The sequence below is a fragment of the Frateuria sp. YIM B11624 genome (assembly GCF_049727805.1).
In the GTDB taxonomy this organism is placed as follows: Bacteria; Pseudomonadota; Gammaproteobacteria; order Xanthomonadales; family Rhodanobacteraceae; genus Frateuria_A.
The window spans coordinates 57107-113356 of record NZ_JBCNYA010000004.1 but is presented as its reverse complement, the minus strand read 5'-3'; the positions used below and the strand labels follow the sequence as shown (position 1 = coordinate 113356).

51 protein-coding genes and 1 riboswitch (1 of these 52 running past the window's edge) are annotated in these 56250 nt (G+C 69.3%); of the genes, 29 read left to right on the top strand and 22 right to left on the bottom strand.

Annotated features, from left to right (window positions below; all coding sequences use genetic code 11):
- From AAIL17_RS03280 to AAIL17_RS03260, 5 genes are all read right to left on the bottom strand, one after another.
- A protein-coding gene (locus AAIL17_RS03280) for a M1 family metallopeptidase (protein WP_424681384.1) crosses the window boundary here: on the bottom strand, positions 1-135 show its beginning. It extends 1827 nt beyond the left edge of the window; the window shows 135 of its 1962 coding nt (coding positions 1-135); the start codon lies at positions 133-135; its stop codon lies off the left edge, out of view.
- Positions 136-148: 13 nt separating this feature from the next.
- Complete coding sequence (locus AAIL17_RS03275; RefSeq protein ID WP_424681383.1) at positions 149-1360, bottom strand: AGE family epimerase/isomerase; 1212 nt, start codon at positions 1358-1360, stop codon at positions 149-151.
- The gene (locus tag AAIL17_RS03270) at positions 1357-2322 is read right to left on the bottom strand and encodes a carbohydrate kinase family protein (RefSeq protein WP_424681382.1); all 966 of its coding nucleotides are present in this window, start codon (positions 2320-2322) and stop codon (positions 1357-1359) included. The genes AAIL17_RS03275 and AAIL17_RS03270 overlap by 4 nt, the downstream gene beginning before the upstream one ends.
- Positions 2319-3644 carry an L-fucose:H+ symporter permease gene (gene fucP, locus AAIL17_RS03265; RefSeq protein WP_424681381.1) on the bottom strand — a complete coding sequence of 442 codons (1326 nt, stop codon included), beginning with the start codon at positions 3642-3644 and terminating at the stop codon, positions 2319-2321. Before fucP ends, AAIL17_RS03270 begins: the two co-directional genes overlap by 4 nt.
- 244 nt (positions 3645-3888) lie before the next feature.
- Complete coding sequence (locus AAIL17_RS03260) at positions 3889-4938, bottom strand: LacI family DNA-binding transcriptional regulator (protein ID WP_424681380.1); 1050 nt, start codon at positions 4936-4938, stop codon at positions 3889-3891.
- Between the two features lie 206 nt (positions 4939-5144).
- Here AAIL17_RS03260 and AAIL17_RS03255 point away from each other — a divergent pair, with 206 nt between their 5' ends.
- From AAIL17_RS03255 to AAIL17_RS03240, 4 genes are all read left to right on the top strand, one after another.
- A complete protein-coding gene (locus AAIL17_RS03255; RefSeq protein WP_424681379.1) occupies positions 5145-7403 on the top strand; it encodes a GH92 family glycosyl hydrolase in 2259 nt (752 codons plus the stop codon).
- Positions 7404-7871: 468 nt separating this feature from the next.
- A complete protein-coding gene (locus AAIL17_RS03250; RefSeq protein ID WP_424681420.1) occupies positions 7872-9644 on the top strand; it encodes a sensor histidine kinase in 1773 nt (590 codons plus the stop codon).
- Positions 9641-10087, top strand: a complete 447-nt coding sequence (locus AAIL17_RS03245) for a response regulator (protein ID WP_424681378.1) — start codon at positions 9641-9643, stop codon at positions 10085-10087. The genes AAIL17_RS03250 and AAIL17_RS03245 overlap by 4 nt, the downstream gene beginning before the upstream one ends.
- A 58-nt stretch (positions 10088-10145) precedes the next feature.
- Entirely contained in the window at positions 10146-11714 is a 1569-nt protein-coding gene (locus AAIL17_RS03240) for a response regulator (RefSeq protein ID WP_424681377.1), read from the top strand.
- A gap of 152 nt (positions 11715-11866) precedes the next feature.
- Here AAIL17_RS03240 and AAIL17_RS03235 read toward each other — a convergent pair whose 3' ends face one another.
- Positions 11867-13294 carry a sigma-54-dependent transcriptional regulator gene (locus tag AAIL17_RS03235; protein WP_424681376.1) on the bottom strand — a complete coding sequence of 476 codons (1428 nt, stop codon included), beginning with the start codon at positions 13292-13294 and terminating at the stop codon, positions 11867-11869.
- A gap of 262 nt (positions 13295-13556) precedes the next feature.
- Positions 13557-15185 carry a sensor histidine kinase gene (locus AAIL17_RS03230; protein WP_424681419.1) on the bottom strand — a complete coding sequence of 543 codons (1629 nt, stop codon included), beginning with the start codon at positions 15183-15185 and terminating at the stop codon, positions 13557-13559.
- A gap of 292 nt (positions 15186-15477) precedes the next feature.
- On the opposite strand from AAIL17_RS03230, the gene sucC reads away from it, so the two are divergent.
- The 3 genes from sucC (at position 15478) to AAIL17_RS03215 (ending at position 19553) form a co-directional block, all read left to right on the top strand.
- Entirely contained in the window at positions 15478-16638 is a 1161-nt protein-coding gene (sucC, locus tag AAIL17_RS03225) for an ADP-forming succinate--CoA ligase subunit beta (protein ID WP_424681375.1), read from the top strand.
- 13 nt (positions 16639-16651) lie between these two features.
- Positions 16652-17524 carry a succinate--CoA ligase subunit alpha gene (gene sucD / locus AAIL17_RS03220; protein ID WP_424681374.1) on the top strand — a complete coding sequence of 291 codons (873 nt, stop codon included), beginning with the start codon at positions 16652-16654 and terminating at the stop codon, positions 17522-17524.
- 412 nt (positions 17525-17936) lie between these two features.
- Positions 17937-19553 carry an NAD+ synthase gene (locus tag AAIL17_RS03215; protein WP_424681373.1) on the top strand — a complete coding sequence of 539 codons (1617 nt, stop codon included), beginning with the start codon at positions 17937-17939 and terminating at the stop codon, positions 19551-19553.
- Between the two features lie 162 nt (positions 19554-19715).
- On the opposite strand, the gene AAIL17_RS03210 is transcribed toward AAIL17_RS03215, so the two are convergent.
- On the bottom strand, positions 19716-20543 hold the full coding sequence (locus AAIL17_RS03210) for an outer membrane protein assembly factor BamD (RefSeq protein WP_424681372.1): 828 nt from the start codon (positions 20541-20543) through the stop codon (positions 19716-19718).
- 68 nt (positions 20544-20611) lie between these two features.
- Here AAIL17_RS03210 and rluD point away from each other — a divergent pair, with 68 nt between their 5' ends.
- Positions 20612-21580, top strand: coding sequence for a 23S rRNA pseudouridine(1911/1915/1917) synthase RluD (gene rluD / locus AAIL17_RS03205; RefSeq protein WP_424681371.1), 969 nt, complete (start codon positions 20612-20614; stop codon positions 21578-21580).
- A gap of 99 nt (positions 21581-21679) precedes the next feature.
- The gene (gene pgeF / locus AAIL17_RS03200) at positions 21680-22423 is read left to right on the top strand and encodes a peptidoglycan editing factor PgeF (protein WP_424681370.1); all 744 of its coding nucleotides are present in this window, start codon (positions 21680-21682) and stop codon (positions 22421-22423) included.
- Between the two features lie 75 nt (positions 22424-22498).
- Here the strand turns inward: pgeF and AAIL17_RS03195 are convergent, their stop codons facing one another.
- Positions 22499-24271 carry an acyl-CoA dehydrogenase C-terminal domain-containing protein gene (locus tag AAIL17_RS03195; protein WP_424681369.1) on the bottom strand — a complete coding sequence of 591 codons (1773 nt, stop codon included), beginning with the start codon at positions 24269-24271 and terminating at the stop codon, positions 22499-22501.
- Positions 24272-24336: 65 nt separating this feature from the next.
- Positions 24337-24816: a hypothetical protein gene (locus AAIL17_RS03190; RefSeq protein ID WP_424681368.1), complete on the bottom strand. Its 480-nt coding sequence runs from the start codon at positions 24814-24816 to the stop codon at positions 24337-24339.
- Between the two features lie 172 nt (positions 24817-24988).
- On the opposite strand from AAIL17_RS03190, the gene AAIL17_RS03185 reads away from it, so the two are divergent.
- Both AAIL17_RS03185 and AAIL17_RS03180 read left to right on the top strand, forming a co-directional pair.
- Positions 24989-25456 carry an SET domain-containing protein gene (locus tag AAIL17_RS03185; protein ID WP_424681367.1) on the top strand — a complete coding sequence of 156 codons (468 nt, stop codon included), beginning with the start codon at positions 24989-24991 and terminating at the stop codon, positions 25454-25456.
- Positions 25457-25699: 243 nt separating this feature from the next.
- Positions 25700-26248, top strand: coding sequence for a type 1 glutamine amidotransferase domain-containing protein (locus AAIL17_RS03180; protein ID WP_424681366.1), 549 nt, complete (start codon positions 25700-25702; stop codon positions 26246-26248).
- A gap of 214 nt (positions 26249-26462) precedes the next feature.
- On the opposite strand, the gene fusA is transcribed toward AAIL17_RS03180, so the two are convergent.
- Positions 26463-28502 (bottom strand): elongation factor G, encoded by a 2040-nt coding sequence (fusA, locus tag AAIL17_RS03175; protein WP_424681365.1) that lies wholly within the window; start codon positions 28500-28502, stop codon positions 26463-26465.
- Between the two features lie 440 nt (positions 28503-28942).
- On the opposite strand from fusA, the gene AAIL17_RS03170 reads away from it, so the two are divergent.
- Positions 28943-29773, top strand: a complete 831-nt coding sequence (locus tag AAIL17_RS03170; RefSeq protein WP_424681364.1) for a hypothetical protein — start codon at positions 28943-28945, stop codon at positions 29771-29773.
- Positions 29774-30047: 274 nt separating this feature from the next.
- The gene (locus tag AAIL17_RS03165; RefSeq protein ID WP_424681363.1) at positions 30048-31976 is read left to right on the top strand and encodes a hypothetical protein; all 1929 of its coding nucleotides are present in this window, start codon (positions 30048-30050) and stop codon (positions 31974-31976) included.
- A gap of 70 nt (positions 31977-32046) precedes the next feature.
- Here the strand turns inward: AAIL17_RS03165 and AAIL17_RS03160 are convergent, their stop codons facing one another.
- The 5 genes from AAIL17_RS03160 to ettA all read right to left on the bottom strand — a co-directional run bounded on the left by AAIL17_RS03160 (position 32047) and on the right by ettA (position 37056).
- Positions 32047-33225: a hypothetical protein gene (locus AAIL17_RS03160; RefSeq protein WP_424681362.1), complete on the bottom strand. Its 1179-nt coding sequence runs from the start codon at positions 33223-33225 to the stop codon at positions 32047-32049.
- A 195-nt stretch (positions 33226-33420) separates the two neighbouring features.
- Positions 33421-33753: a TfoX/Sxy family protein gene (locus AAIL17_RS03155; protein ID WP_424681361.1), complete on the bottom strand. Its 333-nt coding sequence runs from the start codon at positions 33751-33753 to the stop codon at positions 33421-33423.
- 107 nt (positions 33754-33860) lie between these two features.
- The gene (locus AAIL17_RS03150; RefSeq protein WP_424681360.1) at positions 33861-34271 is read right to left on the bottom strand and encodes an MAPEG family protein; all 411 of its coding nucleotides are present in this window, start codon (positions 34269-34271) and stop codon (positions 33861-33863) included.
- A gap of 114 nt (positions 34272-34385) precedes the next feature.
- A complete protein-coding gene (pyrF, locus tag AAIL17_RS03145) occupies positions 34386-35213 on the bottom strand; it encodes an orotidine-5'-phosphate decarboxylase (protein WP_424681359.1) in 828 nt (275 codons plus the stop codon).
- Positions 35214-35397: 184 nt separating this feature from the next.
- Entirely contained in the window at positions 35398-37056 is a 1659-nt protein-coding gene (ettA, locus tag AAIL17_RS03140; protein WP_424681358.1) for an energy-dependent translational throttle protein EttA, read from the bottom strand.
- A 154-nt stretch (positions 37057-37210) separates the two neighbouring features.
- Here ettA and AAIL17_RS03135 point away from each other — a divergent pair, with 154 nt between their 5' ends.
- On the top strand, positions 37211-38083 hold the full coding sequence (locus tag AAIL17_RS03135) for a DUF817 domain-containing protein (protein WP_424681357.1): 873 nt from the start codon (positions 37211-37213) through the stop codon (positions 38081-38083).
- Here the strand turns inward: AAIL17_RS03135 and AAIL17_RS03130 are convergent.
- Entirely contained in the window at positions 38074-38682 is a 609-nt protein-coding gene (locus AAIL17_RS03130) for a TetR/AcrR family transcriptional regulator (RefSeq protein WP_424681356.1), read from the bottom strand. The genes AAIL17_RS03135 and AAIL17_RS03130 overlap by 10 nt on opposite strands.
- A 1-nt stretch (position 38683) precedes the next feature.
- Positions 38684-39760 (bottom strand): alpha/beta hydrolase family protein, encoded by a 1077-nt coding sequence (locus AAIL17_RS03125; RefSeq protein WP_424681355.1) that lies wholly within the window; start codon positions 39758-39760, stop codon positions 38684-38686.
- A gap of 137 nt (positions 39761-39897) precedes the next feature.
- Between AAIL17_RS03125 and glyA the strand changes: the two genes are divergently transcribed.
- The 3 genes from glyA to ribD all read left to right on the top strand — a co-directional run bounded on the left by glyA (position 39898) and on the right by ribD (position 43006).
- Positions 39898-41166 carry a serine hydroxymethyltransferase gene (gene glyA / locus AAIL17_RS03120; RefSeq protein ID WP_424681354.1) on the top strand — a complete coding sequence of 423 codons (1269 nt, stop codon included), beginning with the start codon at positions 39898-39900 and terminating at the stop codon, positions 41164-41166.
- 10 nt (positions 41167-41176) lie between these two features.
- Positions 41177-41704 (top strand): transcriptional regulator NrdR, encoded by a 528-nt coding sequence (gene nrdR / locus AAIL17_RS03115; protein WP_424681353.1) that lies wholly within the window; start codon positions 41177-41179, stop codon positions 41702-41704.
- 165 nt (positions 41705-41869) lie between these two features.
- Positions 41870-43006: a bifunctional diaminohydroxyphosphoribosylaminopyrimidine deaminase/5-amino-6-(5-phosphoribosylamino)uracil reductase RibD gene (gene ribD / locus AAIL17_RS03110; protein ID WP_424681352.1), complete on the top strand. Its 1137-nt coding sequence runs from the start codon at positions 41870-41872 to the stop codon at positions 43004-43006.
- Here ribD and AAIL17_RS03105 read toward each other — a convergent pair.
- The 3 genes from AAIL17_RS03105 to AAIL17_RS03095 are packed head-to-tail and all read right to left on the bottom strand — an operon-like array spanning position 42991 to position 45305.
- The gene (locus tag AAIL17_RS03105) at positions 42991-43410 is read right to left on the bottom strand and encodes a cupin domain-containing protein (RefSeq protein WP_424681351.1); all 420 of its coding nucleotides are present in this window, start codon (positions 43408-43410) and stop codon (positions 42991-42993) included. The genes ribD and AAIL17_RS03105 overlap by 16 nt on opposite strands.
- 13 nt (positions 43411-43423) lie before the next feature.
- Positions 43424-44284 carry an N-acyl homoserine lactonase family protein gene (locus AAIL17_RS03100; RefSeq protein ID WP_424681350.1) on the bottom strand — a complete coding sequence of 287 codons (861 nt, stop codon included), beginning with the start codon at positions 44282-44284 and terminating at the stop codon, positions 43424-43426.
- A gap of 10 nt (positions 44285-44294) precedes the next feature.
- A complete protein-coding gene (locus AAIL17_RS03095; protein ID WP_424681349.1) occupies positions 44295-45305 on the bottom strand; it encodes a zinc-dependent alcohol dehydrogenase family protein in 1011 nt (336 codons plus the stop codon).
- Positions 45306-45395: 90 nt separating this feature from the next.
- Between AAIL17_RS03095 and AAIL17_RS03090 the strand changes: the two genes are divergently transcribed.
- From AAIL17_RS03090 to nusB, 6 genes are all read left to right on the top strand, one after another.
- On the top strand, positions 45396-46307 hold the full coding sequence (locus AAIL17_RS03090; RefSeq protein WP_424681348.1) for a LysR substrate-binding domain-containing protein: 912 nt from the start codon (positions 45396-45398) through the stop codon (positions 46305-46307).
- Positions 46308-46349: 42 nt separating this feature from the next.
- Positions 46350-46534: riboswitch (FMN riboswitch) on the top strand.
- Positions 46535-46674: 140 nt separating this feature from the next.
- The gene (locus tag AAIL17_RS03085) at positions 46675-47316 is read left to right on the top strand and encodes a riboflavin synthase (protein WP_424681347.1); all 642 of its coding nucleotides are present in this window, start codon (positions 46675-46677) and stop codon (positions 47314-47316) included.
- Positions 47317-47366: 50 nt separating this feature from the next.
- A complete protein-coding gene (ribBA, locus tag AAIL17_RS03080; protein WP_424681346.1) occupies positions 47367-48458 on the top strand; it encodes a bifunctional 3,4-dihydroxy-2-butanone-4-phosphate synthase/GTP cyclohydrolase II in 1092 nt (363 codons plus the stop codon).
- 72 nt (positions 48459-48530) lie between these two features.
- Positions 48531-49454, top strand: a complete 924-nt coding sequence (gene ldcA / locus AAIL17_RS03075; RefSeq protein WP_424681345.1) for a muramoyltetrapeptide carboxypeptidase — start codon at positions 48531-48533, stop codon at positions 49452-49454.
- A gap of 179 nt (positions 49455-49633) precedes the next feature.
- Positions 49634-50095 (top strand): 6,7-dimethyl-8-ribityllumazine synthase, encoded by a 462-nt coding sequence (gene ribE, locus AAIL17_RS03070; protein WP_424681344.1) that lies wholly within the window; start codon positions 49634-49636, stop codon positions 50093-50095.
- Complete coding sequence (nusB, locus tag AAIL17_RS03065) at positions 50095-50541, top strand: transcription antitermination factor NusB (protein ID WP_424681343.1); 447 nt, start codon at positions 50095-50097, stop codon at positions 50539-50541. The genes ribE and nusB overlap by 1 nt, the downstream gene beginning before the upstream one ends.
- Before the next feature lie 70 nt (positions 50542-50611).
- Here the strand turns inward: nusB and AAIL17_RS03060 are convergent, their stop codons facing one another.
- Positions 50612-51109, bottom strand: a complete 498-nt coding sequence (locus AAIL17_RS03060) for a nuclear transport factor 2 family protein (protein ID WP_424681342.1) — start codon at positions 51107-51109, stop codon at positions 50612-50614.
- Positions 51110-51260: 151 nt separating this feature from the next.
- Between AAIL17_RS03060 and thiL the strand changes: the two genes are divergently transcribed.
- From thiL to AAIL17_RS03030, 6 genes are all read left to right on the top strand, one after another.
- The gene (gene thiL, locus AAIL17_RS03055) at positions 51261-52223 is read left to right on the top strand and encodes a thiamine-phosphate kinase (RefSeq protein WP_424681341.1); all 963 of its coding nucleotides are present in this window, start codon (positions 51261-51263) and stop codon (positions 52221-52223) included.
- A gap of 13 nt (positions 52224-52236) precedes the next feature.
- A complete protein-coding gene (locus AAIL17_RS03050; RefSeq protein WP_424681340.1) occupies positions 52237-52743 on the top strand; it encodes a phosphatidylglycerophosphatase A family protein in 507 nt (168 codons plus the stop codon).
- A gap of 78 nt (positions 52744-52821) precedes the next feature.
- Entirely contained in the window at positions 52822-53790 is a 969-nt protein-coding gene (locus AAIL17_RS03045) for a potassium channel beta subunit family protein (protein ID WP_424681339.1), read from the top strand.
- Positions 53791-53938: 148 nt separating this feature from the next.
- On the top strand, positions 53939-54061 hold the full coding sequence (gene hemP, locus AAIL17_RS03040) for a hemin uptake protein HemP (protein ID WP_424681338.1): 123 nt from the start codon (positions 53939-53941) through the stop codon (positions 54059-54061).
- A gap of 149 nt (positions 54062-54210) precedes the next feature.
- Positions 54211-54765, top strand: coding sequence for a hypothetical protein (locus AAIL17_RS03035; protein ID WP_424681337.1), 555 nt, complete (start codon positions 54211-54213; stop codon positions 54763-54765).
- A 174-nt stretch (positions 54766-54939) separates the two neighbouring features.
- Positions 54940-56211: an efflux RND transporter periplasmic adaptor subunit gene (locus AAIL17_RS03030; RefSeq protein WP_424681336.1), complete on the top strand. Its 1272-nt coding sequence runs from the start codon at positions 54940-54942 to the stop codon at positions 56209-56211.
- Positions 56212-56250: the final 39 nt, after the last annotated feature.

Below are 56250 nucleotides of genomic sequence, written 5' to 3'. Positions count from 1 at the left end.
GTAGGCGTTGACCGGGTCGGGATAAGTGAACGGCGCGAAGGTCTGGAGCGGATCGTAGCGCGGCGCGTCCGCCGCGGCGGCGAGGGTGGACGCCAGCGCCAGCGCGCCGGTCATGCAGACTGCGAGTGCCTTCATCGAAAGTCCCCTGTTACGGTTGGCCGCCGGCACGGATCAGTGCGAGCACTTCGTGGCAGGCGCCCATGGTGTGGTAGTCGACCTTGCCGGCCGGGCTCTTCTCGTCGTCGTACTTGCGGTTGTCGTGGGTGAGGATGCGGTACCACGCGCCATGCTCGTGGTCGACGAAATGCTGCCACGCATACGCCCACAGCCGCTCGTACCACTGGTCATACACCGGCTCGCCGGTCCGCGCGTGCAGCAGCGCCGCGGCGGCCAGCGATTCGGCCTGCACCCAGAAGTACTTGTCCGCGTCGCAGATGCTGCCGTCGGGCGCGAAGCCGTAGCAGATGCCGCCGTGCTTCGGGTCCCAGGCGCGCATCAGCGCGGTGTCGAACAGGTGGCGGGCGGTCGGCAGCAGCCAGCGCTCCTCGCGGCCGCGCTCGGCCAGGTGCGATTCGAGGATCACCAGCAGCTTGGCCCACTCGGTCTGGTGCCCCGGCTGGAAGCCCCACGGGCGGAACAGGTGGCGCGGGTTGTCGCGGTTGTAGTCCCAGTCGACGTTCCAGTTGGTGTCGTAGTGCTCCCACACCAGGCCGCCGGCCTTGGCCGCCTGGCGGCGCGTCATGTGGTCGGCCAGGAGCAGGGCGCGGTCGAGGTAGCGCACGTCGTTGCTGGCCTGGTAGGCGGCCAGCATCGCCTCGCACATGTGCATGTTGGCGTTCTGGCCGCGGTAGGGCGAGAAGTTCCAGTTCGCATCGGCCTCGTCGCGGTACAGGCCCGCCTCGGCGTCCCAGTAGCGTTTTTCCAGCAGCGCCCAGGTCTCGTCCATCCACAGTTCCGCCTCGACCAGGCCCGCGCGCAGCGCGCTGGCGCAGGCCAGCAGCACGAAGGCGACGCCGTAGGCATGGTTGGTGCGATCGTCGGGGCGACCATCGGCAATCGTCCAGGCGTAGCCGCCGGTGGCCGGGTCGCGATGCACGTCGCGCAGGTAGCGCAGGCCGTGGCGGGCCGCGTCCAGGTAGTCGCTGTCCTCGAACTCCATCGCCGCCAGCGCGTAGTTGAAGACGAAGCGCGTGCTGCTGACCAGGTGGCGATGGCTGCGGTCGTAGATCGTGCCGTCGTCCTTGAAGTACTGGAAGAAGCCGCCGGCCGGATCGATCGCGCGCGGGTGGTAGAACGCCATGGTCTGGGCGATGTGCTCGCGCAGGAAGCTCTCGCTGCGGAAATCGGGCAGGGTGGTCATCGATTCGATTCCAGGAAGGCATGGACTTCCGCCGCGCTCGGCATCGCGGTGAACGAGCCCTGGCGGGTGACGGTGAGTGCGCCGCAGGCGGCGGCGAAGGCGAGCATGTCGTGCAGCGCCGAGCCGTCGCGCAGCAGCGCGTCGAACGTGCCCGCTTCGAGCGAGGCGAGCCGGCACAGCAGGCCGCCGACGAAGGCGTCGCCGGCGGCGGTGGTGTCGACCGCCTCCACCTGCGGGCAGGGCAGCTCGCCGCTGACGTCGCGGCGGTACCAGCGCAGCGGCCGCGGGCCGTCGGTGACCACCAGCAGGCGCGTGCGGCCCTGCCATAGGCGATCGAGCAGGGCACCGTCCTCGGCCAGCCAGGCGAATTCCTCGGCGCACAGCTTGACCACGTCGGCCAGGTGCAGCGCCGGCCATACCGACGGACGCGGGTTCGACTCCCGCGGCCACAGCGCCGGGCGCAGGTTGAGATCGAAGCTCACCAGCGCACCGGCCGCCTGCGCGCGGCGCATGCCTTCGCGGGTGGTCTCGGCCAGTTCCGGATCGGTCATGCTGTTGGAACAGACGTGGAACACGGCGATGTCGTCGAACGCCTGCGCGCGGAAGTGCTGCGGGCGGAACAGCAGGTCGGCCGAAGGCGGACGGTAGAAGTTGAAGCTGCGCTCGCCGCGCGCGTCCAGGCTGACGAAAGCCAGCGCGGTGTTGGCCTCACCAGTGCGCGCCACGTCGGCGACAGCCACGCCGGCACGTTCGAGGCTGCCGAGCAGGAAGTCGCCAAAGGGATCGTTCGACAGCATGCCGGCGAAGCGCGCCTCCCCACCCAGCCGCGCCGCGGCCACCGCCACGTTGGCCGGTGCGCCGCCGGCGAAGGGCACGAATGCGCGCGGGAAGCCGGCCTCGCCGGCGCCCTCGGCGTGGAAATCGATCAGCGCCTCGCCGAAGCAGAGGATCGGACGGCTCATCGTGCCTCCAGCGGTGCGCCGACGATGCGCGAACCGCGCAGGCCGTAGAACACGATGTAGGCGTAGCACACCGCCGGCAGGATGAAGGCGGCCTGCACGCCGATCGCATCGGCCAGCGCACCCTGCGCGAAAGGCACGATGGCGCCGCCCACGATGGCCATGATCAGCAGACTCGAGGCCTTCTCGGTCAAGGGCCCGAGCCGCTCGATGCCCAGCGTGAAGATGGTCGGGAACATGATCGAGTTGAACAGGCCGATCGCCACCACGCTCCAGATGGCGGTCGTGCCGCCGGTACTCATGGTGATGGCCAGCAACGCGATGTTGATCACGGCGAACAGCGCCAGCAGCGCCCGCGGCGAGTAGCGCGTCATCAGCCAGGACCCGGCGAAGCGGCCGATCATCGCGCCCAGCCAGTAGTACGACACGTAGGTCGCCGCCGTGGTCTCGGGCATGTTGCCGATCTGCGGCAGTGACAGGTAATTCACCATGAAGCTGCCGATCGCCACCTCCGCGCCGACGTAACAGAAGATCGCGATCACGCCGTACAGCACGTGCGGGATGCGCAGCGCATCCATCAGCGTGTGGTGGCTACGGTCGGCCTGCTCGGTGGCCTCCTCCAGTGCAGGCAGGCGGAACAGGTACACCAGCAAGGCCAGCGCGAACAGCGCGATCGCCAGGCCCAGGTACGGCCCCTGCACCGTCTGCGCCTCCTGCGTGCGGTAGGCCAGTTGCCCGGCGGGCGAGAGCTGGGCCACCTCCAGCGAGCTCTTGACTGCTACCGACAGGATCAGCAGCCCGCCGAAGTGTGGCGCCAGGAACGTGCCGAAGGAATTGAGCGCCTGCGCCAGCGTAAGCCGGCTGGAGCTGGTGCGTTCGGGCCCGAGCAGCGCCACGTACGGATTGGCCGCCACCTGCAGCACGGTGATGCCGGTGGCCAGCACGAACAGCGCACCGAGGAAGGCCGGGTACGAGTGCAGCCCTGCGGCGGGCCAGAAGCCCGCGGCGCCGACGCCGGCGATCGCCAGGCCCGCGACGATGCCCAGCTTGTAGCCCAGGTGCGCCACCAGCCGCCCGGCCGGCAGCGACATCAGGAAGTACGCGCCGAAGAAGGTGAACTGCACCAGCATCGCCTGCTTGTAGTTCAGCTCGAACAGCGCCTTCAGGTGCGGGATCAGGATGTCGTTGAGGCAGGTCAGGAAGCCCCACATGAAGAAGATCGTGGTGACCACCCCGAGCGCCAGCGGATAGTCGGTGTAGCGCTCGCGCGGCCCGTCCGCAGGAGGGGCGGCGGGCGACCGGTTGGGAGCTTGCAAGATGGCCATGGGGACTCCTTAGAGCCTGGTCGATGCCTTCCAGTGACCCGCGCCGGGGGCGATTCGTGCGCTGATCAGGGAAGAACGGGGGAGCGTACGTGCGTACGCGACTGGGTGGTGACGAAGGGACGCGGGCACGCGGATCCGGCCTGCCATGCTGCCTGCCGTCGACCGCCGCGCCCCATGCCGCCGGTTGGCGGCCATCGACGAGCAGCGCGGGTTACGGGAAGGCATCGGAAGACTCTCGAGTCGATCAGGCGGTGGCCGGGCAACTGCTGGCGCGAACCACCAGCCGCACCGGGGCGACGATGCGCCGCGCCTCGGCATCCGGGTCGCGCAGGCGCTCCAGCAGCATCTGCGCGGCCTGGCGTCCGCGCGCACGCGGCGCGGCGGCGAGCGTGGTGAGCGAGGGCGTGGCCAGCGCGGCTTCGGCGATGTCGTCGAAGCCGGTGAGGGCGAAGTCGCGCCCCGGCGCCAGGCCGCGCTCGACCAGGCCATGCATCAGGCCCAGCGCGACCGCGTCGTTGTAGCAGACCGCTGCGGTGGGTGCAGGATCGGCGGCGAACAGCGCTTCGGCGCAACGGGCCGCGTCCAGCCGCGTCGGCAGGCATTCGACCTCCCAGTGCGGCGCCACCGCCAGCCCCGCCGCCTGCATCGCTTCGCGATAGCCGGCGCGGCGCTGGCGGCAGGAGCTCGAATCGCGGTGGCCGCCGAAGAACGCGATGCGGCGGTGGCCCTGCGCGACCAGGTGCGCGGTGGCTTCGCGCGCGCCCTGCTGGTTGTCCAGCGCCAGCGTGTCCCAGTGGGCGTACTCGGGCTGCTCGCCGACCAGCTCGCGGTTGAACAGCAGCAGCGGCGTGCGTGCGCCCACTGCGGCCAGCACCTGGCTGGCGTCGCTGCCCTCGGCGGGCGAAAGGATGATGCCACCGGGCCCGTGCTCGATCAGCGAGCCGAGCACCGCCTGCTCGCGCCTGGGCGACTCGCTGGAGGAACCCAGCAGCGTGACCATGCCCGCCTCGCCCACCACGTCGTCCACGCCCGCGGCAAATTCCGCGAAGAACGGGTTGGCCAGTTCGTTGATCACCAGCGCAAGGGACGAGGTCGTGCGCCGGCGCAGGTTGGCAGCGGCACGGTTGTAGACGTAGCCTTGCTTGCGCAATTCTTCCTCGACGCGCGCGCGGGTGTCCTTGTTGACCAGCGGGCTGCCGCGCAGCACGAGCGATACGGTCGCGCGCGAGACGCCGCAACCGGCGGCGATGTCGCGCACGGTGACCTTGCGGCCGAGCGGAGGGTTGCTTTCCATGGGGCACCCGGTGGGAAGAAACGTGTTTGGAACGATCCAAATCTAGCTGATCGGCCGGCGTGTGCAAGCTCCGGTTTGTCGTCGGTCGCAAAGTCCAGGCTCTGTCCGGACCTCCCCAGGCCTTCTCGCGCATCGCAACGTGCACATGTCCGCAAGCGCTGCTAGCTTAGTCATTTGGAACGATCCAAACCCCCGGAGAGCCCCTGATGACCTTGTCCCGCCTGGCCCTCGCCCTGGCCTTGCTGCCCGGCATCGCCCTTGCCGCCACCGGCCACGCCGGCGACGTCGACCCGCGCATCGGCACGGGCGGCGACGGCCATACCTTCCCCGGCGCCACCGTGCCCTTCGGCATGATCCAGCTCTCGCCCGACACGGCGATGCCGGACTTCAAGCACGCCTACAAATGGGCCGCCGGCTACCAGTACGGCGACACCAGCATCATGGGTTTCTCGCACACGCACTTCTCCGGCTCCGGCCACTCCGACCTGGGCGACGTGCTGGTGATGCCGGTCGCCGGCGAGGTGAAGCTCGAGCCCGGTGACCCGGCCAAACCGGGCAGCGGCTACCGCTCGCGTTTCGACCACGCCAGCGAGGTCGAGCAGGCGGGCTACTACGCCGTCACCCTGGCCGACTACGGCATCCGTGCCGAGCTCACTGCCGGGCGGCGCGTGGGCTGGCACCGCTACACCTTCCCCAGGGGCAAGAGTGCGCACCTGCTGCTGGACCTGCGCCCGAGCATCTACGACTACCCCGGCAAGGTGCTGTGGTCGAAGCTGCAGGTGGCCGCCGACGGCACCGTCACCGGCTGCCGCACCACCCGCGGCTGGGCGCCGGGGCGCGAGCTGTGCTTCGCGATGCGCTTCAACCAGCCGATCGCCTCGCGCACGCTGTACGACCGCGAGAGCGACGTCCCTTACAAGGGCTTCAAGGGCCCGGGCAACCAGCCGATGGACCACGACGCGCAGAACGGCCGCGCGCTGGTCGGGGTGTTCGACTTCGGCACGCTCGCCAAGCCGCTGGAAGTGAAGGTGGCGATCTCGCCGGTCAGCGCCGCCAACGCGGTGGCCAATCTCGATGCCGACGGCAAGGGCTGGGACTTCGATGCCCGCCGCGCGCAGGCCAAGGCCGACTGGGACAAGGCGCTGGCGGTGATCGACGTCGACGCCTCCGCCACCGTGCGCAAGCAGTTCTACACCGCGCTCTATCACGCCATGCTCTCGCCGACGCTCAGCATGGACGTCAACGGCCAATACCGTGGCCCCGACCATGCCGTGCACCAGGCCAAGGGCTACGAGTTCTACTCGACCTGGTCGCTGTGGGATGTCTATCGGGCGCAGCAGCCGTTGATGGTGCTGCTCAATCCCCAACGTAGCACCGATTTCATCCGCTCGCTGATCGCCGCGCGCGAAGCGAGCCCGTTCGGCATCCTGCCGGTGTGGGCGTACCAGGGCCTGGAGACCTGGTGCATGATCGGCTACCACGCGGTGCCGGTGATTGCCGACGCGTACATCAAGGGCGTGCGCGGCTTCGACGCCGGCAAGGCGCTGGACGCCATGGTCGCCAGCGCCACCTATGCGCCCTACGGCGACCTGGCCGACTACATGAAGCTCGGCTACGTGCCGATCGACAAGGAGCCCGAGGGCGCTTCCAAGACGCTCGAATACGCCTACGACGACTGGTCGCTGGCGCAGATGGCCAAGGCGATGGGCCGCAAGGACGTTGCCGCCACCTTCGAAAAGCGCGCCGGCAACTGGAAGAACGCCTGGGATCCGCAGACCGGCTTCATGCGCGCGCGGCTTTCCGGCGGCGCGTTCCGCGCACCGTTCGATCCGGCCGCCGCCGGCTACGGCACCGACTACACCGAGGGCAACGCCTACCAGTACTCCTGGTACGTGCCGCAGGACGTGCCGGGTTTGATCAACGCCATGGGCGGTGATGCGAAGTTCGTGCAGCGGCTGGACGAGGTGTTCGACGCGAAGATCGACCCGGCCCATTTCAAGCACGTCGAGGACATCACCGGCCTGATCGGCTGGTACGCCCACGGCAACGAGCCCAGTCACCACATCGCCTACCTCTACGACTATGCCGGCGCGCCGTGGAAGACCCAGCAGCGCCTGAAGCAGATCATGGACAGCCAGTACGCCGCGCGCCCGGACGGCCTGGCCGGCAACGACGACCTGGGCCAGATGTCGGCCTGGTACGTGTTCACCGCGCTGGGTTTCTATCCGGTCACGCCGGCCAGCGACACCTACGCGATCGGCCGGCCGTTCGTGCAGCGCGCCACGCTGCACCTGAGCAACGGCAAGGACTTCACCGTCAGCGCCGCGCCGCTGGACGACGCGCATCCCTACGTCGGCGAGATCACGCTCAACGGCAAGCCGCTGGCCAGCCCGTTCCTGCACCACGCCCAGATCCTCGCCGGCGGCGAACTGCATTTCCGCATGCAGGCAGAACCGGCGCGGTAACGGCTCGAAGGGCGTGCGGCCTGCCCACGCTGCAGGCCCGCCGCTTTGAACCCTCTCCCCTCCGGGGAGAGGGCAGGGTGAGGGGCCGGGGCTCGCGGGGCGGTTGCTCGAGCGTGGCTTCTTGAAAAGCCTCCGGACAGGTGGGTTCAAGGCCAGTGCGGCCCCCTCACACCAACCCTCCCCCCGGAGGGGAGGGGGAGCATGGCGCCCCGTTCCCGGGCATCTCCGCGTCCCTTTGAACCCTCTCTCCTCCTGAACGAAGAAGCAGCGCGAGGCCGCGCCAGCCATCACCCGCGCCTAACGCCGCGCACGCTTTCATTGCACGTTTAGCCGGCCGTGGGCGGCAGGTCGTAAGCTCCGCCTGGTCGACGCGTCGTGAGGAACCCTCCCCGCATGCCCAGCCGCCATCGCGCCCTGCTGCCCGAGCTCCGCCGCGGCCTGCGCCACTGGCGCGTGCCGCGCTGGCGCATGGCCGGGCTGCTCTGCGCGGTGCTGGTGATCGTGCTGCTGCCGTACCTGGCCACGCGCACCAGCCACGAAGACGCGATGGAAGCGAGCCAACTGGTCACGCATTCCTCCGAGGTCAAGTCGCTCACCTACCGCATCGCCTACGTCACCCGCAGCAGCGAGGCGGCGATCCACCGCCTGCTCGAGGGCGACAAGGATCCCTCGCTGATCGACAACGCCCGCCTGGCCGGCAACGAAGTCCCCGCGCTGCTCGGCCAGCTCAGCGACATGACCCGCGACAACGCTGCCCAGCAGGCGGCGATCGGCGCGCTGGGCAACGTGGTCAACGGCCGGCTGGCGCTGCTGGAGCAGGCGCTTGCGCGCATCCGGCACGGCGACCGCGCCGGGGCCGTCGCCGCGTTGCACGACGCCGGCACGCTGTTCCGCATGGACCAGCAGATCGAGACGGTGGTGCGCAACGAGGGCACGGTGCTGATGGAGCGGCGCGCCCACGCCCGCCGCAGCGCCTTCGACAGCGGGCTGGTGCTGGCGATCACCTCGATCGCGCAGATCGTGCTGTTGTCGGTGATCGTGCTGGTTTCCGAACGCCAGATCGCCCGCCGCATGCGCGCCGAGACGCGCGAGAGCCAGGCGGTGCGCCGCGCGCAGATGATCGTGCGGGCGGTGCGCGAGCCGATCGCGCTGCTCAACGCGCAGTTGTGCACGCTGCTGGTGAACACCGCCTTCAGCGAGCTTTACGGCCTGCCGCAGGAGGATCAGCGCGAGCTGCGTCCGCTGCAGGAAGTGGGCGAGGGCGCCTGGACCGACGGCGCGCTGCTGCAGCGCCTGCGCGACGTGCTGCTGCACGACCGCGAGCTGTGGGACTACGAGCTGGTGCAGCGCACGGTCGGCGGCATCGATCGCCACGTGCTGGTCAACGCCCGGCGCCTGCAGCAGCACGACGGCGAGCAGCCGGTGCTGCTGCTCACCGTCAGCGACGTCACCGCCCGCGCGCTGGTCGAGCAGCAGGTGAAGGAACTCAACCGGCAGCTCGAAGGCAAGGTGGCGCAGATCTCCGACGTCAACCGCGAACTGGAGGCCTTCAGCTACTCGGTCTCGCACGACCTGCGCGCGCCGCTGCGCCACATCGCCGGCTTCACCGGCAAGCTCAAGCGCCATCTCGAGCAGCATCTGGATGAAACGGCCGCCCATTACCTGGACGTGATCGGCACCTCTGCCACCCGCATGGCGCAGTTGATCGACGACCTGCTGGTGTTCTCGCGGCTCGGCCGCGGCGCGCTCCGGCTGCAGGCGGTGGACATGCAGTCGCTGGTGGACGAGGCGCGCGCGCTGGCCCAATCGGAGGCGGGAGAGCGGACCATCGAGTGGACGATCGATCCGCTGCCGATCGTGATCGGCGACGAGAACATGTTGCGCACCGTCTGGCAGAACCTGATCGGCAACGCGGTCAAGTACACCGGCCGCCGCGAGGTGGCGCAGATCGCGGTGGCCGTGGAACGTGATCGCGACGGTGAATATGTCTTCACGGTGGCCGACAACGGCGCGGGTTTCAATATGGAATACGCCGGCAAGCTGTTCGGCGTGTTCCAGCGCTTGCACCGCGCCTCCGAATTCCCGGGCAACGGCATCGGACTGGCCAACGTGCGTCGCATCGTCGCGCGCCATGGCGGCCGGGTCTGGGCCGAGGCCGAACCGGAGCGCGGCGCGAGTTTCCACTTCTCGCTGCCGGCCACCGACCTGGCCGAGGCGCGTACCGCGAGGCGTCCGTCATGAACAACCGTCACCTGGGTCCCGTGTTGCTGGTCGAGGACAGCATGGCCGATGCCGAGATGGCCATGGACGCGCTGCGCGAGGCCAACCTGGCCAATCCGGTGGTGCACGTGGAGGACGGCGTGGATTGCCTGGACTACCTGCACTGCCGCGGCCCCTGGCTGGGCCGCGAGGCGGTCGACCCGTCGGTGATCCTGCTCGACATCAAGATGCCGCGCATGAACGGGCTGGAGGTGCTCACCCGCCTGCGCGAGGATGAACGATTGCGGCTGATCCCGGTGGTGATCCTGTCGTCCTCGCGCGAGGAGAGCGACCTGGCGCGCAGCTGGGACCTTGGCGTCAACGCCTACGTGATCAAGCCGGTCGACGTGGACCAGTTCTTCGAGGCGGTGCGAACGCTGGGCCGGTTCTGGGCGGTACTCAACCAGCTGCCCGAACACGAATGAGGAAGGCACGAGTGACGAAGGCTGGACGACGGAATGAAACAGGAGCGCAATAGACTGCATGCCCAATTCGAACATGCGCCCGCTGCCCACCATCCGCATCCTGCAGGTCGAGGACGACCCGCTCGACGCCGAACTGATCCAGGCCGAGCTGGACGCCGACGGCATCGACTACGTGGTGCGCCTGGTCGACGAGGAGGCCAGCTACAGCGCCTGCCTGGAGGAGTTCAAGCCGGACATCGTGCTTTCCGACCTGAGCCTGCCCGGCTTCTCCGGGCAGCGCGCGCTGGAACTGCTGCGTAGCCACGACGACGACCTGCCTTTCATCTACGTCTCCGCCACGCTGGGCGAGGAGGCGGCCGTGGAAGCGCTGCGCAACGGCGCCACCGACTACATCCTCAAGCAGAACCCCACCCGCCTGGCCAGCGCCGTGCGCCGCGCGCTGGCCGAAGCCGAGGCGTTGCGCGCCAAGCGCCGCGCCGAGGCGGAACTGATCCGCGCGCAGCGCTTCGAAAGCCTGGCGATGCTCGCCGGCGGCCTCAGCCACGACCTGCGCAACCTGCTGCAGCCGCTGCTGCTGGCCGGCGACAGCCTGCAGGACTACCAGGACGATCCGCGCCTGGCCCGGCTCGGCGCGCTGGTGCGCGACTGCGGCCGGCGCGGCCTGCAGATGGTGCAGTCGATGCTCTCCTTCGCGCGCGGCGCGCGCCGCGCCGAGCAGGTGCGCGTCGGTGCGTTGATGGACGCGCTGGGCCTGCTGTTGCGCGGCAGCGTGCCGCGCGCGGTGCAGATGGACCTGGAGGTCGACGATCGCGAACTCACCTTCGAGGGCAACCACACCGAGCTGCAGCAGGCGTTGCTCAACCTCTGCCTCAACGCGATCCAGGCGATGGGCGAGGCCGGAGGCCACCTGCGCATCGCCGCGGGCGAATGCGAGCTGGCGGAGGATTTTTTCCTGCCCGGCGAGCAGGCGCACCCCGGGCGCTACCTGTGCCTGACCGTGGCCGACACCGGTCCCGGCATGGCCCCGGAGGTACGCGAGCACCTGTTCGAGCCGTTCTACACCACCAAGGAAGGCGGCACCGGCCTGGGCCTGCTTTCCTGCAAGCGCATCGTCGCCAGCCACAACGGCGTGATGCGGCTGGACAGCGAGCCGGGTACGGGTACCGCGTTCCACCTCTACATTCCGATCGAGGAACCGGACGTCGAGGCGGCGGCGCAGGAAGAGCAGGGCGAGAGCCTGCTGGGCGAGGCCGAACGCGTGCTGGTGGTGGTGGAGGAGGCCGGCCCGCTGTCGCTGCTGGTCGACATCCTCGACGGCTACGGCTACCAGCCGCACGCCAGCCAGAGCGGCACCGCCGCGCTGCAGTGGATCGAGGCGCACGGCGTGCCCGACCTGGTGGTGATGGACGCGGACATGAACCTGTTCACCGGCGTGCGCACGCTGGCCGCGCTGATCGAGCACGGCTATCGCCGTTCGGTGCTGCTGCTGGCGCGGCCGGAAGCACCGCCTGACCTGGAGGAGCTGCCCAGGCTGGACCGGCTCTACCTGGTGGACAAGCCGATCAACACGCAGCAGTTGCTGCGGACGATGCGGCAGGCCTTGGGTGGGCAGGAGGCGGGGGAGTAGTCGCCGGACTGCTCTGGAAAGATGGAACCGACAGTGGGCAAAAGAAGGCTTTCCTGCGAGCCCCGGCCCCTCACCCCAGCCCTCTCCCCGAAGGGGAGAAGGGGGCAGGGCAGGTGGCGCCATCCCCTTCTGGGGAGAGGAGGCAAAGCGGGTCAGTCGATGCCGAGCTTCTTCAGCTTGTAGCGCAGGGCACGGAAGGTGATGCCGAGCTTCTTCGCCGCCGCGGTCTTGTTGTAGCGGGACTCTTCCAGCGCCTTGATGATCGCGGTGCGCTCGAGGTTGCTGATGTAGTCGTCCAGCGGCATGCCGCTGCCCGGGCCGGCGTGTGGCACCGGCGGCTGCGCGGCCACCGGGGCGCCCGGCTGCGGAGCATGCATGGCGGCGTGCGCGGCATTGACCGGCTCGGCCTGGCGCAGCGGGCGCTGCGGCAGCATGAGGTCCGAGGCGCCGATGGTGTCGCCCTCGCACATCGCCATGGCGCGTTCGAGGATGTTCTCCAGTTCGCGCACGTTGCCGGGAAAGTCGTATTCCTCCAGCGCCTGCTGCGCGTCCGGCTTCAGCCTGCCGGGCGTGCCGCCGCTCTTGGCGGCCAGCGAACGCAGGATGAAGGCGGCAAGCTGCGGCACGTCGCCCCGGCGCTCGCGCAGCGGCGGCACGCGAAGCTCGATGACGTTGATGCGGTAGAACAGGTCCTGGCGGAACTGGCCCTGCTCGACCAGCCGGGCCAGGTCCTTGTGCGTGGCCGACAGGATGCGCACGTCCACCGGCACTTCCTCGCGCGCGCCGATCGGGCGCACCGCCTTCTCCTGGATCGCGCGCAGCAGCTTCACCTGCATGTGCAGCGGCAGCTCGGCCACCTCGTCCAGGAACAGCGTGCCGCCGTGGGCGGCCTGGAACAGGCCTTCCTTGTCGGCGCTGGCGCCGGTGAAGCTGCCCTTCTTGTGGCCGAAGAACTCGCTCTCCATCAGCTCGGACGGAATCGCGCCGCAGTTGACCGGCACGAACGGCCCGCTCGCGCGCGGGCCCTGCTCGTGGATCAGCCGCGCCACCAGTTCCTTGCCCACGCCCGATTCGCCGGCGATGTACACCGGCGCCTGGTTGCGCGCGAGCTTGCCGATGGTGGCGCGCACCTGCTGCATCGCCGGCGAATCGCCGACCAGGCGGCCGGCGGCACCGGTCGCGGCAGAGGCACCGCCGCCGCTCTTGCGCTCCTCGGCCAACTGCAGCGCGGTGCGCACCAGCCGGCGCAGCATCTGGATGTCGACCGGCTTGGAGACGAAGTCGAAGGCGCCTGCCTTCAGCGCGTTCACCGCTGCGTCGACGTTGCCGTAGGCGGTGATCATCGCCACCGGCATGTCCGGATGGGTGGCCGCGATCAGTTCGATGACCTCATGGCCGGTGCCGTCGGGCAGGCGCATGTCGGTGAAGCAGAGGTCGTAGCTGCGTTCGCCCAGGGCCCGCCGTGCCTCGGCCACGGTGCCCACCGCCTCCACCTGCAGGTCCATGCGACCGAGCGTGATGGTAAGCAGCTCGCGGATGTCGCGTTCGTCGTCAATGACCAGGACGGTCTGTGCGGACATGGTTCTCTTTCGTCAGGCGGCAACAGCGAAAGGGTATAGCAGTTTGGCGACTCTGTGCTCTGATCAGGCCAAAGAAATGGCGTGATTACGCGCTTCACGCCCTGCTCCCTCTCCCCTTCGGGGAGAGAGCCGGGGTGAGGGGCCGGGGCTCGCCACGAACTGTGTTCTCCCTCCCCCCTTCGAGGAGAGGGCTGGGGTGAGGGGCCGGGGCTCGCCGCGAACTATGTTCTCCCTCTTCCCGAAGGGGAGACGAAACAGGGGCTCAGCCGGCATCTCCGCCGTCGGCCGGATGACGCGCCGGCGGTGTCAAGGTCAGGCGGAAGCAACTGCCGCCGCCGGCCACGCGCACGTATTCCAGCGAGGCCTGGTTCGCTTCGCTCATCTGCCGCGCCAGGTACAGGCCAAGGCCGGTGCCATATTCGTGCGTGGTGTAGAACGGCTCGAAAATCTGCGCCGCCACCTTGGGCGCGATGCCGGGACCGCGGTCGATCACCTCCAGGATCGGCACGCCGTGCTCTCCCCCGCGCACCACCACCATCACCCGCGCCGGTTCGCCGGGCATGCGGCCGTAGCGCAGCGCGTTCTGCACCAGGTTCCACACCACTTGCTGCAGCTGCTGCGGATCGGCCACCGCGGCCACCGGCACGGAGCCGGTGATCACCCGCAGCGAATCGCCACCGATGTCGTTGCCTTGCTTGTATTCCTCCACGAAGCCGTTGGCCCAGCGGCCCAGGTCCAGCGTCTCCGGGCGCGAGCGCTCCCGCCGAGAGAGCTGCAGGATGTTCTCGATGATCTCGTTGAGGCGCACGCAGTGGTTGTTGATGATCTCCACCATGCGCGCGTCGCTGGGTGTCAGTTCCCTGGACTCGGCCAGCAACTGCGCCGAGTAGCGGATCGCCGCCAGCGGATTGCGGATTTCGTGCGCGATGGAGGCCGACAGGCGGCCCAGCGAGCTGAGCGTCAGTTCCTCCGCGCGGCGGGACAGCAGCGAGGTGTCGTCGAGGAAGATCAGTACGTGCGAGTCGTCGTTCGGCGCCAGCCGGGTGAAGCGCGGCACCACCTCGGGCACGCCGTCGGCCAGTTGCGTGGCGGTCTCGTCCAGCTTGCCGGAGGTCATCCAGTGGTACAGCCGGCGCGAGAGCTCCGGCGCCAGCTTGCCCAGGTCGCGCTGGTCTGCCGGCGGGTTGCCCAGCAGCATCCAGGCCGATTCGTTGAGCTGGTGGATGCGGTTGGCGTCGTCCACCAGCAGCACGCCGGTCTTCATGCGCCGGATGATCAGCTCGTTGACCTGCGACAGGTTGGCCAGGTCCAGGCTGCGCTGTTCGGCCAGCGCCTCGGTGGCGCGCAGCTGGCGGCCGAGCACGTGGCAGAGCGTGGTGCTGGCGAAGTAGGCCAGGCCGAGCAGGCCCGATTCGAGCAGGTCGCCGTCGCCCGGCGCCTGGGCGATCAGCGTGTGGCCGAGCATGCCCAGCGTGGCCAGCGCGGCGAAGAAGCTGGACAGCCGCAACGGCAGCACCAGCGCGCCGGTGGACAGGTTCACCGCCAGCATCATGGCGATGCCGATGCGCGCCTCGTGGATCAGCCAGGCGGCCAGCACCGCCACCATGATGTCGACCACCAGCGCGCCGGACACTACCAGTTGCGCCTTGGCCATCGCGTGCCGGGTCTGCGCCAGCATGCCCACCGCGAACAGCAGGTAGACCCCGATCACCACGTAGGCCAGCAGCGGCTGCTGGACGGTCGGCCAGGTCAGTCGCGGCGAGCTCAGCGCCAGGCCGGCATAGACCAGCGCCTGCGCCAGCCGGAAGTAGTTGAGGAAGAACAGTTCGTGGCGGACCGCCGGTGCCGCGGGCCGGACTGGCTGGAAAACGGGCGGTTCGGCAGTGGGTATCGTGGGAGGCACGTTGACGGCTTCGGCGCGGCGTTCGGCCGAGTATAGACAGGCCCGCGTGCGCTGCCAGCGGCGAAGCGCACGGAGTGGGCCGCCAGGCGGCACTTTCCATCACGGGCGCCTTTGCGCGAAAATGCGCGGCCGTATTGCGCGATTTCCGCCCGGTGACCCGGAGCAGCGCGCACTGCACGCCGGCAGGGCGTCCCAAGGCCGCCGTCCGATCCCCTCCCGCGCCCACGCCGCCAAGGTGCGTGCGGCCCGATACGTTTTCCCGTTCGCTCGAGGTATAGGAATGAATTTCCACGAGTACCAGGCCAAAGAGCTGTTCGCGCAGTACGGCATCACCGTACCGCCGGGCAAGGTTGCCAACTCCCCCGACGCCGCCGTCGACGCCGCCAAGGCGTTGGGCGGCTCGCAGTGGATGGTCAAGGCGCAGATCCACGCAGGCGGCCGCGGCAAGGCCGGCGGCGTCAAGTTCTGCAAGAGCCTCGACGACGTGCGCGCTGCCGCCAAGGGCATGCTGGGCACCAACATGGCGACCTACCAGTCCGCCGGCCGCGCGCTGCCGGTGAACCTGGTGCTGGTGACCGACGCCACGAATATTGCGAAAGAGCTTTATCTCTCGGTACTGGTCGACCGTGATTCCAAGTCGGTGTCGTTCATTGCCTCCAAGCACGGCGGCGTGGACATCGAGCAGGTCGCCCGCGACACGCCCGAGGATATCCACACGATCGTCGTTGATTTCGTGGAGGGGTTGCAGCCCTACCAGTGCCGCAACCTCGGCTTCGCGATGGACCTTACGCCCAAGCAGGTCAACCAGCTGACCAAGATCATGCTGGGCCTGTACAAGCTGTTCAACGAGAAGGACCTGTCGCTGGTGGAGTTGAACCCGCTGGCGATCCTCGAGGACGGCAACCTGGCCGCGCTCGATGGCAAGGTGAACTCCGACGACAACGCGGACTTCCGTCATCCCGAGCTGGTCGCCATGCGCGACCTGAGCCAGGAAGACCAGGCCGAAGCGGCCGCGGTCCAGCACAACCTCAACTACGTGACCATGGACGGCTCGATCGGCTGCATGGTCAACGGCGCCGGTCTGGCAATGGCCACCATGGACGTGATCAAGCTGGCGGGCGGCGAGCCGGCCAACTTCCTCGACGTCGGCGGCGGCGCCACCAAGGAGCGCGTGACCGAGGCGTTCAAGCTGATCCTGTCTTCGGACAAGGTGAAGGCCATCCTGGTCAACATCTTCGGCGGCATCGTGCGCTGCGACCTGATCGCCGAGGGCATCATCGCCGCGGTGAAGGAAGTGGGCCTGACCATCCCGGTGGTCGTGCGCCTGCAGGGCACCAACGTGGAGAAGGGCCGCGAACTGCTGGCCAACTCCGGCCTGGCGATCACGCCGGCCGACGATCTCAACGACGCGGCGCAGAAAGCCGTGGCCGCCGCGAAGTGAGGAGCGAGAAAGCATGAGCGTTCTGGTCAACAAGAACACCAAGGTGCTGGTGCAGGGCTTCACCGGCCAGCAGGGCACCTTCCACGCCGAGCAGGCGATCGACTACGGCACCAAGATCGTCGGTGGCGTGACCCCCGGCAAGGGCGGTTCCGAGCACATCGGCCTGCCGGTCTTCAACTCGATGGAAGAAGCGGTCGCCGAAACCGGTGCCGACGCGTCGGTGATCTTCGTGCCGCCGCCGTTCGCGGCCGACTCGATCCTCGAAGCGATCGACGCGGGCATCCGCGTAATCGTGGCCATTACCGAAGGCATTCCGGTACTCGACATGCTGCGCGTGAAGAACGTGCTGGCGCAGCATCCGGAGACCGTGCTGATCGGTCCGAACTGCCCCGGCATCATCACTCCGGGCGAGTGCAAGATCGGCATCATGCCGGGCCACATCCACCAGCCGGGCAAGGTCGGCATCGTGTCGCGCTCCGGCACGCTGACCTATGAGGCCGTGTTCCAGACCACCAACGAGGGCCTGGGCCAGTCCACCTGCATCGGCATCGGCGGCGACCCGATCAACGGCCTGAACTTCATCGACTGCCTGAAGCTGTTCCAGGACGATCCGCAGACCGAGGGCATCATCATGGTCGGCGAGATCGGCGGCAGCGCCGAGGAAGACGCGGCCGAGTTCATCGGCGAGTACGTGACCAAGCCGGTGGTGTCCTTCATCGCCGGTGCGTCCGCCCCGGCCGGCAAGCGCATGGGCCACGCCGGCGCGATCATCTCCGGCGGCAAGGGCACCGCGGCGGCCAAGTTCGCGGCGCTGGAAAAGGCGGGCGTGACGACGGTGAAGTCGCCGGCGGATCTCGGCAAGACGCTGGCGAAGTTGATGAAGTAAGCGTGCGATATCTGCGCACGCCAAAAGGCCACGCGAAAGCGTGGCCTTTTGCTTTCGTGCCTCCCCGCAAGGCTTCCCCATCCGCCCTTCGGGCACCTTCCCCCGTAAACGGGGAAAGGACCAAAACGCCGCAGCCCCCGTTCCCGAGCCTTCCCCGCGAACGCGGGGAAAGTGCCGACAGGCGGATGGGGGCGACCCGCCGCAGCCTTGGTTTTTCGAGCGCTCACACCTTTCGCTCCTCCCGTAAACGGGGGAAGGACCAAAACGCCGCAGCGCCCGTTCCCGGGCCTTCCCCCGCGAACGCGGGGGAAGGTGCCGACAGGCGGATGGGGGCGGCCCCGCCTCAGACCTGGTTTTCGAGCTGCTCACACCCCTCGCTTATCATGTGCGCCTCCCACTGCCGCCCGCCCAGATGACCACCCAACTCCGCCTCGCCCTGGCCCAGTTCGACTTCCCCGTCGGCGCCGTCGCCGCCAACACCACGAAGATCCGCGAACTGATGACCCGGGCGCACGCCGGAGGCGCTGACCTGGTGGCGTTCCCGGAACTGGCGATCAGCGGCTATCCGCCCGAGGACCTGCTCATACGCCCCAGCTTCCTGCAGGCCTGCAACGAGGCGATCGCCGCGCTGGCCGAAGACACCGATGGCCTCACCGCGCTGGTCGGTTTCCCGCACAGCGAGGGCGAGGTCTACAACGCCGCCGCGCTGCTGCGCGAGGGCCGCATCGAGTGCATCGCGCACAAGCAGGCGCTGCCCAACTACGGCGTGTTCGACGACAAGCGCTACTTTCGCCCCGGCCACGCCAGCGCCACCGGCATGGTCAACGGCGTGCGGGTGGGCTTCCTGGTCTGCGAGGACATCTGGGAGCCCGAGCCGGCGGCGCAGGCCGCCAGTACCGGCGCCGAGCTGATCATCGTGATCAACGCCTCGCCCTGGGACGACGCCAAGCAGGCCACGCGCGAGGCGCTGCTCACCGCGCGCGCGAAGGAAACCGGCTGCGCCATCGTCTACCTCAACCTGGTCGGCGGGCAGGACGAGGTGGTGTACGACGGCGCCTCGCTGCTGGTCAATGGCGACGGCTCGATCGCCGCGCGCGCACCGGCCTTCGTCGACGCGCTGCTGTGGGCCACGTTCGATTCGGCCAGCCGCACGCTGCGTGCGGACAACTGGCCGGCGGCTGCCGACACGCGCCCGGAAGCCGTGCTGTATGCCGCGCTCGTCCGTGGCATCCGTGACTACATCGACAAGAACGGTTTTCCCGGCGTGCTGCTGGGCCTTTCCGGCGGCATCGACTCGGCGCTGACGCTGGCGCTGGCGGTCGATGCCCTCGGCCCCGGGCGCGTCACCGCGGTGATGCTGCCCACCCGCTACACCTCGAAGCTCTCGCTGGACGGCGCGCGCGAGCAGGCCGAGCGCCTGGGCGTGGCCTACCACGTGATCGACATCGAGCCCACCTACCAGAGCTTCCTGGCGGCGCTCACGCCCGCCTTCGCCGGCAAGACCGCGGACACCACCGAGGAAAACCTGCAGTCGCGCACCCGCGGCGTGATGCTGATGGGTCTCTCCAACAAGCACAGCCACCTGCTGCTGGCCACCGGCAACAAGAGCGAGATGGCGGTCGGCTACGCCACGCTGTACGGCGACATGTGCGGCGCCTATGCGCCGCTCAAGGACGTCTACAAGACGGTGGTGTACCGGCTCTCGCGCTGGCGCAACGAAGCCGGCCCGGCGATCCCGCCCGCGGTGATCGACCGTCCGCCTTCGGCCGAGCTGCGCGAGGACCAGACCGACCAGGATTCGCTGCCGCCCTACGACGTGCTCGATGCGATCCTCCAGCGCTTCATCGAGGGCGAGCAGTCGCAGGCCGAGATCGCCGCCGCCGGCTTCGACCCGGACACGGTGCGCCGGGTCGCCAGCCTGGTGCTGCGCAACGAGTTCAAGCGCCGCCAGGCTGCGCCGGGCCCGCGCGTGACCACCCGTGCCTTCGGCCGCGAGCGGCGCTACCCGATCACCTCCGGCTGGAAATGATGGCTAGGCCCGGTAAGTCCGTTGGCCACCTCCACAGGCCAACGGGCGAAGGCCTTCCGTGCATGGGCGTCGGGTGGGTGTGACGCTGATGTGCCAGATCCTCGCTTCGGGCGCGGCGGGCTGAAGCGGCATCAAAAAAAATGCCCCGGAAGGGGCATTTTTTCAGTGGTGTCCCGAGAAGGGCACCATCTTGCGCAGCGTCGAAGGCGCATGCGGCCATTTCGGATCGGTGAGATACGGGTGATCCGGGTAGTTCAGCGCCAGCACCTTGCGCACGTTCTCGGCTTGCTGCTTCTGGTCCAGCGCCAGGTAGCTGCGGGCCAGGATCGCCAGCGCGTCGCCGGTCTGCGGTGCCTGCTGGTAGTGCTCCACCACGTACTGCGCGCGATCGGCCGAGGCCACGTAGGCCTTGTTGCGCAGGTAGAACTTGGCCACGTTGATCTCGTATTCCGCCAGCACGTTGCGCAGGTAGATCATGCGCTGGCGCGCATCGGCGGTATAGGCGCTGTCGGGATAGCGGCGGGCCAGTTCGGAGAAGTCGTCGAAGGCCTGCAGGTTGTACGCCTGATCGCGGCGCGACTGCGAGCTGTTGCGCGGGAAGAAGCGCTCGATCACGCCGCTGGTGCGGTCGAAATTGATCAGGCCGCGCAGGTAATAGGCATAATCGACATGCTTCTGGGTCGGATAGGTCTTGATGAAGCGGTTGATCGTCGAGTAGGCGTCGTCCGGCTGGTTGTCCTTGTACTGCGAATAGGCCAGCTCCAGCTGCGACTGTTCGTTGTAGTCCCCGGACGGGAAGCGCGCGATCAGGCGCTGGTAGGCCTTGGTGGCCGCCGAGTAGTCGCCGTTCATGAGGTCGTCGTGCGCCTTGGTGTAGAGCTTCTCCACCGGCATGGTGTCGATGCTCTCGCGCTTGTGGCCGAACATCGAGCAGGCGCCCACGGACAGGCCGAGAACCAGCACGGCAAGCAATTTGAAGAATAGGCGCATTGGGAAATTTGTATGGATGTGATCGTGGGGATGATAGCCCAAACCGCCAGCCACCCGCGGAGGGCGGCATGACCGTCATCCGGCACGAGGCGCAGGTGCCCCTGTCGGCGGCAGGCAGGCGCTTCGACCAGGCGCTGGCCGAGATGTTCCCGGATTATTCCCGCTCGCGCCTGGCCGGCTGGATCAAGGCCGGCGCGGTCACCCTGGACGGCGCCGTGGCGCCGCCGCGCCAGCTGCTGCGCGGCGGCGAGCAGGTGCGGCTGGAGGCCGAGCTGGCCAACGAGGTGGAGAGCGCGCCGGAGGCGATCGACCTGGCGATCGTGCACGAGGACGCCCACCTGCTGGTGCTGGACAAGCCGGCCGGCCTGGTGGTGCATCCGGGCGCCGGCAACCCGGCCGGTACGCTGCTCAATGCACTGCTGCACCACGACCCGAAGCTGGCCGAGCTGCCGCGCGCCGGCATCGTGCACCGGCTGGACAAGGACACCTCCGGCCTGATGGTGGTGGCCAAGTCGCTGGCCGCGCACACGGCACTCGTGGAAATGCTCTCGCGCCACGCAGTGGAACGGCAGTACGAGGCGGTGGTGCTGGGCACGCTGGTGGCCGGCGGCACCGTCGATGCGCCGATCGGCCGGCACATGGGCGACCGCCTGCGCCAGGCCGTGCGCGACGAGGAGGACGGCAAGCACGCCGTCACCCACTACCGCCTGCGCGAACGCTTCCGTGCGCACAGCCTGATCCAGTGCAACCTGGAAACCGGGCGCACCCACCAGATCCGCGTGCACATGGCGCACATCCACCACCCGCTGGTGGGCGATCCGCTGTACGGCGGCAGCCTGCGGCTGCCCAAGGGCGCCACGCCGGAACTGGTCGCCGCGCTGCGCGGCTTCCGCCGGCAGGCGCTGCATGCCGAGCGGCTGGCCTTCGAGCATCCGGTGACGGGTGAGGCGATGGCGTTCGAAGCGAAGCGGCCGGAGGACTTGGAAGCGCTGGTCGCCACCTTGCGGTCCGATGCGCTGGAGCACCGCGAGGCGTAGCGGCAAAGCCGCTCCAGGCAATCCCGGCACCTACCGGCGGTACGAGGGAGAGGGCGCGACTCCGCGGTATGCTTGAGGCTCCCCGTGACGGCCATCCCCATGACCGAACCCTGGATCCTCCCCGACTGGCCCGCGCCGCGCGGCGTGCATGCGGCGGTCACCACCCGCCATGGACCGGGCATTTCGGCCGGCCCCTATGCGCGCTTCAACCTGGGCCTGCGCAGCGGCGATGCCGCCGAAGCGGTCGCCAGCAACCGCGACGCCCTGCACCATGCGCTCGACCTGCCGGCCGCGCCACGCTGGCTGCGCCAGGTGCACGGCACCATGGTGGCGCAGCTGGGCCCGCTCGCCAGCGCGGATGAACCACAGGCGGACGCGGCGGTCGCGCACCTGTCCGGCACGGTGCTGGCGATCCTCACCGCCGACTGCATGCCGGTGTTGTTCTGCAGCGAGGACGGCGCACGCATCGGCGCCGCCCACGCCGGCTGGCGCGGCCTGGCCGCCGGCGTGCTGGAAGCGACGGTCGCGGCGATGGGCACCGCGCCGACTCGCCTGCTGGCATGGCTGGGACCCTGCATCGGTGCCGTGTCCTACGAGGTAGGCGAGGAGGTGCGAACGGCCTTCGTCGAGCGCAGCCCGGAGGCAGCCAACTGCTTCACGGCGACACGGCCCGGCCATTGGCATTGCGATCTCGCCGGCCTGGCCCGGCAGAGGCTCGCCGCGGCGGGCGTGACGCGCGTCCATGGCGGCGGCTTCGACACGTTCGCCGACCCGCGCTTCTATTCCTATCGCCGCGACGGCGCCAGCAGCGGCCGCTTCGCCAGCGTGATCTGGCGCGATTGAAAATGGACGCAGGGTGGGCTTCAGCCCACCCTGCCCATGCAAGAGCGATGGACTGAAGCCCACCCTGCGAATGGCTCAGCCGATCGAGGGAATGCTCGCCACGCCGGCCTCGATCGCCGCGCGATGCACTGCGCAACGCGGCAGCATCCGCGCGAAGTAGAACCTCGCGGTGTCCCGCTTTGCCTGCTTGAACGCCGATTGCGTGCTGCCCTCGGCCGCGGCGACGCTGCGCGCCCACATGTAGGCCAGTGCGACATAGCCGGAGTAGTAGAGGTAGTCCACCGCAGCCGCGCCCAGTTCTTCCGGGTTGGCCTGCGCGCGCTCGGCCAACGCCATCGTCAGTGCCTGCCACTCCTTGGCCGCCTTGCCCAGCGGCGCGACGAACTCGCCCAGCAACGCATCGCCTGCGTGCTGCTGGCAGAAGCCGCCGATCTCCTCCAGAAAGTGGCGCAAGCCCGCGCCCTTGAGCTGCATGATCTTGCGACCCAGCAGGTCCATCGCCTGGATGCCGGTGGTGCCCTCGTACAGCGTGATGATGCGCGCGTCGCGCACGAACTGCTCCACGCCGTTCTCGGTGATGTAGCCGTGGCCGCCATAGATCTGCACGGCTTCCTTGACGCTCTCCTGCGCCAGTTCGGTGAGCACGCCCTTGACGATCGGGATCAGGAAGGCGACCAGTTCGCCGGCCTTCGCCCGCGCGGCCTCGTCGGCGGCGCGCTCCTCGATGTCCAGTTGCAGCGCGGCGTAGAGCATCAGTGCGCGGCCGCCCTCGACGATCGCGCGCTGGGTCAGCAGCATGCGGCGCACGTCCGGATGCACCAGCAGCGGATCGGCCGGTTTGTCCGGCTGCACCGGGCCGCTCAGCGCGCGGCCCTGCAGGCGCTCGCGCGCGTAGTTCAGGCTGTTCTGCAGGCCGCGCTCGGCCAGGCCGATGCCCTGCACGCCGACCGCCAGGCGCGCCGCGTTCATCATGGTGAACATGCCGAACAGGCCCTTGTGCGGCTGGCCGATCAGCCAGCCTTCGGCGCCGTCGAAGTTCATCACGCAGGTCGGCGAGGCGTGGATGCCCATCTTGTGCTCGATGGCGCCGGCCGCCACGGCGTTGCGTTCGCCCATCTTGCCGTCGCGCGCGACCTTGAACTTGGGCACCACGAACAGCGAGATGCCGCGGCTGCCGGCCGGCGCGTCGGGCAGGCGCGCCAGCACCAGATGGACGATGTTCTCGGTAAGGTCGTGCTCGCCGGCGGTGATGAAGATCTTGGTGCCGGTGACCCGGTAACTGCCGTCGCCGGCGGGTTCGGCGCGCGTCTTGAGCAGGCCGAGGTCGGAACCGGCCTGCGGCTCGGTCAGGCACATGCTGCCGCACCAGCGGCCCTCGACCATGGGCTTGAGGAAGACGTCCTTCTGCCAGTCGTCGCCGTGCAACTGCAGCGCATGCGCGGCGCCCTGGCTGAGCAGCGGGTAGTTGCCCCAGGCCAGGTTGGCCGAGTCGAGCATCTCCTTCATCGCCACGCCGATCACTTCCGGCAACGCCTGGCCGCCCATCGCCTCGGGCATGGTCAGGCCCGCCCAGCCGCCCTCGACGTAGGTGCGGTAGGCCTCCCTGAAACCCTTCGGCGTGGTCACCGTGGCGGTGGCCTTGTCGAAGTGGCAGCCCTCGGCATCGGCCGATGCGTTCAGCGGGGCGAGCACCTGCTCGTTGAAGCGCGCCGCTTCCTCCAGCACCGCGTCGAGCAGGTCGCGGGTGTGGCCCTCGCCGCCGGCGAGCGGGGTCAACGTAGCCTCCGCGCGGAACAGGTCGTGCAACACGAAGCGCATGTCGTCGAGCGGGGCCTTGTAGATCGTCATCGATGTTTCCTCGAGGAAGCGTAGGGCGGGCTTCAACCCGCCATCACGGTGCGAAAGGGTTCGGATCATCGCCAGGTGTTGGCGATGCCCGGCGCGGGCGAGAGCCAGTCCTTGCCGGAGAAGTCGAAATCGCGCGGCTCCTTCTCCTGCTCGGGCTTGGCGCGCACGGTGCCGGAAAGGGTGTAGGGCAGGGCGCCGGCGCTGCCCTTGGCAGCGCTGGCGGCGAGCGCCCTGGCCATGGCGGTGGTCGGCAGCACGTCGATCTGCACGATGTCGCCGGCGAAGGCGGGTATGTCGCGATCGAAGCCGCCGTGCACGCGCACCGGCACGCTGTCGGCCATCGCAAGCTGCGCGTCGAGCTCGGTGAAGTCCATGCCGCCGTAGCTGTTGTTCTGGATGCGCACGGTCAGCCGCCAGGCGCCCGAGGGCTGCAGCACCAGTTGCTGGATGCTCACGGTGGGCGGGAACACGCTCTTGCGCGGCGGGCCGCAGGCAATCAGGCCCAGGGCAAGCGACAGCGGGAGGATCCAGCGCAGGAAACGCATCGTGGGCTTCTCCAAACGATCGTTCGAATTCCTGATTCTAACCATAGCCGGCGCGTCTGCGTCAGCCGTCGTGCCAAGCGGCCGCCACCGTTTCGACCAGCGCTCGCTGCAGGTTTCGCCGCGCGCGGCGAACGGGCATCATCAGCGTCTTTCGCCCCAAGGTTCCCCACGCATGCTCCGTCGCTACGTCGCCCGCCGCTCCCCCATCCATGGCAACGGGGTGTTCGCCACCGCGCCGATCAGGAAGGGCGAGGAGATCGTCGAGTACAAGGGCACGCTGATGACCCACGAGGAGGCCGACGCGATGTACGGCGACGGCGGCGAGACCGGGCATACCTTCCTGTTCACGCTCAACGACGACTACATCATCGACGCCAACCGCAAGGGCAACACCGCGCGCTGGATCAACCACAGCTGCGCGCCGAACTGCCGTGCGGTGGTGGAGGAGAGCGAAAGCGGCGATCCGCGCAAGGATCGCGTGCTGATCGAGGCGATCCGCAACATCAAGCCGGGCGAGGAACTGACCTACGACTACGGCATCGTGCTGGACGTGCTCTATACCGCGCGGCTGAAGAAGCTGTGGGAGTGCCGCTGCGGTGCGCCGAACTGCACCGGCACGCTGCTCAAGCCCAAGGGCTGAACGCGCCGCCGAGCCTTCCCCCCGTTCACGGGGGAAGGTGCCGCAGGGCGGATGGGGGAGGCCTTGCGAAACGCTCCCCCAGGCATCCCGCCCGAGCGCGCCCCCATCCGCCTGTCGGCACCTTCCCCCGCGTTCGCGGGGGAAGGCTCGGCCTTGCAGGCTACGGCCTGTCGTAACGCGCGCACGACGCCCGCAAGACGCGCCACGCGCCATCCTCTTCGCTTGACCCGCAGGAGGATCGCCATGAGCCCATCGAAGAAACTCACCGGCCGCGCCATTGCCGTGCTCGCCACCGATGGTTTCGAGTATTCCGAGCTGACCGAGCCCAAGCGCCTGCTGGAAGAGGCCGGCGCGGACGTGCAGGTGATCGCCCCGGGCGACGCCAAGGAGATCAAGGGCTGGAAGGGCGGCGACTGGGCCGGCAGCGTGCCGGTGGACATGAAGCTGGAGGACGTCGATGCCGCCGACTTCGACGCGCTGGTGCTGCCCGGCGGCGTGATCAATCCGGACAAGCTGCGCACGCAGCCGGCGGCGGTGGAACTGGTGCAGTCCTTCGCGAAGGCGGGCAAGACGGTCGCGGCGATCTGCCATGGACCATGGACGCTGATCAATGCCGACCAGGTGAAGGGCCGCAAGGTGACTTCCTGGCCGTCGCTGCGGCAGGACCTGGAGAATGCCGGCGCCAAGTGGGAGGACCGCGAGGTCGTGCGCGACGGCAACCTGATCACCAGCCGCAAGCCGGACGACATTCCGGCGTTTGCCGATGCGGTGATCGAGGCGTTGGCGGCTTGATGCAGGTGGGCTCGAGGCGGGGCTTCCCCCATCCGCGCTTCGGGCATCTTCCCCCGTGAACGGGGGGAAGGATCGGACCAGGCGAGGCGCTTCGAGTAAGCCTTCGCGTTCGGGAACTAAGGACCCGAGCACGCGAAATGCTTCGGGTGAGCCTTCCCCCCGTTCACGGGGGAAGGTGCCGACAGGCGGATGGGGGCGCTCGTGCCTCAGCCCCTCAATCCTCCTCGACGTGGGGCTTCCAGGCGTCGGACAGCTGCTTCTGCACCGGCGGCGGCACCGGCTCGTAGTGGGAGAGATCCAGGCTGTAGCGTCCCTGGCCGCCAGTCATCGCCTTGAGCTCGGTGGGATAGTCCGTGAGCTCGGCCAGCGGCGCCTGCGCGCGGATCATCAGCTCGCCGCCGCGTTGCGTGTCCGTGCCCATGATGCGCGCGCGCTTGGCCGAAAGGCTGCCGGTGACGTCGCCCACGCTGCCTTCGGGGATGGCCACCTCCACGTCCACGATCGGCTCCAGCACGATCGGCCGCGCTTTGCCCACCGCATCCATGAACGCTTTCCTGCCGGCGCTGACGAACGCCACCTCTTTCGAGTCGACCGGGTGGTACTTGCCGTCGTACACGGTCACGCGCAGGTCCTGCATCGGGTAGCCGGCGATCGCGCCGGACTCCATCGCCTGGCGCACGCCCTTCTCGATCGCCGGAAGGAACTGGTTGGGAATCACGCCGCCCTTGACCTCGTCGACGAACTCGAAGCCGGCGCCGCGATCGAGCGGATCCACGCGCAGGAACACCTCGCCGAACTGGCCGGCGCCGCCGGTCTGCTTCTTGTGCCGGTGGTGGCCCTCGGCGTGTGCGGCGATGGTCTCGCGGTAGGCGATGCGCGGCGGATGCGTGTCCACCTCCACGCCGTAGCGTTCGCGCATGCGCTCGAGCATCACCTTCAGGTGCAGCTCGGACAGCCCGCGCACCACCGTCTCGTTCAGTTCCTTGTGGTGCTCCATGCGCAGGCACGGATCCTCCTCGGCCAGCCGCGCCAGCGCCTGCGAGAGCTTCTGCTCCTGTCCCTTGTGCCTCGGCGTGAGCGCCAGGCCAAACATCGGTTGCGGGAAATCCATTGGCGCCAGATGGATGCCGTCCTCCTCGTGCGAGTCGTGCAGCACCGCATCGAAGTGGATTTCCTCCACCTTGGCCACCGCCGCGATGTCGCCGGGGATCGCCTGCTCGATCTCCACGTGCGCCTTGCCGTTGAGCCGGAACAGGTGGCCGACCTTGAACGGCTTGCGCGAGTCGTCGACGAAGAGCTGCGTATCGCGCCGGACCGTCCCCTGCCACACGCGAAAGACGCCGAGCTTGCCGACGAACGGATCGTTGACGATCTTGAACACGTCCGCGATCACGTGCCTGGCCGGATCGCCATCGACGGTGACCGCCTCGCCCTGGCCGTTGGCGAAGGCCGGCGGATTGCCCTCGGCCGGGTTGGGCAACAGGCGGTCGGCCAGCTCCAGGAACTCGGCCACGCCCACGCCGGTGCGCGCGCTGACGAAGCAGATCGGCACCAGGTGTCCTTCGCGCAGGCATTGCTCGAAGGCATCGTGCAGCTGCTCGCGGCTGAGCGCGCCCTCGCCGTTGTCGAGGTAGGCGCCCATGGTGGCCTCGTTGATCTCCACCACCTGGTCGACGATCTGCTGATGCGCCGCGGCGAGCGAGGAGAAGTCGGTGGCACCGTCGTTGTGGAAGAAGCAGTCGAGCACGAGCTTGCCACCCTGCGCGGGCAGGTTCACCGGCAGGCATTCGGGGCCGAACTCCTCGCGCAGCATGTCGACCAGCGTGCCCAGCCGCGCGCCTTCGAAGTCGATCTTGTTGACCACCAGCACGCGCGCCAGGCCGCGTTGGCGGGCGCGTTCCATCATGCGCCGCGTACCGTGCTCGATGCCGTTGGTGGCGTTGACCACGACCGCCACCGTTTCCACCGCGGCGAAAGCCGGCAGCGTGGCGCCGCGGAAGTCCGCGTAGCCGGCGGTGTCGATCAGGTTGATGTGGCAGCCGTCGCGGTCGATGCTGGCGATGGCGCTGTCGATCGAATGGCCGCGCGCCTTCTCCTGCGCGTCGGTGTCCGACTGGGTGGTGCCGCGCTCGACCGAGCCCTGCGCCTGGATCACGCCGCCGGCATGCAGCAGGGCTTCGAACAGCGTGGTCTTGCCGCTGCCGGCGTGGCCGGCGAGCGCGATGTTGCGGATGTTTTCCGTGCTGTACGACACGAGACGTCCCTCCCTTGGCAAGGCGCGGGACTCGCATCGGCATGAACGGCGCCGCACGAGGCCGCGCATGGCGGCTGACGATGGCGGGCCGTCATGGTCGTCCTCAGGCGCGCGAGGCGCGGGCGGGGGCGGTCATGGCGGGGTGCGGCGGATGCCGCCTGCGTAGCCTTGTGCGATCCGTCCGCGCGGTCAAGCGGCAATGCGCACGGGAACCCCTCGAACACGTGACGGTCTTGCGAAGGCGGGCATGATGACGGCCCGCTGTCCCCACGCACGGAGCCATCTCCATCGTTTCCCCGCCGCAGGTCGAGCCCCATCGCTGGCAAGCCGCGTCGCCACCGCATCGCGGACTGGCGCCGCTGGACGAGGACACGCGCGCGCTGCTGCGCGCGTGGCGCGGCCGGCCGCCGCCGCCGCGCGAGCCCTGGCGCGTCCGCCTCGTGTTCGGCGTGGTGCTGGCGTTGCACGTGCTGTTCGGCGCCGTCGCGTGGTGGGAAATGCGGCCGCGGCCCGCGCGCGAAGTCGTCCACGTGAGGCTGGACGATGCCCTGCAGGTGCGCTTCATCGCGCGATCCCGCCCGGCCGCGCCCGCACCGCCGCCATCGATGCCGTCCCCGCCGTCCGTGCGGCGGCCCGCACCCGTGCGCGAACGGCCGCGCCCGAATGCGATGACCGCCAGCATCCCCGCGCCCGCGGCTTCGTCGCCACCCGTACCGCCGCGCCTGTTCGACCGCACCGGCCAGCCGCTGCTGCCTGCGCGCGCCGCCAGCACGGCCGCGCCGACGCCCGGCTACGTCCAGCGCATGCCGCAAGGCGACAGCCAGGTGATGAGCCACGACACCCCGATCAAGTACCAGGCCACCCGCTTCGAGAAAGACTTCCCGCCGCCGGACGAGACCATCGTCGGGCAGGGCATCCGCCGCGCATTGAGCGCCACGCACAGCAACGAGAACAAGTCGGTCGGCCTCGGCCACGGCATCCACCTGAAGTGCAAGACGCTGTTCGGCATCCCCACGCCGATGTGCGTCATGCCGCCGGCGCCGCCGTCGAAGAAGGACGGCGACGAACGCCTGAACATGGCGCCGGCGCCGCTCGCCAGGAAATTGGCGCCGCCCAAGCGCAAGCTTTCCGAATGCATCGCGCTCTACCGCGCCGGCAAGCCGTTGCCCCACGGCTGCCCGGTCGACACGCCCGACCGCGCGGTCGATGCCGAGTGCGCCGAGGCAACGCAGGCCGGCAAGCCGTTGCCGGCGCATTGCCGCAAGCCTTGAGGGTTTCCTGCAGGAGGCGCACCGCGAACCGATGGTCCTTCCCCCGTTCACGGGGGAAGGTGCCCGAAGGGCGGATGGGGGCTGCCTTGCGGGAAGGCAGCCAGGCAGCCCAAGAGCGCCACCATCCGCCTGTCGGCACCTTCCCCTCCCGTTCGCGGGGAAGGCTCGATGGGAAGGGGCGGGCGTGTGGATCCTTTCCCCATGCGCAAGGCGGAAGCGGGCGCACCCGTCAATAACCCACGGCTCATCCACCCCCGCAAGCTACACTTTCACCATGCCCCTGCCACCCGCGGACAAGCCAAGCGACTCGCCCGCCGATGCACACACGGTGGTCATGCTGCGCTCGCCACGCGACGCCGCCATGCGGGCCATCGTCTATCGCCGCCGGCGTGCCGAACGGCCGCGTGATCGGGGGCTGCGCATCGCCGGCATGGTCGGTGCGCTGCTGGTGCACCTGCTGGTACTGTTCGGCGCCATCCTGGGCCCGGCCTACGAGCTGCCGGAGCCGCCGCGCGACACCACGCCGTTGCAGGTTCGCCTGATCGACAAGCCGGAGCCGCCGCCCCCGCCACCGGTGCGCGGCACGCCGCCGAAGCAGGTGGGGCCGCGCCATCGCGGCCGTGCGGCCACGACCGCCGCCCGCACGGCCGAGCGCGCGCCGACCACGCAAAATCGGCCCGCGACGGCCACGCCCGATATTCCGGTCATCACCGTCACCGCGCCCAAGGCGACCATTCGCATCGCCGCCGTCGCCGCACCCGCGCCGCCGCTCGCGCTGCCCCATCCGCAGCCGACGCCGGACCTGGCGCCGGTGCCGCTGGCGGGCGCGCCGCCGCAGGTCAATCTGGACACGCCGCCCGCGGTCCGTCCGGTGCCGCCGAAGTTCCAGCCGGAGCCGATGCGCAAGGCGCAACTGGAGGGCAACCGGCCGATGCCCACGCCGCCTTCGCTGGCGCTGCCGGCCTTGCCTGCGCAGGCGCCGCCACCGATCGCCGCGCCGAGCATCGCGCTCGACCGCGTCGCGCCACCAACTGGCCAGCCGCCCAGCACGGTGACGCTGGTGCGCCCGCAGCCGGCCACGGCGCCTGCCGAGCCGCAGGTCGAGCCGATCCCGCTGCCGGCGCAGGCCGCGCCGACCATCAACCTCGCGCCGCAGGTCAGCGCACCCACGCCGGTCGTGCCGCGCGAACGGCCGCAGGTGCAGGCGCCCAGCATCCAGCTCGGCGAACCGCAGCTCACGGCCGTGCCGGTGGACACGGCCAAGGCCCCCGCCGCGCCGCAACCGGCCGCGCCCACCATCGAGGTGCCCAAGGCCGCCTCGCCCGCGGCGTCCATCACCCTGGCGCGTCCTCAGGCGGCCGCACTCACGCCGTCGGCCGAGCCTGCTGCGTCCGAAGCGACCGCCGCAGCCGCCTCCGCGGCGCAGAACAACGTCGCGCAACCGGCTAACGCGAACACGCCGGAGAATGCGCCCAGCAGCGCGCCCGACGCCACGCCGCAGGGCAGCGACAACGGCAATCCCGGCGCACGCGAAGTCGCGACCGAAGCCGCCAGCCGCAACGGTGCGCCGGCGCCGGCGGCAGGCCAGGGCAGCGGGCAGGGTGAGGGCAAGCAGGGCAAGGCACAGCCGGGCGCCGCGGCAGGCGCCGAACACGGCCGGCTCGGCAGCTACATCCAGCTCAAGCCGCGCGGCGACACCGACATCATGGAGCACAGTTCGCCCAACATCGGCTACCGGCCCACGCGGTTCGAGGGCGACTGGACGCCCGAGGGCGAGAGCTCCATCGACACTGCCCTGCGCCACGCGGTCGAGAAAACCACCGTCAAGCACACGTTCCACCTGCCGCGCGGCGTGCGTATCAACTGCAAGGTCAGCCCGTTGTTCCCGATCGCGCTGTTCGGCTGCGGCGGCGACCCGCCCGCCCAGGCCGCCAAGGACCCGGAACTCTACAAGCGCCTGGACCTGGCGCCGGCAAAGCCGCTAGATCCCACCGCATCCACCAGCGTGGCGAAGGCGCAGTCGGCCCCGGCACCCGCAGCCCCCATCCACCTGGACAACGCCGCGCAATGCGCCGCCGCCCGCGTCAGCGGCGGTCCGCTGCCGCCCGGCTGCCCGGGCGAGGGTCCGTTGTCGCCGCGACCGATACAGGCGCCGGCCGCGGCGGCCAGTTCATGGGTGCCTGCGAGCGACCAGTTCCACTGAGGCGAGGGCAGGTCTGGCGGAAGGCTGGCCATGCCTGATCCGGCAGCCGAGGGTGGCGAGGGTGTGTGCCTCAAGGCGTGCGCTCATCGGCCCGCTCGTCCGCGCCCAGGTCGCGGACCAGGCGATCCAGTGTGGCGTAGTACGGAACGCGTTCCGTGATGTCGTATTCGCCTGCCGCCATGTCGACCGCAACGCGGCGGCAGGTTTCAGCCTTCTCCTTCGGCGTGCCGGCGAGGAGTTTTCCCGCCTCGTCATCGCCCTGCTGGCGCACCACCTCCATCTGCCCAGCGAGCAGGCGATCCGCTGCCTGCTTGCCACTGGATTTCTGCACCGCAGCCACGAACGCGGTCTGGTACAACCGGCTGGCGTCCAGGAACACGCCGTTGCGGGCGCGGCCTTGCCAGGTTTCGAGGAGCCCCTTGCCGTCGGCCGCCGATGCGCCGGCTAGCGCATCACAGGTGGATTCCAGCGTCGAAAAATAATGCTGGAGCGTGAGCGTGAATCCGGCAGCTTCCCATCCCGCCACGATCGCATCCGAATCGGCCGCACTCACGTTCCGGGAGGCGGAGGCGGGCGCATTGCGCGCTTCATGCTTTTGGACCATGCGCGATGTGCAGCTCGGATAGGGTGGCCTCTCTCCCGGCACACGGTCGCACACCTGGATCGGCATCAGCTTCGCCAGCCGCTGCGACCACAGGTAGGCGTCGATCCGGGGCGGCGCGGACCGCGCGCGATCGCGCTCGGCCCATTGCAGTGTGTAGTAGTCATGGGCGCCCTTGACCACCACGATCAGCGCGGTTTCGCCATGGAGGGGTTTGCTGTCCGGCAACGCCCCGCAACCGGCCACGACGGCATAAGTGCCGTAGTTTTCGATGGCGGGGGCATCGAGCTCGATGCCGTAATAGGAGTCCGGACAAGTCTTCTTGAAATCCATGGCGAGGACGGACGCGAAAGCCTTCGGCGTCACCTCCGGATGGTCGGCCAAGCCGGCCGCACCCGTAAGGGTCACCATCTGCGACCAGTCATCGAGGGTATCGCCCCGAGGCACCGCCTCGAACTGGTAATGGTCCGCATGGGTTTCCTCGTTCGCGCGAACAAAGCCCGAAGGCACGCGCCACGCGACGATCTGGCTGAACACCGGCATCACCGCCACCACGGTGTCATGGTCACCGGCGTGCGCCCTTGGCACACCTGCCAGGAACGTCGTCGCCAGGGCCAGGCCTGCCGCCGCCCATCGTCTGCTTGCCATGTCCTTTCCTTGTCCAGTTGGCGAGCGCGCAGCTTAGGCGGTCCCTGCCGTGAGGCCATCAGCCGCGCGCGGCGCATGACGTAGGGCATTTCCCGATGCCTTGCGCGCCCTTTGCTCGCGGACAGAGCCGCCGCGTCGACCATGAGTGCCGACGGCCTTCCGTTCCGGTGAGCCCCTGTCACCCCGGGACGCCAATCATTTCCGCGCTTTCGGCTTCTTCGCCTTGGGCTCCGGCATGGCGTCTGCCGTCGCGACCAGGAGCGCATGCAACTGCTCCGAATCGTCGAGCAGCTCGTCGGCGACCGGATAGGGCTTGGCGCCGGGATAGGGCGGACGCCGGGGAAGGTTCGCCGTCAGCGCATGGGTGGCATCGGCCGCCTTGACGAACAGGCTGTTGTCGCAGGCGAAGGCGACGACCTTGCCGTCGATGTAGATGCCGTACTCGCCGAACATCCGCTTGAAGGTGATGCGCTCGTCCAGCCCCGATTGCTCGCCGACGTACTCGACGAAGGATCGATCTGTTGCCATCGGTTCGGCCCTCCACTGCCGCTTCAACTTGTGGGTGATGCCTGCTCATGGGCGGATGGCTTCGGAGCAAGGCGTGTGCCGTCGAATCGTCGGCTTTGAAAGAGTGCTCAGGCCCCGGGCGCCTCGTCCGCGGCCAGAACGACAAGAACCCAAAGACCGAGCACGGCGAGGAAATTGACCGTGAATACGACGCCCCTGAGCCGGACATTGCAGGTGAGGATCTGGACGCCGCTATGCAGCACCCGGCCGCCGATGAAGATCCAGGCGAGCGTCGTGGCCGCTGGAGGGTATGGGAGCTGCAGGAGCATGAGGCAGGCGGCGTAGAACAGCAGCGGCCACTCGAACTGGTTGGAGAGGTTGGCGCTGATGCGCGGCTCGACGGAGGCCCAACGGTTCTTTCCGTCCGGGCTACGTCCGATACCCCACACGGCCGGGGCGCGCGCCACCGTAAGCAACACGTAAAGGAACGCGGCGAGTGCGACGTGTGCGGCCATCGGAAGGATCAGCGCTTGCGACATTCCGTACCCCGTACCTGTGATCCGATACCGGAAAGCGGCGCGCCGTACATGCGGCCGCCGAACGACTTCAAGTCCGCCCAACAGTTGCCAGTCTATTTCCTGGGACAGCGGCACCTAGCGGCAACGATTGATCTGATCGCGCAGGGTTTCCGTGGCTTTGCGGGCGGCTTGGGCGAAATCCTCGCCGTTGCCGGCATAGAGGATGGCGCGCGAGGAGCTGATCATCAGGCCGGTGCCATCGGTCGTGCGGCCATGGCGCAGCACGGCTTCGACGTCGCCGCCCTGGGCGCCGATGCCGGGGACGAGCAGGGGCATGTCGCCGACCAGGGCGCGCACCTGCGCCAGTTGCTCGGGCCAGGTCGCGCCGGTGACCAGGGCGCAGTTGCCGTTGCCGTTCCAGTCGCGGGCGATGGTGCGCGCCAGGTGCTGGTAGAGCGGGAGGCGCTCGCCGCCGGTGCTTTCGACGATCAGGTCCTGCAGGTCGGCGGCGCCGGGGTTGGAGGTGTGGCAGAGCAGGATCACGCCCTTGTCGGCACGATCGAGGAACGGCTGGATGGAGTCGCGGCCGAGGTAGGGGTTCAGGGTGACGGCGTCGGCGCGGTAGCGCTCGAAGGCTTCGGTCGCGTAGTGCTGGGCGGTGGAGCCGATGTCGCCGCGCTTGGCGTCGAGGATCACCGGGATGTCCGGATGGGCGTCATGGATATGGGCGATCAAGCGTTCGAGCGCGTCTTCGGCGCGCAGGGCGGCGAAGTGGGCGATCTGGGGCTTGTAGGCGCAGACGCTGTCGGCGGTGGCGTCGACGATGGCGCGGCAGAAGGTGTAGACCGCGTCGGGGTCATCGCGCAGGTGGGCGGGGAACTTGGCCGGTTCGGGGTCGAGGCCGACGCAGACGAGGGAGTGGTTGCGCTGCCATGCCTGGTGCAGGGACTGCATGAAGTGCATGGAGGGCTCCTCGCTGGTCGTGTGGTTGATGCAGTTCGAGGCTAGCGTGGCCCCTCGCCCAAACCCTCTCCCCGGAGGGGAGAGGGAGCGAAGGAGGCGCTTCGCGCTGCTTTGTTTCGATTGGAGCGGGACCCCTCACCCCAGCCCTCTCCCCAGAGGGGAGAGGGAGCAGGGCGCGCGGGCTTTAGGCCAGCTTCTTGTACTTCACGCGCTTCGGGCCGGCATCGTCGCCCAGGCGGCGCTTCTTGTCGGCTTCGTACTCGTTGTAGTTGCCGGGAAAGAACTCGACGTGCGAGTCGCCTTCGAAAGCGATGATGTGCGTGGCGATGCGGTCCAGGAACCAGCGGTCATGCGAGATGACCACCGCGCAGCCGGGGAATTCCAGCAGCGCGTCTTCCAATGCGCGCAGGGTTTCCACGTCCAGGTCGTTGGACGGCTCGTCGAGCAGCAGCACATTGCCGCCCTGCAGCAGGGTCTTGGCCATGTGCAGGCGGCCGCGTTCGCCGCCGGAGAGGTTGCCGACGATCTTCTGCTGGTCGGTGCCCTTGAAGTTGAAGCGGCCGATGTAGGCGCGCGACTGGATCTCGAAGTTGCCGATGGTGAGGATGTCCGAGCCGCCCGACACTTCCTGCCAGACGTTGTTCTTGGCATCGAGCGCGTCACGCGACTGGTCGACGTAGGCCAGCTTGACGGTGTGGCCGAGCTTGACCTCGCCCGAATCGGGTTGTTCCTTGCCCATGATCATCTTCATCAGCGTGGACTTGCCCGCGCCGTTGGGGCCCATCACGCCGACGATCGCACCGGCCGGGATCTTGAACGAGAGGTCGTCGATCAGCAGGCGGTCGCCGAAGGACTTGGAGACGTTCTTGAACTCGATCACTTCATTGCCCAGCCGCTCGCCCGGCGGAATGAAGATCTCGTTGGTCTCGTTGCGGCGCTGGTACTCGACCGAGTTCAGCTCCTCGAAGCGGTTCAGGCGCGCCTTGCCCTTGGACTGGCGGCCCTTGGCGGCCGAGCGGATCCATTCGAGCTCCTTCTCGATCGCCCGCTGGCGCGACTTCTCCTGCTGCGCTTCCTGCTTGAGGCGGGCGTCCTTCTGCTCCAGCCATTCGGTGTAGTTGCCCTTCCAGGGAATGCCGCGGCCGCGGTCGAGCTCGAGGATCCACTCGGCGGCGTTGTCCAGGAAGTAGCGGTCATGGGTGACCGCCACCACGGTGCCGGGGTAGTCCTGCAGGAAGTGCTCCAGCCACTCGACCGACTCGGCGTCCAGGTGGTTGGTCGGCTCGTCGAGCAGCAGCATGTCCGGCTTGGACAGCAGCAGGCGGCACAGCGCCACGCGGCGCTTCTCGCCGCCGGACAGCGGGCCGACCTTGACGTCCCACGGCGGCAGGCGCAGCGCGTCGGCGGCCACTTCGAGCTGGCGTTCCAGCGCGTGGGCGTCGTTGGCGGCGAGCAGGTTTTCAAGCTGCTCCTGCTCCTTGGCGAGCGCGTCGAAATCCGCGCCTTCCTCGGCATAGGCGGCGTAGACCTCTTCCAGGCGCTTCTGCGCGTCGAGGATGACGTGCACGCCTTCCTCGACCACTTCGCGCACGGTCTTCTCGGGATCGAGCTGCGGCTCCTGCGCCAGGTAGCCGACCTTGATGCCCGGCTGCGGGCGCGCCTCGCCCTGGAAGTCGGTGTCCACGCCGGCCATGATCTTGAGCACCGTGGACTTGCCCGCGCCGTTCAGGCCCAGCAGGCCGATCTTGGCGCCGGGGAAGAAGCTGAGCGAGATGTCCTTGATGATCTGGCGCTTCGGGGGAACGATCTTGCTCACCCCGTTCATGGTGTAGATGTACTGCATGCTTCGGCTCCCTTAAGGGCGTCCGCGGGCCGCGGGAGCGGTCCGAGCGGATAAGGCGGGGAAATGACCGCCAATTATCGCCGATCGGGCCGCGTCTTGCCATGCGGCGAGCCCTTCGGGCCCCGACCCTCTGCGTTTTGCACGGAGCGGGGCGATGGAAGCGATCGGCATTCGGCGCGGCGCGCGGTCCGGCCTGCGATGGCTGGACCGGTGGGCGGCGCGGCAGGCGTCACGTCGCGGGCGATGGGTGGCGTTCGCTTACGAGTTCCTCTGCTTCGGACTGAAGCAGGCCTCGGCCTGCCTGTTCGGCGGACTGATGGTGGCGCTGCTGCTGGCGACCTGGCGCTGGTATCCGGCCGATGCGCCGCTGGCGCGCTACGACTTCCTCACCCTGGCTGCGATCGGCATCCAGCTGGCGCTGCTGGCGAGCCGGCTGGAGAGCCTGCGCGAGGCGCGGGTGATCGCGCTGTTCCACGTGGTCGGCACGCTGATGGAACTGTTCAAGACGGCGGTCGGTTCGTGGGCTTATCCTGAGCCTTCGCTGTTGCGTCTGGGCGGCGTGCCGCTGTTTTCCGGCTTCATGTACGCATCGGTGGGCAGCTACATCGCGCGTGCCTGGCGATTGTTCGATTTCCGCTTCAGCGGTCATCCCCGCTTCGCCCCGGCGGCCATGCTGGCGCTGGGGATCTATCTCAACTTCTTCGCCCACCATTACCTGCCGGACGCGCGGGTGCTGCTGTTCGCGGCGCTCGCGTGGCTGTTCCGGCACACCTGGGTGCACTACCGCATTCGACGCGTGCACCGGCGCATGCCGCTGCTGCTCGGTTTCGTGCTGGTGGCGCTGTTCATCTGGCTGGCCGAGAACGTGGGCACGCTCAGCCGTGCCTGGCTCTATCCGGCACAGCGCCACGGCTGGTCGATGGTGCCGCTGGGCAAGTTCGGTTCGTGGCTGCTGCTGATGGTGATCAGCTACGTGATGGTGTGGGTGCTGCACCGGCGCAAGGGAGGCGCCAGCGATCAGGCCTGACCGCGCCTGGGTCGCGCCGCCTCGAACAAGGTGCCGGCGGTGCGGGTGTGCAGCGAGGCGGCATCGAAGCCGTCCGGCAACAGACCGGCGATCTCCAGCATCACCGCGCCGTGCAGCGCCGCCCAGATCTGGTGGCCGAGCAGGGCCGGATCGGCCTCCACCGCGCCTTCGGCCACCAGCACCTCGACGTGCGCGGCGACGGTGCGCCACATGCGCGCATGGGCCTCGCGGTAGGCCGGATCGTCGCGGCGGGGCTCGGGGTACTCGAACATCAGCCGGTAGGTGGCCGTCTCGCGGCGGGCGAAGGCGATGTAGGCATCGCGCACGGCACGGCTGCGCGTGCGGCCGTCGCCGGGCGTGTCCAGGGCGCGCTCCAGCGCCTCGGAGAACCGGTGCATGCCGCGCGTGCGTACCGCGGTGACGATCTGCTCCTTGCTGGCGAAGTAGCGGTACGGCGTCATCGTGCCGCAACCCAGCTCGGCGGCGATCCTGCGCATGCTGACGGCGGCCGGGCCTTCCTCGACGAACAGCCGGGCCGCCGCCTGGCAGATGCGCTCGCGGAAGGCCTCCGCGTCCTGCTCGCTGAGTGCCCTGGGCACGTCAGTGCGCGCCGAGCGCCTTGCGGAAGAAGGCCACCGCGTTGACGTTGATGCGCTGATGCACCTTCGCGCGGTCCACGCCGGGCGGGTCCTTGCAGATCTCGCCGGCGTCCTTGGCCAAGCGGGCGGAGCAGGGTGCCAGGAAGACCCAGTGGTCGGCCTTCGGCACCTCGTGCACCTGCGCCAGCGTGCGAACGAGCGGCTTCAGGTGCAGCGCGTTTTCCGACGGCAGCAGCACGTGGTCGTGCTGGCCGTACCAGAGGTCGACCGGCCGGTCGATCGCGCCGGCACCGGCCTTGTCGAAGACCAGCGACAGCGGCGCCATCGCGAACGCGGCCTTGACGCGCGGGTCGGCGGTGTCGCCCCAGCGGGTCAGGTCATGCTGGATATCGGCCAGGACCGCCACCGCCCTGGCGCCGAGCTTCTTGGCCGGGCCGCAGGTCTCGTCATCGTCCGGGTGACGGTGGCAATAGCCGATGAAAAGATCGAAGCGCGGCTTCGCGCCCACCACCAGCAGGCTGGTGTAGCCGCCGGCCGAGAAGCCGGCGACGCCGATGCGCGCCGGGTCGATCAGCGCTTTCCAGCGTGCATCCGCCAGCACCGTATCGATGACCGCGCGCACCTGGATGGCCCGCCCGACCAGCACTTTCGACGTGGCCGAGCCGCTCTGGTCGTGGAAGTTGTCGCCGGGCTGCTCGAAGGTGGCGACGACGAAGCCGTGCCGCGCGAGGTAGCTGGCCAGGTCGTGGTGGCCCAGGTCCGAGCCGCCGTGCCCGTGCGAGATGACCACCAGCGGCCAGGTGCCGGGCGCGGCGGCGGCATCCGGCGTGGCGTCGACGTCGTAGGGCCCGAAGGCCGTCGTGCCGCGCGTCGGCGTGGACGCGGGGTAGAACACGAAGCCCGGCGTATGACCCTGGTTGACCGGGTCCGGGAAGGTGATCGGCCGGATTCCTACGCCCTCGACCGTGGCGGCGCACAGCGCCAGCGGGATCGACAGCAGGGCGGCTGCGAGCAGGCCGCACAGGCGGCGTAGGAGGGCAGGCATACGCGCGGCAGGCGTGCGGCGGGTCAGGGCCATCGGGAAGCTCCAAGGGTAGCGTGCGGCGTACGGTACGGTGTACGCGATTCCGCCGCAAGCCTCCGCAGTGGCCGGGAACCCCTGCGAGGACTACACTTTTCGGCTAATCCCCCGCTCCCCCAACACCGAGGCGACGCATGTTCCCGAAGGATTGCACGATCGAAGGTTTCGACCCCGAGCTGGCCAAGGCCATCGCCGATGAGGCGCGCCGCCAGGAGGACCACGTCGAGCTGATCGCTTCGGAGAACTACGCCAGCCCGCGCGTGATGGAAGCACAGGGCTCGGTGCTGACCAACAAGTACGCCGAAGGCTATCCGGGCAAGCGCTACTACGGCGGCTGCGAATACGTGGACGTGGCCGAGCGCCTGGCCATCGACCGCGTCAAGCAGCTGTTCGGCGCCAGCTACGCCAACGTGCAGCCGCACTCGGGCTCGCAGGCGAACCAGGCGGTATACCTGGCATTGCTGCAGCCGGGCGACACGATTCTCGGCATGTCGCTCGCCCATGGCGGCCATCTCACCCACGGCGCCAAGGTCAACATCTCCGGCAAGCTGTTCAATGCCGTGCAGTACGGCGTCAACGACCAGGGCCTGATCGACTACGACGAAGTGCAGCGCCTGGCCAGCGAGCACAAGCCGAAGATGCTGGTGGGTGGCTTCTCGGCCTACTCGCAGGTGGTCGACTGGAAGCGCATGCGCCAGATCGCCGATTCGGTCGGCGCGTACTTCTTCGTCGACATGGCGCACGTGGCCGGCCTGATCGCCGCCGGCGTCTACCCGAGCCCGCTGCCGCACGCGCACGTGGTCACCTCGACCACGCACAAGACGCTGCGCGGTCCGCGCGGCGGCATCATCGTGGCCAGCCGCGAGGCGATGGGCGAGGCGGGCGAGGAGATCGAGAAGAAGCTGCAGTCGATCGTCTTCCCGGGCATCCAGGGCGGCCCGCTGATGCACGTGATCGCGGCCAAGGCGGTGGCCTTCAAGGAAGCGCTGGAGCCGGACTTCAAGGCCTACCAGGCGCAGGTGGTGAAGAACGCGCAGGCCATGGCGAAGACGATCATCCAGCGCGGCTACAAGATCGTCTCCGGTGGCACCGAGAACCACCTGATGCTGGTCGACATGATCGGCAAGGGCGTCACCGGCAAGGACGCGGAAGCCGCGCTGGGCAAGGCGCACATCACGGTCAACAAGAACGCCGTGCCGAACGACCCGCAGAAGCCCTTCGTCACCTCGGGCCTGCGCGTGGGCACCCCGGCCGTCACCACCCGCGGCTACAAGGAAGCCGACTGCGTCGAGCTGGCCAACTGGCTGTGCGACGTGCTCGACGCGCCGGCCGACGAGGCGGTGATCGCCAAGGTGCGCGCGCAGGTCGAGGCGCAGTGCAAGAAGTTCCCGGTTTACGGCTGACCGGCACCGGATGCACTGCCCCTTCTGCCAGCACGAAGACACCCGAGTGATCGATTCGCGGCTGACCGAGGACGGCGCCACCGTGCGCCGTCGTCGCGAGTGCCCGAAGTGCGGCGAGCGCTTCAATACGTTCGAGACGGCGGAGCTCAAGCTGCCGGCGATCGTCAAGAGCGGCGAGCGGCGCGAGACATTCGACGAGCGCAAGCTGCGCACCAGCTTCGAGCGCGCGCTGCAGAAGCGGCCGGTGGCCAGCGACGACGTCGACCACGCGGTGCGCGAGATCGTCAACGACCTGCGCCGCAGCGGCGAGCGCGAGGTGCCCTCGCGGCAGGTCGGCGAACTGGTGATGCGCGAGCTGAAGAAGCTCGACCAGGTCGCTTACGTGCGTTTCGCTTCGGTCTACCGCAAGTTCGAGGACGTGCAGGCGTTCCGCGAGGAGATCGAGAAGCTCGAGCGCGACCTGCCCGAGCTGGAAAAACTGCAGCTCTCGCTGCTGGGCGGCGAAGGCGGCGAGCCGCGCCGCAACCGCAAGGGCTGACCGCCTTGCTCCCTCTCCCCCATCTTTGATAGATGCAGGGGGAGAGGGTCGGGGTGAGGGGACACTCTCGCCTCGACGCATATTCGGGCCGCGCCCGGATGCGAGACTATCGCGAGCCCGCTCCCCCACCTCGGCCCTCTCTCCGGAGGGGAGAGGAAGACAAGCATGACCTTCAACGCCGTCGACCACCTGCACATGGCGCACGCACTGCGCCTGGCCGAACGCGGGCTCTACACGACCCAACCGAACCCGCGCGTGGGCTGCGTGATCGCGCACGGCGAACAAGTAGTGGGCACCGGCTTGCACCAGCGTGCCGGCGAGCCGCACGCGGAGGTGTTCGCATTGCGCGAGGCCGGCGAGGCGGCGCGTGGCGCCACCGCCTACGTGACGCTGGAGCCGTGCGCGCATTTCGGCCGCACGCCGCCGTGCGCCGATGCGCTGGTCGCCGCCGGCGTGGCGCGCGTGGTGATCGCCGCGGAAGACCCGTTCCCGCAGGTGGCCGGCAACGGCATCGCGAAGCTGCGCGCGGCCGGCATCGCGGTCGAATGCGGCCTGCTGCGCGGGCAGGCGCGCGAACTCAACATCGGCTTCTTCAGCCGCATCGAGCGCGGCCGCCCGTGGGTGCGCGTGAAGCTGGCGATGAGCCTGGATGGCCGCACCGCGCTCGCCAACGGCGAGTCGAAATGGATCACCGGCGACGCCGCCCGCGCCGACGTGCAGCGCTGGCGCGCGCGCAGTTCCGCCATCCTCTCCGGCATCGGCACGGTGCTGGCCGACAACCCCCGACTCACCGTGCGCCTGCAGGAAAGCGGGCATGGCCACGGGAGTCGGGACGGGCAGGAGGCGCTTGCCCCGAAACCGCCATTGCGCGCGATTCTCGACCGCCGGCTCCGCACGCCGGTCGGCAGCCACGTGCTCGACCTGCTGGGTCCCACCTTGCTCATGCATGCGGCCGGTGCGCCCGTACCGCCGCATCTGGTGGAGTTCGATCGCGTCCCGTTGCCGGAAGCGTCCGGTGGCCTCGACCTGCAGGCCGCGCTCGCCGAACTGGCCCGGCGTGATGTCAACGAGGTCCACGTCGAAGCCGGTCCCACGCTGTGCGGCGCGCTGTTCGCGCAGGGGCTGGTCGACGAGCTGCTGCTCTATGTCGCGCCGGTGTTCCTGGGCGACCAGGCCCGGCCGCTGCTGCAGTTGCCGGCGCTGGCCGAGATGGCCCAGCGCTGGCAGTTGCGTACGGTGGACCGGCGGGCGCTCGGAGACGACTGGCGGCTCCTGCTGCGCCCGGGTCACGCCGGGCGCTGAGGCGACGCGGTCCCCGGCGGATCCACGAAAACCGTCTCGGCGTTCTGCTTTTCGAAAGTGACATTCACCGTGCGCCCCACGGCGCGCGTCCGATGCACCATGCCTGCCGGTACGACGATGCCCTGCCATTCGGCCAGGCTGACCTGGCGGCCGTCCCCGAACTCGATCTCGAGCTTGCCGCCGACGACGAGGAACAGCTCGTCGGATGCCGGATGGCAGTGCCAGCGGTATTCGCCCTCGAACACCGAAAGCCGCATGCAGCCATCGTTGATGTCGAACAGCACCTGGTTCTTGTACGGCTCCGTGACCAGCGCAGCCTCCGACCGGAGATCGACAACGGTCATGGCCGGGTAGATGGCCGTCTGGGCCGAATACGCCTCGGCGCTGGGATGGTCCGGTTTCACGCGCGGGTTTCCTTCAATGCAGGTAGGCGGGAAAGGAGGGTAACGCCGCGACGTCGCGTGGGTCATGGGGAATCACCACGCGTGCATGAGTGCGCCTGGCGATGGCCTCGAAGCGGGCCATGGATGCGAGCGTTGCCGCACGATCCGTATTGATCCGCGGCACCCGTCGGAACTGACGGTTCTCGCGGCTGTGGTAAAGATCGCCCGCCAGCAGCACCGTGCCGGCCTGCGGCAAGCGCACTTCCAGCACCTGGTGGCCGGGGGTGTGGCCGGGCATCGAGAGAATGCGCACGCTGCCGTCGCCGAACACGTCCGCGTCGCCGTCGATGATGCGCTTGCGCGCGTGGCACCAGGCGGCCACCGGCGCCAGCGATTCGAAGGGCGGCGGCGTGTGGCCGGTCGCGGCGACCAGCTCGCGGCGCTGCAGGATCCAGGTCGCCTTGCCGAACAGGTTGGCGTTGCCGGTGTGGTCCTCGTGCCAATGCGAGAACGCCAGGTAGTCGATGTCCACGGGCTTCAGGCCCAGCGTCCGCAGCTGGTCGACCAGCTTGACCCGCACCGTGGCGCGGATGCCGGGCGCCAGCTCGACGCCGCCGGGAAGGTCGGCGATGGCGTCGCCCAGCCCGGTATCCCACAGCAGCGTGCCCTTCGGGTGGCGGATCAGGAAGCAGGGCACCGACATCGTGCCGGACTTGCCGTCCAGCGCGCCGCTGTCGTCGAACATGCGCAGGTCGCGGATGTCCAGGCGGCCGCAGTCGAGCACGTAGAGGCGCACGTCCGGCGTCGCTCCGCCGGCGTGGGCGAGGGTGGCGAAGGCGAGCAGCAGCAGCGGCAGGAGGGCGCGCGCCGCGCCGCCGAGGGCAGCGAATCTCATGGCGTCGTCCTCAGGCGTTGAAATCGATGGCGAGCTTGCCGAAGTGCCGGCCGGCGACCAGGTGCTCGAAGGCCTCGCGCAACTGGCCGAAGCCGTAGACGCGGTCGATCACCGGCTCCATGCCCGTCGCCTCGATGGCCGCGACCATCCGCTCATGGTCTTCCAGCGGCGCGACCGAGATGCCCTGGATGCGCACGCGCTTGAGCACCACCTTCGACAGCGGCAGGGTGGCGTCCATCCCGCCGATCCAGCCGAGCACGCCGATGAAGCCGTGCATGCGCACCGCTTCCAGCGACTGCGCCAGGGTGGCCGCGCCGATGGTCTCGACCACCGCGTCCACACCGGTGCCGCCGCTGGCTTCGCGCACCAGCGCACCCCACTGCGGGTTGCGGGCGTAGTTGATGCCGACGTCGGCACCCAGCGCCTTCGCGCGCTCGAGCTTGTCGTCGCTGGAGGACAGCACGATCGCCCGCGCGCCGCGCAGCTTGGCGAACTGCAGCGCGAACAGGGACACGCCGCCGGTGCCGAGCAGCAGCACGGTCTGGCCGGTGGTGATGCGGGCCGTTTCCAGCACCTGCCAGGCGGTGAGCGCGGCGATCGGCAGCGTGGCGGCCTGCAGGCTGCTCAGGTGGCCCGGCGCGCGCGCCAGCGAGTACTGGTCGAAGCAGGCCAGTTCGCGCAGTACGCCCGGTTCCGGCCCGCCGATCTCGGCGCCTTCCCATTCCGGCCGCATCGCGCCGGCGATCCAGCGCGACTTGTAGAACGTGGTGACACGATCGCCGGGCTTGAAGCGGGTCACCGCCTCGCCGACCTCCAGCACGGTGCCCGCGCCGTCGGACACCGGCACGATCGGCAGGGAGATGCCGCGGTAGAGCTGGCCGTCGACCAGCATCCAGTCGCGGAAGTTGAGCGAGGCCGCCTCCATGCGTACCAGCACCTCGTTCGGGCCGGGGCGCGGGGCGGGCAGGTCGACCTGCTGCAGATGGTCGAGGCCGAAGGCGGAAAGCTGGATGGCGCGCATGCAGGGGCTCCGTGATGGGGACGGATGCCATGGTCCCGCCATCGGGGGCTTGCGATAATCCACACGAATGGGTGATCTTTTGTTCATTCCATGAATCAATCCTTCGACCTCACGCCGACCCGCCTGCGCGAACTGCGCGCCTTCGCCGCGGCCGCGCGGCGGCTGAACTTCTCGCGCGCGGCGCTGGAAGTCGGCTGCACGGCGTCGGTGCTGAGCCGGCGCATCGCGGCGCTGGAAGAGGCGGTCGGTGCCCGGCTGTTCCTGCGCACCACCCGGCGCATGGCGCTGACCGCCCGCGGCGAGCAGCTGCTGGCGCAGTGGCAGCGCATGGAAACGGTGATGACCGACCTGGCCGCCGGCCTGCGCCCGCCGGGCGGCGAACTGGCCGGCCGGCTGTGCGTGCACCTGCCGGCGAACTACGGCCGCTATTGCGTGGCGCCGCTGCTGGCCGACTTCATGCGCGAGCATCCGCGCGTGCGCATCGAGGCGAACTACGATGACGCCTACGTCGATATGGTGGCGGGCAAGGTGGACCTCGCGGTGCGGCTGGGACGGCTGGCCGATGTGCAACTGGTCGCGCGCCGGGTGGGCACGATGCGCGTGTTTCCCTGCGCTTCGCCCGATTACCTGGCCGCGGCGCCACCGCTGCGGGACCCGGCCGATCTGAAGGCGCACCGCTGCATCACCTTCAGTGGTTATCGCCGCGGCACCCTGTGGTCGTTCAGCCGGCAGCGCCAGCGGCGCTCGGTGCGGATCGATCCGGTGCTGACCTGCAACGACGCGCAGGCGATCCGCGACGCGGTGCTGGCCGGCGTGGGCGTCGGCCTGCAGGGCGACTACATGGCCGACGGCCTGGTCGCCGAGGGGCGGCTGGTCGACCTGTTCCCGGACTGGCAACTGCCGTCCTTCCCGATCCACCTGCTGTGGCTGCCCGGCGCGGACCGCACGCCGGCGTTGCGCCGGCTGATCGATCACCTGGCCGGCGCCCTGGTACAGGCCTGAGCGGTCCGGTGCTGCTAGACTTCGCCCGCCGGCGTTGCCGGCGAACGTCTTCAGGGCGGGGTGGAATTCCCCACCGGCGGTAGGTGTCCGGATGGATGAGAAGGACACGAGCCCGCGAGCGCCCTCGCCATGCGAGGGGTCAGCAGATCCGGTCCGATGCCGGAGCCGACGGTCGAGCCGCACCGGTCATTCGGGGCGGCCCACAGTCCGGATGAAAGAAGACGGCAGACCGCATCGCTGCGTGGCCCAAGGCCATGGCGGTGCGTCGGCCTCATGCCTTGAGGCGTTTTTCGCTGACCCCATGCGGAGAACGTTTCATGTCCCTTGTCGCTTGCATTGCAGCCGCCTCCGGCCGGAGGGTGCGCTGATGTTCACCGGCATCATCCAGACCGTGGGTTCCATCGCGCGGCTCGAACCCCGTGGCGGAGACGTGCGCCTGCACGTCGATACTGCCGGGCTCGACCTCGCCGACGTGCAACTGGGCGATTCGATCGCCGTGTCCGGCGTGTGCCTCACCGCCATCGCGCTCGCCGAACGCGGCTTTGCCGCCGACGTGTCCAACGAGACGCTGTCGCTGACCACGCTGGGCCAGCTCAAGGCCGGCGATCCGGTCAACCTGGAAAAGGCGCTGCGGCTGGCTGACCGCCTCGGTGGCCACCTGGTCTCGGGCCACGTGGATGGCGTCGGCAAGGTGGTTTCCATCACGCCCGACGCGCGCTCGCAGCGCTGGACCTTCGAGGTGCCGGCGAACCTGGCGCGCTACATCGCCGCCAAGGGTTCGATCTGCATCGACGGCACCAGCCTCACCGTCAACGAGGTGGCCGGCACCCGCTTCGGCGTGAACCTGATCCCGCACACCGTGGCACACACGGCTTTCCACGCCAGACGTGCGGGGGATGCGGTGAACATCGAGGTGGACGTGATCGCGCGCTACGTCGAACGGCTGATCGGCAGCGGCCAGACACCGCGGCTGGACGAGGCGTTCCTCAGGCAGCACGGCTTCGCCTGACCTTCAGCCCTTTCCCGCCGGGAGAGGGCAACCCCCAACGGACTGCATGCATGGCCTTCAACACCATCCCCGAAATCCTCGAAGACCTCCGCGCCGGTCGCATGGTCGTGATGCTCGACGACGAAGACCGCGAGAACGAAGGCGACATCGTCATGGCCGCGCAGATGGTGCGGCCGGAGGACGTCAACTTCATGGTGCGCGAGGCGCGCGGCCTGCTGTGCCTCACGCTCACCGAGCAACGCACGCGCCAGCTGGGCCTGAAGCCCATGGTCAGCGACAACACCTCGCCCTACCACACCAACTTCACCGTCTCGATCGAGGCGGCCGAGGGTGTCACCACCGGCATCTCGGCGCACGACCGCGCGCGCACCATCCAGGTGGCGGTGAAGTCCGACGCCAGGCCGCAGGATCTCTCGCAGCCGGGCCACATCTTCCCGCTCACCGCGCAGCCCGGCGGCGTGCTCACCCGCGCCGGCCACACCGAGGCCGGCTGCGACCTGGCCGCGCTGGCGGGACTGGAGCCCTCGGCGGTGCTGATCGAGATCCTGCACGAGGACGGCTCGATGGCGCGCCGCCCGGAACTCGAGCTCTTCGCGCAGAAGCACGGCCTGAAGATCGGCACCATCGCCGACCTGATCCGCTACCGGCTGGAAACGGAGAAGACCATCCAGCGCGTGCACGAAGAAGACGTGCAGACCGAGTTCGGCCCGTTCCGCCTGGTGGCGTATCGCGACGCCATCCGCCACGGCCTGCATTACGCGCTGGTGCGCGGCACGGTCGACGACGGTACGCCGGTGCTCACCCGAGTTCACGTGCGCAACACGCTGTCGGACGTGCTGCACCTGACCCGTGAGGACCTCGGGCTGACCGTCACTAGCGCGCTACGCCGCATCGCCGACGAGGATCGCGGCGTGTTGCTGGTGCTTTCCGGCGAGGACACCCCCGATGCGCTGCTGGCTCGGCTGAAGCGCCAGCCGGTGGCGCTGGCGCCGGAGGATGCGCAGCAGCAGGAATGGCGCCAGCTCGGGCTGGGCGCGCAGATCCTCACCGACCTGGGCGTGCACAAGCTGTGCGTGATGGGCACGCCGCGCAAGCTGGTCGGCCTGGCCGGCTTCGATCTGGAAGTGGTGGAGTACGTCTGAGGCCGGGATCGACGAGCCGCCCGAAATCCAGCCATGCCTTAGGATGACCCGCACTTCACCGCCATCACGCCCATGCCCGACGCCCGCATCCGCCTGATCGCCCCTTCCGGCTACGCCCACGACCCCGCCGCGATGGCGCGCGGCGTGGAGCGCCTGCGCGAGGCCGGCTGCACCGTCGAGGGGCTCGAGGTCCTGGACCGCGCGCAGCTGCGCTTCGCCGGCAGCGATGCCGAGCGTGCCGGTGACATCGATGCGCTGGCCACGCTCGACGAATTGCCGGACATCGCCCTGGTCACCCGCGGCGGTTACGGCGCGGCGCGCCTGCTCGGCCGGCTCGACTACGGCACCCTGCGCGAGCGCCTGGCCGGCTCCAGCCTCGCGATGGTCGGCCACAGCGACTTCACCGCGCTGCAGCTGGCGCTGTACGCGAAGAGCGGCGTGCGCAGCTTCGCCGGCCCGCTGCTGGCGGACCTCGGCGCCGAAACGTTTCCGGCATTCACCTGGGAGCATTTCTGGAACACGCTCACCGCGGCCGGTTGCGGGGCCAACTGGTCCGGCGCGAGCGTTGCCGATGTGGACGTGCAGGGCACGCTGTGGGGTGGCAACCTGGCGGTGCTGTGCAGCCTGCTGGGCACGCCTTACTTCCCGGCGATCGAAGGCGGCATCCTGTTCGTCGAGGACCTGGGCGAGCCGCCGTTCCGCATCGAGCGGTTGTTCTACCAACTGCAACTGTCTGGCGTGCTCGCCAGGCAGCGCGCGCTGCTCGTGGGTGACTTCCACGCCTGCCGCCCGGGGCCGCGCGACAACGGCTACGACCTGGACGAGGCCTTCGCGCAGCTGGCGCGGATGGCCGGCATCCCGGTGATCCACGGCCTGCCGCACGGCCACGCGTCGCGCCAGCTCACGCTGCCGTTCGGCGGCCAGGCGCGGTTGCGCGTCGCCGGCGGCGAGGCGCGGCTGGAATGCACGGACTACCCGCACCTCCGGACACCGTAGGGTGGACTTCAGCCCACCATGCCTTTCACGCCGAACGGCGGTGGGCTGAATCCGCCCCTACGCTGGCCCCACACCCCTCTCGCAAAATGCGTGATCGCATCTTGCAAACTGTGGGATGTACGCAAAATGCGTAAAATACCCGGCCCCGCAAGGGCTTCCCGTCAGTCCAAGGATCCGCAATGAAGATCATCGAAGGCGACTTCGCCACGCCCACGGGCCGCTTCGCCATCGTCGCCGGCCGCTTCAACGGCTTCGTCGTCGAGCCGCTGGTGGCTGGCGCGCGCGACGCGCTGGTGCGCCACGGCGTCAAGGACGAGGCGATCGACCTGGTCCGCGTGCCTGGCGCCTGGGAGATCGCGCTGGCCGCGCACCGGCTCGCCAACTCGGGTAGCTACGCAGCGGTGATCGCGCTGGGCGCGGTGATCCGCGGCGCCACGCCGCACTTCGACTACGTCGCCGGCGAGTGCGCCAAGGGCCTGGCCCAGGCCGCCTACAGCTCAGGCGTGCCGGTGGCCTTCGGCGTGCTGACCGTCGACAGCATCGAGCAGGCGATCGAGCGCGCCGGCACCAAGGCCGGCAACAAGGGGGCCGACGCCGCGCTGGCCGCGCTGGAGATGGCCAACCTGTACGGGAAGCTGTGATGGGCGCCCCGCAGGGCATCGACCTGGCCGCCCGTTCGCGCGCCCGCCGCCGCGCGTTGCAGGCGCTGTACGCATGGCAACTATCCGGCAGCCACATGAAGGCGGTGATCGTCCAGTTCCGCCACGAGCAGGACATGGAAGTGGCCGACCTGGAGTACTTCGAGGACCTGCTGCACGGCGTGGAGCAGCACGTCGACGAGCTCGACGTGGCGCTCAAGCCCTACGTCGACCGCGAGGTCTCGCAGATCGACCCGATCGAGCGCGCCGCATTGCGCCTGGCCGCCTACGAACTGAAGTACCGCCTCGACGTGCCCTACCGCGTGGTGATCAACGAGGCGATCGAAGTGACCAAGCGCTTCGGCGCCGACCACGGGCACAGCTACGTCAACGGCGTGCTGGACAAGCTCGCCGGCGAACTGCGCGCCGCCGAGAAGGGCGCGCGCTAGTTCCGTAGGGTGGGCTTCAGCCCACCATGCAGGTACGACGATGGTGGGCTGAAGCCCACCCTGCATCCGCTTACGGTTCGCACTTGCGGCTGTTGTCGGCGATCGCCGCGATCCGCCAGTGGCCGTCCACCCGCACCAGGTTGAACACGTCGATGCCGCAGTGGTGCGGCTTGCCGTCGAGCAGGAAGGTGTAGGGCGCCCACACCACCGCCAGGTCGTGGTCGACCATCACCTGCGGCTTGCTGATCCGTTCCTCGATGCGCTGCTTGCCCGGCTTCACGTGATCGACGAAGTCGCCGAGGGTGAGCTGCACCGGCTTGCCCTCGCGCATCAGCGTCGCCGTGCCTGCAGGCAGCACTTGCGCGCGCATGCCCGCCTGGTCATAGCGCGCCATCGCATCGAAGAACGCGTGTACCGGCTCGAGCACGCCGGGCGAGGCGGGCGTGTCCGCCACGGCGGCGACGCAGACCAGGGCAAGGCCGGCCAGCAGCGGTGCCAGGCGCTGATGGCTGCCGCGGAGCATCGCAGCGACAAAGGCGCCGCCGTGGCGGATCAAGGTTGTGCGCATGGTGTGTCATCTCCCCGGAAATGGCTGGATTCTAGCCAGCACGGGCGTAGCCAGGCGCATGCCCTTCGGCATGGGCGAAGCAATGCGAGGCTTGCATTCGGACGGGTCCAGATGGTCTGCTTGCGCGTTGCCCTGGCTTCGACCGACCCGCATGGAATTCCGCCTGATCGACCGCATCCGCGAACGCACCGCGCTCACGCGCGGCGATGTGCGGCTGGGCATCGGCGACGACGCCGCGCTGCTGGCAGTGCCGGCGGGGCAGGAACTGGCGGTGGCGATCGACACCCTGGTCGAGGGCGTGCACTTCCCGCACGGCACGCCGCCGCGGGATATCGGCTGGAAGGCGCTGGCCGTGAACCTGTCCGACCTCGCCGCGATGGGCGCCATGCCGGCCTGGGCCCTGCTCGCGCTGACCCTGCCGCAGGCCGATGACGCCCGTGTGGATGGGCTCGCCGAAGGCTTCGCGCAACTGGCGCAGGAGCATGGCGTGGCGCTGGTCGGCGGCGACACCACGCGTGGCCCGTTCTGCCTCAGCGTCACGGTGCACGGCTTCGTGCCGCCCGGCCAGGCGCTGACGCGCGCCGGCGCGCGCGCGGGCGATGCGGTGTACGTCACCGGCACGCTCGGCGGCGCCGCCGGCGGCCTGCGGCTGGTGCAGGGCAAGCTGCCGTTCGATCCGGACGACGAAGCGCACCGCGCCCTGCGCGCGCGGCTGGATCGCCCGACGCCGCGCGTGCGCACGGGCCGGGCGTTGCGCGGGCACGCCAGCGCCTGCATCGACGTCTCCGACGGCCTGCTCGCCGATCTCGGACACCTGTGCGCCGCCAGTGGCGTGGGTGCGGAGATCGATCCCAACGCGCTGCCGCTGTCGTCCGCGCTGCGCGGCGTGTTCGGCAGCGCCGCGGCGCGCGAGCTGGCGCTGTCCGGCGGCGACGACTACGAGCTGTGCTTCACCGTGCCGCTGGCCGCCGTCGGCGCCATGCACGCGGCGCTGGCGGCGGTGGACGGCAAGGCCACGCGCATCGGCACCATCGTCGAAGGGCAGGGCGTGCGTGCGCGGGGCGACGCGCCGCTGGCCACCGCGCGGGGTGGCTGGGATCATTTCGCGCTGTAACGCAAGGGACGCCATGACCGACCGCAAGAAACTCACCGCCGATCAGCGCCGACGCCTGCTGGCTTCGCCTGCCGGCTGGATCGCCTGCGGGCTGGGTTCGGGCCTGGCGCCGGTGGCGCAGGGCACCTTCGGCTCGCTGGCGGCGATCCTGCCGTGGCTGGCGCTGCGTCACCTGGCCGTGCCGCTGTACCTGCTGGTGCTCGTCCTCGCCTTCGCGCTGGGCACGTGGGCCTGCAGCGTCGCCGGTCGCGCGCTGGGCGTGGACGACCACCGCAGCCTGGTGTGGGACGAGTTCGTCGGCCAGTGGCTCGCGCTGCTGCCGCTGCTGGCGGTGCCGGCGCCGTGGTGGATGGTCGCCCTCGGCTTCGCGTTGTTCCGCCTGTTCGACGTGTGGAAGCCCTGGCCGATCGGCTGGCTGGACGGCCATCTGAAGGGCGGCCTGGGCGTGATGGTCGACGACGTGGTGGCCGGGGTGTACGCAGCGATCGTGCTGGCGGGGATCGCCACGTTCCTGCATTGAGCCTGCGCGGCGGCTTCGCTGCATCTTGAGGCGTCGCCACGCATACTTCGGAGCCGTCTTTCCGCCCGGAGAACCGCCATGCTCTACCGCCGCCTCGGCCGTACTGGCCTGCAACTGTCCGCGCTGTCGTTCGGGGCGTGGGTCACCTTCGGCCGGCAGGTGGGGCGCTCGCAGGCGCGCGAGCTGCTGGCGCTGGCCTACGACCAGGGCGTCAACTTCTTCGACAACGCCGAGACCTACAACCACGGCGAGGCCGAGCGGCTGATGGGCGACGTGCTGGCCGACCTGCGTTTCCCGCGCGACAGCTACTGCGTGTCCAGCAAGGTGTTCTTCGGCGCGGTGGAAAAGCCGAAACCCACCCAGCGCGGGCTCTCGCGCAAGCACGTCATCGAGGCCTGCCACCAGGCGCTGGAGCGGCTGCGGGTCGACCACCTGGACCTGTACTTCTGCCACCGGCCCGATCCGGACACGCCGATCGAGGAGACGGTCGCCGCGATGGACACGCTGGTGCGCCAGGGCAAGGTGCTGTACTGGGGCACCAGCGAGTGGCCGGCCGAGGCGATCGCCGAGGCGCACCGCATCGCGCGCGAGAATCACTGCTACGCGCCCGTCGCCGAGCAGCCGCAGTACAACCTGCTGCACCGCGAACGGGTCGAACGCGAGTACGCGCCGCTGTACGAACGGTTCGGCATGGGCACCACCGTGTGGTCGCCGCTGGCGTCCGGCCTGCTGGCCGGGCGCTACAACGAAGGCATTCCGGACGACTCGCGACTGGCCCAACCCGGCTACGAATGGCTGCGCGAGGCGGTGCTGGGTTCGGGGCGCGAGCGGGTGGAGCGGGTGCGCCACCTGGCCCCGATCGCGCAGGAGCTCGGCGCGAGCCAGGCCCAACTGGCGCTGGCCTGGTGCCTGGCCAACCCGCACGTGTCCACCGTGCTGCTGGGCGCGAGCCGGCGCGAACAACTGGAGCAGAACCTGGCCGCGCTGGCGCTGGTGCCGCGGATCGATGCGGCCCTCAAGCAGCGGATCGAGCAGGCAGTGGGGTAAAGGCAAAACAAGGGCTTGACGTTCAAATGAGAATTATTATCATTCATACGTCAACCACCGGAGCCGCGCCATGTCGACCAGCGTCCCATGCCTTTCCCCGCCATCCCTTGCGCTTGGCGCACCGCGCCGGGCGCGTTCCGAAACCGCGGTGCGCCGTGTTTCCTCGGGCCAGTTGCTGCCCGACGGGGCGCGCGAGCTGGTGATCCAGCACCAGGGCGGCGAGTACCACCTGCGCCTGACCCGCAACGACAAGCTGATCCTCACCAAGTAAAAGGCGGCATCCTGCGAGGGCGCCATCCGCCCTCCGGATGCGCCGCGAAAGCGGTTGGCGGCGTTTCGCGCATGTGCCGCCAACTCCACCGTCTCTCCCCGCCCAAGCCAGCCGCCAGCCAGCCGGGTGCCTTCCTCAGGAGGTTCCTCGTGTTCGGTCGTTTCGCGTTACTGAGTGGATGCGGGCGTCGTTCGCCGGCCGCGCACGGATACGTGCTGGCGATGCCGCCGCGCGCGCTGGCCCGCTGGCTTCCGCAACTGGGCGGCGTGCTCTATCTCGCGCCACGGCAGCGGGATAAACCGGAAGGGCAGCAGGCGGCCGGCCTGCTGCTGGAACAGGCGGACCTCGCGCCGCTGCAGCGCAGCCGCCGCCTGCACGTGGTGAGCGCGGTGACGCCGGACGGCCCACGTGAATGGGCCGACGTGCTCGACGCGCGCGGCCGCGCCTGTGCCCGGATCTACCTGCTGCCGGGCACCGACTACTGCGCCTGGGACGCCATGCTCTGCTCGGCTGCCGACTGCGTGGCCGTAGCGGCGGCGAGGCCCGTCTTCATGGCCGCGACGGCGCGGCTGGGGCGCTTCCGCCACCGGCGCCTCGCCGGCCTGGACGTGCTCGGCGTGGAAGACTGCGCGTCCTGCCGGCTGGACTGGCGCGTGGCCGGCGAGATCGTGCGCCACGAAGCGGTGGCGCTCCCGGCCGGCTGACGTCCGGGGTGGTGCGTCCGCCGCTTGTCCGCCTGTCCGTGCCGGTGTCCGCGGACAGCGGACACGGCCATCGGGCGGGGCATCGAAGCAAGGCAGCACAAGGGTTTGTGGCGTCCGGACGCGGCTGGCACGGCGATTGCTCAATCCGCCGTAGCCATCCGCCAGGAACGCCCGATGATCCGCGACACCTCCGCTCAAGACCGCATGGTCGAGGTCAAACCCAACCGCAAGCGCCAGATCCTGTTCGGCGGCATCGGCCTGGCCGTGCTGGTCGCGCTGGCGCTGGCGCTGCCCACGGCGATGCGGCTGTTCTCCGCCGACGCCTCGGTAAGCGCCTCGCGGCTTTCCTTCGGCACCGTCGAACGCGGCCTGTTCGTGCGCGACATCGCGGCCGAGGGCAAGGTAGTGGCGGCGGTCAGCCCCACGCTCTACGCCACCTCCGGCGGCGCGGTGACGCTGAAGGTGCACGCGGGCGACACGGTGAAGAAGGGCCAGGTGCTGGCGGTCATCGACAGCCCCGAGCTCACCAACAAGCTGCTGCAGGAAGAATCCAACGCCGACGCGATGGAAGTGGAATACCAGCGCGCGCAGATCGATGCGCGCAAGCAGCGTTCGGCCCTGCAGAAGGCGTTCGACAACGCGCAGATCGACCAGCAGGCGGCCGAGCGCGACCTCGCCCGCAACGAGAAGGCGTTCAAGCTCGGCGCCGTCTCCGGCATGGACGTGGACCGCGCCAAGGACACCCTGCAGAAGGCCAAGCTGACCACCCTGCACGCCAAGAGCGACCTGGGGATGGACAACGACAGCCTGAACTTCGACATCAAGTCCAAGAAGCTCGCGCACGAGCGCCAGGAGCTGCTGGTCAAGGACCTGCAGCGCCAGGTCGACGACCTCAACGTGAAGTCGCCGGTCGACGGCCAGGTCGGCCAGCTGTTCATCGCCGAGCGCGCCACCGTCGCCAAGGACGCCAAGCTGGTCAGCGTAATCGACCTGTCCGCGCTGGAAGTGGAGATGCAGGTGCCGGAAAGCTTCGCGCGCGACCTCGGCATCGGCATGTCCGGCGAGATCACCGGCAACGGCCACACCTGGAAGGGCCTGGTCAGCGCGATCTCGCCCGAAGTGGTCAACGGCGAGGTGGCCGCGCGGCTGCGCTTCGAAGGCTCCACGCCCAAGCAGTTGCGCCAGAACCAGCGCCTGTCCGTACGCATCCTGCTCGACAAGCGCGACAACGTGCTGACCGTGCAGCGCGGCTCCTTCGTCGACGAATCCGGCGGCAACTACGCCTACGTCGTGCACGACGGCATCGCCGAGAAGAAGCCCATCCGCGTCGGCGCCTCGAGCATCGACAAGGTCGAGATCCTCGACGGCCTGAAGGAAGGCGACAAGATCGTGATTTCCGGTACCGACAACTTCAAGGACGCGGCCAAGGTCGCCATCAGCGATTGATCCGAAGCGGGGAACGGAGCATGGGGAACAGGAACGAAC

Coding starts and splice junctions, on each gene's coding strand:
- AAIL17_RS03165 (WP_424681363.1), top strand. CDS start 30,048: ATGCCCCTGCCACCCGCGGACAAGCCAAGCGACTCGCCCGCCGATGCA.
- AAIL17_RS03050 (WP_424681340.1), top strand. CDS start 52,237: ATGACCGACCGCAAGAAACTCACCGCCGATCAGCGCCGACGCCTGCTG.
- AAIL17_RS03090 (WP_424681348.1), top strand. CDS start 45,396: ATGAATCAATCCTTCGACCTCACGCCGACCCGCCTGCGCGAACTGCGC.
- AAIL17_RS03185 (WP_424681367.1), top strand. CDS start 24,989: ATGCTCCGTCGCTACGTCGCCCGCCGCTCCCCCATCCATGGCAACGGG.
- AAIL17_RS03150 (WP_424681360.1), bottom strand. CDS start 34,271: ATGTCGCAAGCGCTGATCCTTCCGATGGCCGCACACGTCGCACTCGCC.
- AAIL17_RS03100 (WP_424681350.1), bottom strand. CDS start 44,284: ATGAGATTCGCTGCCCTCGGCGGCGCGGCGCGCGCCCTCCTGCCGCTG.
- ribD (WP_424681352.1), top strand. CDS start 41,870: ATGACCTTCAACGCCGTCGACCACCTGCACATGGCGCACGCACTGCGC.
- nusB (WP_424681343.1), top strand. CDS start 50,095: ATGGGCGCCCCGCAGGGCATCGACCTGGCCGCCCGTTCGCGCGCCCGC.
- ettA (WP_424681358.1), bottom strand. CDS start 37,056: ATGCAGTACATCTACACCATGAACGGGGTGAGCAAGATCGTTCCCCCG.
- AAIL17_RS03195 (WP_424681369.1), bottom strand. CDS start 24,271: ATGACGATCTACAAGGCCCCGCTCGACGACATGCGCTTCGTGTTGCAC.
- AAIL17_RS03190 (WP_424681368.1), bottom strand. CDS start 24,816: ATGCGTTTCCTGCGCTGGATCCTCCCGCTGTCGCTTGCCCTGGGCCTG.
- AAIL17_RS03210 (WP_424681372.1), bottom strand. CDS start 20,543: ATGCGCCTATTCTTCAAATTGCTTGCCGTGCTGGTTCTCGGCCTGTCC.
- ribBA (WP_424681346.1), top strand. CDS start 47,367: ATGGCCTTCAACACCATCCCCGAAATCCTCGAAGACCTCCGCGCCGGT.
- AAIL17_RS03180 (WP_424681366.1), top strand. CDS start 25,700: ATGAGCCCATCGAAGAAACTCACCGGCCGCGCCATTGCCGTGCTCGCC.
- AAIL17_RS03255 (WP_424681379.1), top strand. CDS start 5,145: ATGACCTTGTCCCGCCTGGCCCTCGCCCTGGCCTTGCTGCCCGGCATC.
- fucP (WP_424681381.1), bottom strand. CDS start 3,644: ATGGCCATCTTGCAAGCTCCCAACCGGTCGCCCGCCGCCCCTCCTGCG.
- AAIL17_RS03060 (WP_424681342.1), bottom strand. CDS start 51,109: ATGCGCACAACCTTGATCCGCCACGGCGGCGCCTTTGTCGCTGCGATG.
- AAIL17_RS03240 (WP_424681377.1), top strand. CDS start 10,146: ATGCCCAATTCGAACATGCGCCCGCTGCCCACCATCCGCATCCTGCAG.
- AAIL17_RS03155 (WP_424681361.1), bottom strand. CDS start 33,753: ATGGCAACAGATCGATCCTTCGTCGAGTACGTCGGCGAGCAATCGGGG.
- rluD (WP_424681371.1), top strand. CDS start 20,612: ATGACCGTCATCCGGCACGAGGCGCAGGTGCCCCTGTCGGCGGCAGGC.
- AAIL17_RS03270 (WP_424681382.1), bottom strand. CDS start 2,322: ATGAGCCGTCCGATCCTCTGCTTCGGCGAGGCGCTGATCGATTTCCAC.
- AAIL17_RS03085 (WP_424681347.1), top strand. CDS start 46,675: ATGTTCACCGGCATCATCCAGACCGTGGGTTCCATCGCGCGGCTCGAA.
- AAIL17_RS03030 (WP_424681336.1), top strand. CDS start 54,940: ATGATCCGCGACACCTCCGCTCAAGACCGCATGGTCGAGGTCAAACCC.
- ribE (WP_424681344.1), top strand. CDS start 49,634: ATGAAGATCATCGAAGGCGACTTCGCCACGCCCACGGGCCGCTTCGCC.
- sucC (WP_424681375.1), top strand. CDS start 15,478: ATGAATTTCCACGAGTACCAGGCCAAAGAGCTGTTCGCGCAGTACGGC.
- sucD (WP_424681374.1), top strand. CDS start 16,652: ATGAGCGTTCTGGTCAACAAGAACACCAAGGTGCTGGTGCAGGGCTTC.
- thiL (WP_424681341.1), top strand. CDS start 51,261: ATGGAATTCCGCCTGATCGACCGCATCCGCGAACGCACCGCGCTCACG.
- AAIL17_RS03235 (WP_424681376.1), bottom strand. CDS start 13,294: ATGTCCGCACAGACCGTCCTGGTCATTGACGACGAACGCGACATCCGC.
- AAIL17_RS03215 (WP_424681373.1), top strand. CDS start 17,937: ATGACCACCCAACTCCGCCTCGCCCTGGCCCAGTTCGACTTCCCCGTC.
- ldcA (WP_424681345.1), top strand. CDS start 48,531: ATGCCCGACGCCCGCATCCGCCTGATCGCCCCTTCCGGCTACGCCCAC.
- AAIL17_RS03250 (WP_424681420.1), top strand. CDS start 7,872: ATGGCCGGGCTGCTCTGCGCGGTGCTGGTGATCGTGCTGCTGCCGTAC.
- AAIL17_RS03275 (WP_424681383.1), bottom strand. CDS start 1,360: ATGACCACCCTGCCCGATTTCCGCAGCGAGAGCTTCCTGCGCGAGCAC.
- AAIL17_RS03135 (WP_424681357.1), top strand. CDS start 37,211: ATGGAAGCGATCGGCATTCGGCGCGGCGCGCGGTCCGGCCTGCGATGG.
- AAIL17_RS03260 (WP_424681380.1), bottom strand. CDS start 4,938: ATGGAAAGCAACCCTCCGCTCGGCCGCAAGGTCACCGTGCGCGACATC.
- pyrF (WP_424681359.1), bottom strand. CDS start 35,213: ATGCACTTCATGCAGTCCCTGCACCAGGCATGGCAGCGCAACCACTCC.
- pgeF (WP_424681370.1), top strand. CDS start 21,680: ATGACCGAACCCTGGATCCTCCCCGACTGGCCCGCGCCGCGCGGCGTG.
- AAIL17_RS03125 (WP_424681355.1), bottom strand. CDS start 39,760: ATGGCCCTGACCCGCCGCACGCCTGCCGCGCGTATGCCTGCCCTCCTA.
- nrdR (WP_424681353.1), top strand. CDS start 41,177: ATGCACTGCCCCTTCTGCCAGCACGAAGACACCCGAGTGATCGATTCG.
- AAIL17_RS03045 (WP_424681339.1), top strand. CDS start 52,822: ATGCTCTACCGCCGCCTCGGCCGTACTGGCCTGCAACTGTCCGCGCTG.
- AAIL17_RS03245 (WP_424681378.1), top strand. CDS start 9,641: ATGAACAACCGTCACCTGGGTCCCGTGTTGCTGGTCGAGGACAGCATG.
- AAIL17_RS03095 (WP_424681349.1), bottom strand. CDS start 45,305: ATGCGCGCCATCCAGCTTTCCGCCTTCGGCCTCGACCATCTGCAGCAG.
- glyA (WP_424681354.1), top strand. CDS start 39,898: ATGTTCCCGAAGGATTGCACGATCGAAGGTTTCGACCCCGAGCTGGCC.
- AAIL17_RS03160 (WP_424681362.1), bottom strand. CDS start 33,225: ATGGCAAGCAGACGATGGGCGGCGGCAGGCCTGGCCCTGGCGACGACG.